Here is a 56,801-nt window from a genome sequence, read left to right as displayed (position 1 = left end):
TTTTTCTATGAACATCGCCGTGGCGGTCGAGGCTGTGAAAGGGGTGATGCATTTCCTGTGTTGCCAAACAAGCAGGCTCTCTGTATAGTAAAGGTGTAATTCGTAATCATTACGATTTACATAACGCTTCATTTTCATCATGCCAACAACAAAAGAAGAGGGGTTACCAGATGAGTACAATCCGTAAGAGAAAAAAAGCCTTCCACGGTTTCTGGATGGCAGCGCTGGCAGCGATTATGCTGCTTTTGTCCGCATGCAGCTCGGCAGCACCTGCTACGACCGAATCCACGGTGGCGAATGCTGGCTCGGAGCAAACGGCCCAGCCTGCTGCTGACAACAAGCCCGTCACGATTGTGACCAACGGGATCGAGATGACGTATCCGGAAGCGCCCAAACGCGCTGTGACGATGAACCAGCACGTAACCGAAGTCATGCTCGCGCTGGGGTTGGCTGACAAAATGGTCGGAACCGCGTACCTGGACGATCACATTTTGCCTGAGCTGAAAGCCGACTACGACAAGGTACCAGTCCTGTCTGACAAGTATCCGACCAAAGAGGTGCTTTTGGCCGCAAACCCTGACTTCGTTTACGCAGGCTGGAAAAGCGCATTTGGCGACAAAGGCGTCGGCTCGATGGAGGATCTGGAAAAAATGGGGATCAAATCGTACCTGCAAGAGTCCTCGAACAAGCCGGGTCCGACGATTGACGACGTGTTCGCCGATATTCGAAACATCGGCCGCATTTTCCGCGTAGAAGACAAGGCGAACGAACTGATTGGCAAAATGAAAGCGGAAATCGAGCAAACCACGAGCAAAATCGGCACGGTGGACAAGCCGCTGAACGTGTTCGTGTACGACAGCGGGGAAGATCAGCCGCTGACCGCTGCCAACAACTACATGACTTCTCTGATTAAAGCGGCAGGCGGCAAAAACGTGTTCGACGACATTCAAAAAGGCTGGGCGACCGTAAGCTGGGAAGAAGTCGTGAACCGCAAGCCAGACGTCATCGTCGTGGTCGACTACGGCGACAAGACGATCGAGCAAAAACAAAACTTCCTGTTGTCCAAAAAGGAACTGGCTGACGTGCCAGCGATCCAGAACAAACGTCTGATCGTGCTGCCATTGTCCGCAGCGTCCGAAGGGGTACGCGCACCGATCGCGCTGAAAATTCTCGCGGAAGGTCTGCACCCGGATACATTCAAATAAGAAACGGCTGCTTAGACAAGGAGGGAACGGCCCTGCACAAGATCAAGATGCCCTTCATCATCGTTGCCCTGCTGATCGGGCTTGTCGTCTCGATTACGTTTGCGGTGACACTCGGCTCGGTGGAAATCAAACCAGCGACGGTATGGAAAATTGCCTTGGCGAATCTCCCGCTGGTCAATCAATGGGTGGAAGTGGATTGGTCAAAAGGAGAACAGACCATTATCTGGGACATTCGGTTTCCCCGCGTCCTGCTGGGGGCTGTCGTCGGGGCCGGCCTGTCTGTTGTGGGGGTGGCGATCCAGTCTCTGGTTCGCAACTCCCTCGCAGATCCGTACATATTGGGAGTCTCCTCGGGCGCATCGGCCGGAGCGACGCTGGTCATTTTGTTCGGAGCATTCAGCATGTACGGACAATTCGCGCTTTCTTTCGGTGCTTTCACCGGATCGCTCGTCTCGATCCTGCTTATTTTTACCTTGTCCCGCATCGGCGGGCAAAACTCGACGGTGCGTCTGCTCATGGCCGGCATCGCGATTTCCGCCATCCTGTCTGCGATCACCAGCCTGATTATTTTTTCCGCGCCCAACGAGCACGGCATCCGCTCTGTCCTGTTCTGGATGAGCGGCAGTCTGGCCGGAGGGAAGTGGGAGTATTTGACCATACCGACGCTGATCGTCGTCATCTGTCTGATTGTCCTGTTGACGCAATACCGTTCGCTCAATGCGATGCTGATGGGCGAAGAAGCGGCGGGGACGCTGGGCGTCAATACGGTGCAATTTCGCAAGCTGCTGCTGGTCATTACCGCGCTTTTGACGGGCGTCATCGTCTCGATCAGCGGGTCTATCGGCTTTGTCGGCTTGATGATGCCGCATATCGTTCGCGTCATCGTCGGCTCGGACCATCGTCGCGTCCTGCCTGTCAGCGCCTTGTTCGGGGCCATTTTCCTGATCTGGGCGGACGTGATCGCCCGGCTTGCGTTTGCGCCGGAAGAGCTGCCGATCGGGATTATCACGGCGCTGTGCGGCGGTCCGTTCTTTATTTGGTTGATGATGCGCAGCTCATATTCTTTCGGAGGTAGCGGGCGATGAATCTGCATGTGGAGAACATTTCGGTCGAGCTGGAGAAAAAAACGATTTTGCGCGACGTTAGCCTGACGGTTCGCTCCGGCGAATTTGTGGGGCTGATCGGGCCGAATGGCAGCGGAAAGTCCACCTTGCTCAAAAGCATTTATCGGGCGCTCGAGCCGCGCAGCGGATTCATTTCCCTGGACGGGGCTGACGTGTATCAGCTTACCGCCCGGCAAAATGCGCAGCGCATGGCGGTCGTGCGCCAGGAGTCGTCGATCGAGTTTGACTTTACCGTCATGGAAATCGTCATGATGGGGCGCTCACCCCATAAAAGGCTGTTTCAAACCGATACCCCGGCGGACAGCCGCATCTGTGAAGAGGCGCTGGAGCGGGTCGGCATGCAGGCGTACGCCTCGCGCAGCTTTTTTTCCTTGTCTGGCGGAGAAAAGCAGCGCGTGCTGATTGCAAGAGCGCTGGTCCAGCAAGCCGAGTTTCTCGTATTGGACGAGCCGACCAACCATCTGGACGTCCGGTACCAGCTACAGGTGATGGATCTGGTCAAGACGCTCGGGATTACCGTGTTTTCCTCGCTGCATGATCTGAATATCGCCGCCATGTACTGCGATCGGCTGTACGTCATTCGCGACGGGGCGCTGGTTGCTTCCGGCACGCCGGAGGAAGTGTTTGAACCCGGGTTGATTCGCGACGTTTTCGGGGTAGAGACAGAGGTGGTCACCCATCCGATCACGGGGAAAAAACACGTTTATTTCTTTTCGGAAGCGGTCCGCGTCCAGCAATCGCGACAGGAGGTCAAAGCATTATGAGTGTGTACAGTTGCCAAGTATGCAAGTTCCGCTACGACGAATGGCTAGGCGATACAAAAAACGGCGTCCCACCAGGGGTGCCTTTTTCGCATTTGGCAGGCTCGGTCTGTACGACCTGTGGGATGCAAGGGGAAGGGCGGCATGTGCGCCTCCCGGAAGCCAAATTCGCGGGATTGGAAGCCACCTATTACGACCAGTTTGCCGGAAAAGCGGGCATCGCTTTTTACCGCGACTGGCTGCTGCAAGAAGCAGAGCAAGCCCCGGTGTCCGTGCTCGAGCTTGGCGTAGGCACAGGGCGCATTGCCATTGAGCTGGCGCGCTGCGGCTTGTCCGTCTGCGGCGTGGACAATAGCCCTGACATGCTGGAGATCGCGACAAAAAAGAAGCGGCGCATGCTCAAGGACAACGAGGAACTGCTTGAGCTGATCGAGCAAAATGTACAGGAGTTGCAGCTTGCTTCCCGCTTTACCCATGTGCTGCTGCCCGAAGGCATTTTTCAGCAGGCGACCTGTAGAGAGGAACAGCGGCAGTTGCTTTCGGTCGTTGCCCGGCATTTGACAGAAGGCGGAACAGTGGCGATTGACTTGCTCCTGCCGCCTGTGAACCGCAAATGGTCGCTCATGCAGCGCAAGTTTGTTTTTCCGGACCGGATGGTGTACCAAAAAGTCGAGGGAGAAACGCTCATTGCCGAGCAAAAGTTCCGCTATACGCTGACCTATGAGACGTTTTTGGAGCAGATGGAGCAGCCGCGCTACCGAGTGGAGCGCGAGCTGGCGCTGCTGTTGCCGGGAGAGCTGGAGTTGCTCCTGGAATCTTCGGGCTACAACGTCGTGCAAAGCAGGGAAAACGTCGTTTGCCACCACAGCCAGCCGCCAGAGCAGACGGAAGAGTACGAGCTGGATCGCTGGCAGCACGGCGGCTATCCGTTTGCGGAACCACCGGGCGCTCCGGGGGCGGCGACGCGCTGGACGATCATTGCCAAAAAAAATTCCGCCCCTTCCCTGTAACAAAATCTACGCGGCTGCATCTAACCAGTAAAGGATTTGCGTGAAGGAGGTCGCGCCCTTGGATACGTTGCAGCCTACGGCAGACGCTGCATTCGAACAGATCATGCAAGAGTACGGGACGCGGGTCCTTCGGCTGGTCACTTTTCTGGTCAAGGATCACAGTCTGGCTGAAGATATAACTCAAGAAGTGTTTGTCAAAGTGTATCGGCATCTGCCCCGGTTTCGCGGGGAGAGCACGGTTCATACGTGGCTGTACCGGATTGCGGTCAACGAATGCAAAGGCCATTTGCGCTCCTGGTCGTTTCGGAATATCCTGCCTCGCTCGTGGATCAGGCAAGACGGCGAGCTGTCCACGGAGCATCTCGTGCTCGACCAGGCAGAGCGGGATCAGCTTGTGACGGAAGTGCTGCAGCTTCCTCCGCTGTATCGCCAGGTCATCGTCCTGCACTACTATGCCGATTTGACGATCAGCGAGGTCGCCTCTGTGCTCGCAGTGTCAGAGGGAACAGTCAGAACCCGGTTGCACAGGGCGAGACAACGGCTGAAGCAGAGTCTGGCGGAAGGGAGTGAGTGGGAATGGACGAGAACAGATGGCTCGCAAATTTGAAGGACAGGGCCGATCAAAATGCTTTTCGCGACGTCCGCTTTACCGAAGCGATGAAGGATCAGGTAAGAACGCGGATAAGCCGGGAAGCGAGAAGGAGCGGCTGGAAAAGGCTCGCCATGCCAGCGACTGTCCTCGTCCTAGGCTTTCTCATCTGGACGGCTTTGCCGCTGCCACAGCCAGCCGAGCATGCCGCCCATCCCCAACCGCCCGTGCCAGAGCTGCTGCCGGGCGGCCAACTTCTCGCGCCGGATTTGTGGAAGCCGATGCCGCTCATTTCGGCTACGTACGAGCAGCAATCTTTTTCCTATGTAGGGGAAAAGCCTGTCCGGGCGATGACCGATCCCGACGGCCTGTACGAAGGACAGACACAGCGCTTCATCTGGCTGTTGAACGCAAGCGAGTTGTCTCGGGTGGAGCTTGTCGCTTACAGCAGTGCGGGCAAGCGCATCGAGCTGGGCAGCTATCAGGTGATGGGGCCGCTGCACGATGCGTCCGGGCATTTTCCATCCGGCATCGCACTGCCCGATCCGGGCGTCTGGAAGCTGCAGGTGCTGTCCCAAGGCAAGCAGCTCGGACATGTGTTCGTCGAGGTGAAAAAAGGCATTTCCCCCGCGAACCGCGAACTGGTCGAGCCGATCGTCCGCAGCTATTTGGAGACGGAAGAAACCAAGCTGGGCTGGCTGCCGAATGACAGAGAGGTCAGTCTGGAGCTGTTGGGAGTGGAGGCCCCGAATGCAGAGCGCAGGGTCGTGTACGCCTGGGTGAAAGTATTGAGCAAAAATCCGGCGCATTCCTCCGGCGTCAGCGCTCCGATGGTCTTTTATCTCGCTTACGACGGACAAACGTACCGCGTGCAAGACATGCAGATGCCAGAAGACGGGAGCCGCTACAATAGCAGCCTGCAAAAGCTGTTTCCGCCAAACGTGCTCGAGCAAATTCGCTATCGCGAGTGACGCACGGCTGTCGGCGTGGCGTTCTCAAAAAAACAACCGGACCTTTTCCCGTCACGAGGAAAAGGTCCGGTTGTTCGTTGCTGCAAGGCAATTGGCGAGGCATGTGCTTGCCCACAGCACTCAGCCGTATATTTGCGCGCCGATGGCGAAGTACGTGCCGGCCCGGGGCGGCAAGCGATCTGCATTCGCGACCATGACAGGCGGGTGGGACGCCTTTTGGAAGCCGTTTTGCTCCAAAAAAGCAAGGAAGGCAGGCTGTCCATCCGGTACGTCGATGCGCACCTGGCCCGGATGGTTTTCCGTGAGCTTGCCCAGCAACTGGATCGCCATGTCGGCATCCAGCGCGACAATCGGCCCGGCGATCAGGTTGACTGGCCCTTGGATGGCAAAGCCGTAGCCGACGATCGTGCCGGATTCGGTTTTCGCTACCAGACAGGTTGCTGCTTGCCGCATGCGTGCTTGCAGAAAATGCTCGCGGCGGCTGCCGAGTGCCTGCTGGTCCAGCAAGGCGACGCTTGCGAAGTCCGCTTCGCTCATCGGGACGATCTGATACGTCGCTGTTGGAGGGAGCGGCGGTGCTGCGAGCTTGCCGCCCGGGCGCACAAACTTGTGGATGCGCTCGACGGTGGCAAAGCCGAGGCTTTTGTAGAGCGGCTCCCCGTCGGCTGTAGCGATGAGCATGATGGTCGTATCGCCCGGCACCGCAGCCAGACAGGCTTGCATCAGGTCGCGCCCGTATCCGCGGCCGCGGCACGATTCATGCACGATCACCATGCCGACCGTAGCAAGTCTGTCTTCATAGGCGATGATCGCCGCAGACGAGACGACCCGGTCGCCGTCATCCTTGTGCCCGAATACTTTGCCGATAGACAAAATCGTGCGGATTTCCGCTTCGTCATAGTCCCAGCCCACTGAGTCGGACAGCGCCATCAGATCGGGAATGTCTGCGACAGACAAGCTGTGCAGGCGGTGGGTCGTGCTTTTCACGTTGGATCAGTCTCCGTTTCGTTGTAGTTGCTCTTTGTCGCTTCTCGCTTGTAGCGCATCGGCCAGAAGCTTGCGTGTCTGCGGCAGGCGAGCCGCGGCTCCGTGCTCGTGCTGCGGCTCGCTCCAGGCGAAGCCGTCGCCGTGGAAGCGAGGAATGACATGCAGGTGAAAATGGGTCAGCTCGTTGAAAGCTCCGCCGTTTTGACAGAGCGTAATCCCGTCAGGCTTATACACACGGCGCAAGACACGGGAGAGGAGAGTCGCCGCTTCCGTAACGTTTTGCATCGTGCGCGCATCCAAATCTGTCCATTCGACGAGGTGCTGCTTGGGGAGAATCAGCGTGTGTCCCTCCGAAAAAGGCTCGATATCGAGCAGACACGTCACCCACTCGTTTTCATAGACGACGTGGGCGGGCGCCAGAGAAAGGGCCAAACGGCAGCCCAGACAGTCGATTTGCTCCGAATACACGCGTTGCTTTTGCATGCCAATCTCCTTTTTCCATCACTTTATCATAAAAAGAAAGTTTTGGTGACGAGCAAAAACGTGACAAGCGCCGTATTCTCTTTGGTTGCTCTTTATATCAAGCGTTTGTTATAATTACCATTAGTGTATTTTTTCGAGGCGCAATCTGTACGTTTGAATGGATTCGCGTGGGAGGGAACGAACAGCACATGGATCGCCGTGAAAGACAAAAAAGGATTCGAAATTTTTCCATCATCGCCCACATTGACCATGGAAAGTCGACGCTGGCAGACCGGATTTTGGAACTGACCGGAGCGTTGACTGCACGTGAGATGGAAGCCCAGTTTCTGGATACGATGGAGCTGGAAAAAGAGCGCGGGATTACAATCAAGCTGAATGCCGTGCGTTTGAACTATAAAGCAGATGACGGAGAGGAATACATTCTCCACCTGATCGACACACCTGGACACGTAGACTTTACGTACGAGGTTTCCCGCAGCCTGGCTGCCTGTGAAGGAGCGATTCTCGTCGTGGACGCCGCTCAGGGGATCGAAGCCCAGACGCTTGCCAACGTCTATTTGGCGCTGGACAGCAATCTGGAGATCATTCCGGTCATCAACAAGATCGACCTGCCAAGCGCGGAGCCTGAGCGCGTGAAGCAAGAGGTAGAGGACGTCATCGGGCTGGATGCCAGCGAAGCGGTGCTCACCTCTGCCAAAGCAGGCATCGGGATCAAGGAAGTGCTGGAAGCGGTCGTGCAAAAGGTGCCGGCTCCAGAGGGAGATCCGGACGCGCCGCTGCAGGCACTGATTTTCGACTCGTATTTTGACGCGTACAGAGGGGTTATCGCTTCGATCCGCGTCATCAACGGTACGCTTAGAAAAGGCATGAAAATCAAAATGATGGCGACCGGCAAGTCGTTCGAGGTGACGGAAATCGGTACCTCGACGCCGCGCCAGACGCAAGTGGAAGAGCTGACTGTCGGCGACGTAGGCTACGTGGCTGCTTCGATCAAAACCGTTGGCGACACGCGCGTCGGGGATACGATTACCGATGCGGCCCGTCCTGCTGCCGAGCCGCTGCCAGGCTACCGCAAGATCAACCCGATGGTATTCTGCGGCCTGTACCCGATCGAGACGAACGAGTACAACGACCTGCGCGAAGCATTGGAAAAGCTGCAGCTCAACGACGCGTCGCTGCAATTCGAGCCGGAGACGTCGCAAGCGCTTGGCTTTGGCTTCCGTTGCGGCTTCCTGGGACTTTTGCACATGGAGATCATCCAGGAGCGCATCGAGCGCGAGTTCAACATCAACCTGATTACGACGGCTCCGAGCGTTATTTACCGCATTACCCGGACAAACGGGGAAGTGTTCGAGATCGACAACCCGTCGAAAATGCCGGAAGCGCAAAAGATCGAAATGATCGAGGAGCCGTACGTGCTCTCCACCATCATGGTGCCAAAAGAGTACGTGGGCGACGTCATGCAGCTTTGCCAGGGCAAGCGCGGGGAGTTCCTCGACATGCAGTACATGGGGGAAAACCGCGTGCAGCTCAAATACGACATGCCGCTTTCCGAGATCGTCTACGACTTCTTCGACATGTTGAAGTCGGGTACGCGCGGATACGCCTCTTTTGACTACGAACTGGCAGGCTACAAGCCGTCCAAGCTGGTGAAGATGGATATCCTCCTGAACGGCGAAATGGTCGACGCCTTGTCGTTTATCGTGCACAAGGACACGGCATATGCCCGCGGAAAAGTCATTTGCGAAAAGCTCAAGGAGCTGATTCCGCGTCAGCAGTTCGAGGTGCCGATTCAGGCGGCCATCGGGCACAAGGTCGTGGCTCGCGAAACGATCAGCGCCCTGCGCAAAAACGTTCTCGCCAAGTGCTACGGCGGGGACATTTCGCGGAAACGCAAGCTGCTCGAAAAGCAAAAAGAAGGAAAGAAGCGCATGAAGTCCGTCGGCTCCGTCGAGGTGCCGCAAGAAGCGTTTATGGCTGTATTGCGCATGGATGATAAGAAGTAGGCCTGACCTTGTGTCAGGTCTTTTCCATTCGTCGACAAGCGCGCAGCCTGTCGCGACCGGGTTTTTCACCTGTATTTCAAACACGAAGGAGGGGAAGCGTCATGATGCCGCAATCGGTGTACATCCACATTCCCTTTTGCACAAATAAATGCTATTACTGCGATTTCAACTCGTTTGTGACGAACAACCCGCAACTGGTCTGGGACTATCTGGACGCCTTGGACAAGGAGATGGAGCTGACGTTTCGCGAGCAGCCAGTCCAGGAGGTCAAGACGATCTTCGTCGGCGGAGGCACGCCTACGTTTCTCGACCACGCCCAGATGCGAAAGTTTTTGCAGACCGTCCAGACTCACCTCGGCGCATACTGGACGGACGACATCGAATTTACGATGGAAGCCAATCCGGGGACGACCGACGTGGAAAAGCTGCGGATTATGCACGAGCTTGGCGTCAATCGGCTCAGCTTCGGCGTGCAGTCGTTTGACAATGCCCTGTTGAAGCGGCTGGGGCGGATTCACGACCGGGACGACGTGTACCGTAGCATCGAGAACGCGAAGCAAGTCGGGTTTGCAAACGTGAGCATCGACTTGATGTTCGGCCTGCCGGACCAGACGATGGAAATTTTTCGCGAGACGCTGCACAAGGCTTTCGAGCTGGGGACGACACACTTTTCCGCGTACAGCCTGAAGGTCGAGGAAAATACGCTTTTCCACACGCTCTATCAAAAAGACCAGTTGCCGCTCCCGTCGGAAGAGACGGAGCTTGCGATGTACATGGTGCTGATCGAGGAGATGGAGCGCCACGGCTATCCGCAGTACGAAATCAGCAATTTCGCGAAGCCGGGCTTTGCGAGCAAACATAATAAAACCTATTGGCTCAATCGTGAATACTATGGGTTGGGGGCGGGTGCCCACGGCTACGTGTGCGGGCAAAGACATGTCAACGCCGGGCCGCTTACGATCTACATGCAAAAATGCAAGGAAGGCTTGCCGCGCGTCGAGCAGTTTGCGGTGCCGAAGGAAGATGCGATGGAGGAGCAGATGATTTTGGGGCTGCGCTTGCGGGAAGGGGTCGACCTGGCCGGGTTCGCCTCGCGATTTGGCGTGTCTGCACATGACGTTTTCGGGACGATAATAGAAGAAGAGATTGCCAAAGGCATGCTGGAAGAGCAAGACGGCTGTCTGAAGCTGACCAAACAGGGACTTCCACTCGGAAATGAGGTATTCGCGCGTTTTTTGCGCTAAAATCAGGGCATTGCTGGCGAAATATGTGAGATTTTGACCGTGTATCTCGCTCAAGTCCGTTGACAAATCCTTCTACTATTGATACCTTAGTAAATAGATTTAGCACTCGTTAAGTATGAGTGCTAACAAACGCTCCGAAACAGTGGAGCGACAACATCTTTCTTTTCATGCTCAACGGGGAGGCGAGCGACATCCATGTTATCTGACCGTCAACAATTGATTTTGAACGCGATTGTCGATAATTACATTCATTCTGCCGAACCGGTTGGTTCCCGGACGATTTCCAAACGGGAGGACATCGGGTTTTCTTCGGCGACCATTCGCAACGAGATGTCCGACTTGGAAGAGCTGGGGTACTTGGAGCAGCCCCACACGTCGGCAGGGCGAGTTCCTTCTACAAAAGGATACCGTTTTTACGTCGACAATCTGATTCAGCCGCAGCACTTGAGCGAGGCCGAATTGGGCAAACTGAAACAGTTGTTTGCCGAGCGTATTCTCCATTCCGAACAGGTGGTAGAGTACACGGCTCAAATTCTTTCCCAGTTGACCAATTACACGGCAATTGTCCTGGGGCCGGAGATTTTTGAGCATCGGTTAAAACATATTCAAATCGTTCCTCTGAACGAGACACAGGCGGTTGCGATTGTCGTTACGCATACCGGGCGTGTGGAGAACAAGCTGATCGATCTTCCCGAAGGCATTGGCGCAAGCGAAATCGAGCGCCTCGTCAACCTGTTGAATGCCAAATTGACCGATGTGCCGCTGTGGCAGTTGAGACAGCGCGTCTATCAGGAAATATCGGGCGAGATGCGCCGCTATGCGGAGCAGTACGAGGAAATGCTGAAGATTCTCGACAAGTCGCTGACACACGAAGAGGAGCGCGTTTACTTACGCGGTGCGACCAAGATCATGAACCAGCCGGAATTCCGCGACGTAGATAAGGTCAAGGACATTCTGGAGCTTCTGGAGCAAAACGATCAGCTTTTGCACTTGATCGGGATGCCGGGAGAGGGACTTACGGTGCGCATCGGTCAGGAAAACCAGCTAGACGCGATCAAGCAATGCAGTATTATTACCACGTCCTACTCGCTTGGAGGCAAGCCGGCAGGGATGGTTGGAATACTTGGCCCGACGCGAATGGAATATGGCAAAGTCATTTCCGTACTCAATTATTTGGCAGAAGGCTTATCGCGCATGCTGACTTCGCAGTTTGAGAAATAAATGGAGGACGGCTCCGCTGATTTTTTGCCAATCAGGAAAAGAGCCCCCAGGAGGTATCGACGTTGAGCGAAGAAAAAATGACCCAAGATCCGTCTGCCGCAGAAGAGCAAGTCAATGAGGCAGCCGGAGAGCAAGAGACGGCCGAGGTGAACTGGGAGCAGGAAGCAGCCCAGTGGAAAGCGCAGGCGGAGGAACATCAAAACCGCATGCTGCGCGCCATGGCTGACATGGATAACCTGAGACGCCGTGTGCGCAAGGAGCAGGAAGATCTGGCCAAGTACGCTTCCCTGAAAATCGTGGAAGAGCTGCTGCCGGTTCTCGACAACTTCGAGCGCGCGCTTGCTGCCGACAAGGAATCCATGACGGTAGAATCGCTTTTGGAAGGAGTCAACATGGTGTACCGCCAGATGGTGCAAGTTTTCGAAAAAGAAGGCTTGAGCGCCATCGAGGCACAAGGAAAGCCGTTTGACCCGCACGTTCATCAGGCTGTCATGCAGACCCAGAACCCTGAATTTGATTCGGGCGTCGTAGTGGCTGAACTGCAAAAAGGATACATGTTCAAGGACCGCGTCGTTCGTCCGGCGATGGTTCAAGTGAACGAGTAAGCTTGATTTCACCCATTCATTCGATGAGAAAGTGTTAGGAGGACATATTGTATGAGTCGCGTAATTGGTATTGACCTTGGAACAACTAACTCTTGCGTAGCGGTAATGGAAGGCGGCGAGCCAGTCGTCATCGCCAACGCCGAAGGAAACCGCACCACTCCTTCTGTCGTCGCTTTCAAAAACGGCGAGCGCATCGTAGGGGAAGCGGCAAAACGCCAGGCGATCACCAACCCTGACAACACCGTTATTTCCATCAAGCGTCACATGGGTACTACCCACAAGGAAACATTGGAAGGCAACCAGTACACCCCTGAGCAAATCTCTGCGATGATTTTGCAAAAGCTGAAAGCAGACGCGGAAGCTTACCTGGGCCAACCTGTAACTCAGGCGGTTATCACCGTACCTGCTTACTTCAACGACTCCCAACGCCAGGCGACCAAAGACGCCGGGAAAATCGCAGGTCTGGAAGTTCTGCGTATCGTGAACGAACCAACCGCGGCTGCCCTTGCATACGGTATGGAAAAGACCGAAGACCAAACCGTTCTCGTATTCGACCTTGGCGGCGGTACGTTTGACGTCTCCATTCTGGAACTGTCCGACGGCTTCTTCGAAGTAAAAGCGACCTCCGGCGACAACAAGCTGGGCGGAGACGACTTCGACGATGTCATCATGAACTACCTCGTGAGCGAGTTCAAAAAAGAGCACGGCATTGACCTGTCCAAAGACCGCATGGCTCAACAACGTTTGAAAGACGCGGCGGAAAAAGCGAAAAAAGACCTCTCCGGCGTGCTGACCACTACCATCTCGCTGCCGTTTATTACAGCAGATGCGACTGGTCCAAAACACTTGGAGATGAACCTGACTCGCGCCAAATTCGAAGAGCTGTCCGCTGAACTCGTGGAGCGCACGATGGGTCCAACCCGTCAGGCGCTGAAAGACGCAGGCTTGACGCCAAGCGAAATCGACCGCGTAATCCTCGTCGGTGGTTCCACGCGCATTCCGGCTGTACAAGAAGCGATCAAGAAGTTTATCGGCAAAGAACCGCACAAAGGCGTGAACCCGGATGAAGTGGTAGCGCTGGGTGCTGCCGTGCAAGCAGGGGTACTGACTGGTGACGTGAAAGACGTCGTTCTGCTCGACGTAACTCCGCTGTCCCTTGGTATCGAAACTTTGGGTGGCGTATTCACCAAGCTGATCGATCGCAACACGACGATCCCAACCAGCAAATCCCAAGTGTTCTCTACAGCCGCTGACAACCAGACTTCTGTAGAAATCCACGTTCTCCAGGGCGAGCGCCAGATGGCTGCCGACAACAAATCGCTGGGCCGCTTCACGCTGTCCGATATCCCGCCAGCGCCGCGCGGTGTTCCGCAAATCGAAGTTTCCTTCGATATCGACGCAAACGGTATCGTGAACGTGCGTGCAAAAGACCTGGGTACAGGAAAAGAGCAACGCATCACCATCACGTCCAACTCCGGTTTGTCTGATGAAGAAATCGAACGCATGGTAAAAGAAGCCGAGCTGAATGCGGAAGAAGACAAAAAGCGCAAAGAGCAAGTGGAGATCCGCAACGAAGCTGACCAGCTCGTATTCACTACCGAGAAGACGCTGAAAGAAGTGGAAGGCAAGGTAGACCAGGCGGAGATCGACCGTGCGAACGCTGCCAAGGACAAAGTGAAAAAAGCGCTGGAAGGCGGCAACATCGACGAAATCAAAGCTGCAAAAGACGAACTGTCCGAGATCATCCAACAAATTTCCGTGAAGCTCTATGAGCAGGCTGCACAAGCGCAGCAAAATGCAGGGGGCGCAGCAGAAGGTCAAGAACCGAAGAAGGACAATGTCGTTGATGCTGACTATGAAGTGGTAGACGAGAAAAAGTAATCACGAAGGAAGCGGGAGGGGAGAGCGATTCTCCCCTCGCTCCCCGCGATGTGACCCCATGGAAGTCAAAGTCACGCAAAAGCTGACTTTGACTTTTTTTCGGGTCTGTCACATGCTATGATAACAGTTGACTGTCATGGGAGTGATATTAGGAGATGAAACGCGATTACTACGAGGTTCTGGGAGTAGCCAAGGACGCGGACGCGGAAGAAATCAAGAAAGCGTACCGGAAGCTTGCCCGCCAGTACCATCCGGATGTAAATAAAGCCGCTGATGCGGAAGAAAAGTTCAAGGAAGTCAAGGAAGCTTACGATGTCCTGTCTGAACCGCAAAAACGCGCGCAGTACGATCGTTTCGGCCATCAGGACCCGAATCAGGGCTTTGGCGGCGGAGGGTTTGACACGTCGGGCATGGGCGGCTTCGGAGACATTTTTGACATGTTCTTCGGTGGCGGCGGCAGACGCGCGAACCCGAACGCGCCGCGCAAAGGGGCCGATCTGCAATTCGGCCTGAGCATTGATTTTATCGACGCGATTTTTGGAAAAGAAACCGATGTGGAAATCCCGAAAGAAGCGGAGTGCGATACGTGCCTCGGCTCCGGGGCCAAACCGGGAACAGGCGTCGAGACGTGCAAAACTTGTCACGGTACCGGGCAGCAGGAAGTGGCAGCGAACACGCCGTTTGGCCGCATCGTCAACCGTCGCGTCTGCTCCACGTGCGAAGGCAAAGGAAAAGTTTTCAAAGAAAAATGCTCCACGTGCCGAGGCAGTGGACGCGTCAAGATACGCCGCAAAATTCATCTCAACATCCCGGCAGGTGTCGATGACGGAGCGCAATTGCGCGTCTCGGGCGAAGGGGAACCGGGAGCCAACGGAGGGCCTCCAGGTGATTTGTACGTCGTGCTGCGCGTGAAAAGCCACGAGTTTTTCGAGCGCGAAGGCAACGATATTTACTGCGAAGTGCCGCTCACTTACGCACAGGCGGCGCTCGGCGACGAGATCGAGGTGCCAACCGTGGATGGCCGCGTGAAGCTGAAAATCCCGGCGGGAACACAGACAGAAACCTTCTTCCGCTTGCGTGGAAAAGGTGTGCCGCACCTGCGAGGCAACGGCCGTGGCGATCAGCACGTCAAAGTGCGCGTCATCACGCCGACGAAGCTCAGCGACAGGCAAAAAGAGCTTCTGCGCGAGTTGGCTGAACTGTCCGGAGAGAAGCCGGGACAGCATGGCGCAGGCGGAGAAGACGAAAGCTTTTTTGAAAAAATGAAACGGGCATTCCGCGGCGAGTAATCGGTCGCGGTTTTGTCCGCTTGCAGTTAAACAAGTTCATCAGGAAAGCAAAAGTGGGGAGTGGTAGATTCGTGAAATGGTCAGAAATCAGTATCCATACAACAGCGGAGGCTACGGAGGCGGTGTCCAGCCTTCTCTATGAAATGGGGGCTAACGGTGTCGTCATCGAAGACCCGGAGGTGCTCTATCGCGAGTGGGATACCCCCTTTGGCGAAATCTACCAGCTCTCTCCTGACGATTTTCCGGCCGAGGGCGTATTCGTCAAAGCGTATTTGCCCGTTGACAGCAGCGAGTTGATTGATGTCGTGGAAGAATTGAAAGAGCAACTGGCGCAACTGACCGACTACGGCCTGGACATCGGCAAGGCGTCGATCGCCGTAAACGATGTTCACGAGGACGAATGGGCCCACGCCTGGAAAAAGTATTACAAGCCTGTGCACGTCTCTGACCGGATGACGATCAAGCCTGTCTGGGAAGAGTATGAGCCGCGCCACCCGGAAGAAATCATCATCGAGATGGACCCGGGAATGGCTTTTGGGACAGGGACGCATCCGACGACGATTCTCTGTTTGCGCGCGCTGGAAAAGTATTTGACAAAAGGCGATCGCGTGTACGACGTGGGAACCGGAACGGCGATTTTGAGCATTGCTGCGATCAAGCTGGGGGCCAAAGACGTGATTGCGATGGACTTGGACGAGGTGGCGGTGCGCTCCGCCCAGGCCAACACCGAGCTGAACGGCGTGAGCGAGCACATCACCGTCAGACAGAACAACTTGCTGGATGGCATCGAGGAGCAGGTGGAGGTCATCGTCGCCAACATTTTGGCGGAAGTCATCTTGCGCTTCACAGACGATGTATTCCGCGTGCTGAAGCCAGGCGGCACGTTCATCGCATCCGGCATTATCGCGGCGCGGGAAGCGGACGTCAAAGCCGCTTTGGTCGCTTCTGGGCTTGAAGTCGTGGAAACCATTTTCATCGACGACTGGGTAGCAATTGTCGCAAAAAAACGATAGAATAGTGAGGTTGGCGAGATGCAACGATATTTTGTCGAGCCACATCTCTTTCATGAGCATGAGCTAACGATTATCGGAGACGATGTTCACCATATCGTAAACGTGATGCGAGCGCGGATCGGGGACGAAATCCTCGTCTCGGACGGAGCGGGCAGATCGGCGCGAGCCAGGCTCGTCAGTTTGTCTGCCAAGGAAGTCCAGGCAGAAGTGATCGAACTGCTCCAGGAAGAGCGCGAACTGCCGATCCGCGTTACCATTGGGCAAGGCATGCCAAAAGGCGAGAAGATGGAGTGGATCTTGCAAAAGGGGACGGAACTCGGAGCGTACTCCTTTTTTCCGTTTTCCTCTGAACGGACCATCGTAAAACTGGACGCCAAAAAAGAAGCGAAAAAGCTGGAGCGCTGGCGCAAAATCGTCAAGGAGGCAGCCGAGCAGTCGCACAGGGCCGTTTTGCCTGAGCTGCTCGCACCTGTTTCGTTTCGCGAGGCGCTTGCGGCAGGGCAAGCCTATACGCATGTGGCCATCGCCTATGAAAAGGAAGGCAGTACGACCGTTCATGAGGTGCTGGAGCAGATGTCGGCTGGCGATTCCCTGCTCGTCCTGATTGGCCCTGAAGGGGGCTTTTCCCAGGAGGAAGTAGCCCAGGCGGAGAGCAAAGGATTTTTGACAGTGTCGCTTGGCCCCCGCATTTTGCGCACGGAAACGGCAAGCCAATACGTGCTCGCCGCCGCTTCCTACCAGTTTGAACGAAAAGCTTCATCGCATCAAAAAGGATGAGCGCAAGCGAAAGGAGGAATGGCAATGTCTACCGTTGCTTTTCATACATTAGGCTGCAAAGTGAACAGCTATGAGACAGAGGCGATCTGGCAACTGTTCAAGGCAGAAGGCTACGAGCGAGTCGACTTTGAACAGGACGACGCCGATGTTTACGTGATTAATACTTGTACCGTTACGAATACAGGTGATAAAAAGAGCCGTCAAGTCATCCGCCGCGCGATTCGCCGCAACCCGGACGCGATTGTCGCGGTAACCGGCTGCTATGCGCAAACATCTCCCAGCGAGATCGCGCAAATCCCGGGCGTGGATATCGTCGTGGGAACGCAAGGCCGCGAGAAGCTGACCGAATACGTCAAGCAAATTCAAGCCGAGCGCAAGCCGATCAACGCGGTTGGCAACATCATGAAAGCTCGCGAGTTTGAGGAGCTGGACGTCCCGAACTTCACGGACAGAACCCGCGCCTCGCTGAAAATTCAGGAAGGCTGCAACAACTTTTGCACGTTTTGCATCATTCCGTGGGCGCGCGGCCTGATGCGCTCCCGCAAGCCGGAGAGCGTTGTCGAGCAGGCGAAAAAGCTGGTGGAAGCAGGCTACCTGGAAATCGTTCTGACCGGGATTCATACAGGCGGATACGGCGAAGACCTGGAAGACTACAACCTGGCCAAGTTGCTGGTCGACTTGCATCAGGTGGATGGGCTCAAGCGCATCCGCATCAGCTCGATCGAGGCGAGCCAGATTACCGATGAAGTCATCGAAGTCATCAACAATTCCGACCGCGTCGTACGCCATCTGCACGTGCCGCTGCAGGCGGGCGACGACGAAGTGTTGAAGCGCATGCGCCGCAAGTACACAACGGCTGAGTTTTACGAAAAAATGGTGAAAGTGCGTGAAGCGCTGCCGGGTGCGGCGATCACCACAGACGTCATTGTCGGCTTCCCGGGCGAGACCGAGGAGCAGTTCATGAACGGCTACAACTTCATCAAAAAAATCGGCTTTGCGGAGCTGCACGTATTCCCGTACTCGATGCGGACAGGTACGCCAGCCGCCCGGATGACCGATCAGATTCCGGAAGAGGAAAAACACGAGCGCGTAACGAAATTGCTTGAGCTGAACCAGGAGCTGACCATGGCGTACTCCAAGCAATTCGTCGGCGACGTGCTGGAAGTGATTCCAGAGCGCCCGTTCAAAGATGCGCCGGACAGCGGCCTGTTGATGGGCTACTCCGACAACTACCTGAACGTCGTGTTCCCTGGCGACGAGAGCATGATCGGAAAAATTTGCAAGGTCAGACTGGACAAACCAGGCTCTGAATATTGCCAAGGGACTTTTGTCCGCGTCGTTGAGACGGAGCTGCTGCCTTATTTGAAGGAGCGAGCCATATGAAGGAGATATCGGCAGGAGGCGTAGTCTATCAGTTGCAAGACGGACAGCACATGCTTCTTTTGATCGAAGACCGCTATGGCAAAGTCACGCTGGCAAAAGGCAAGCAGGAAATCGGCGAGACGATTGAAGAAACCGCTTTGCGTGAAGTGTTGGAGGAGACAGGAGTCGCAGGGCGTCTCGACGCCAAGCTGGACATGATTACCTACGTCTACACGCATCCGGTGACGGGGGAGTCCGTCGACAAGGAAGTCCACTATTATCTGGTGGAAGCCTACAATACAGAGATTACAGTGCAACTGGAAGAAATCAACGATGTTCATTGGCATCCTGCCAAAGAGGCCTGGGAGCTGCAACTGCAGCGCGGATACCGGAACAACGACGACATTTTTCGCCTTGCCTTCCAAAAACTCGGGATTGAGGTGTAGTTTATGCAATTGAACAAATTTATCGACCATACCCTTTTGAAGCCGGAAGCTACGCAGGAGATGATCGACAAGCTCTGCGCGGAAGCGAAAGAGCACGATTTCATGTCTGTGTGCGTCAATCCATACTGGGTGAAGCGTTCTGCCGAGCTGTTGGCGGGTACAGATGTGAAAGTGTGCACCGTGATCGGCTTCCCTCTGGGAGCGAACACGACGGCGGCAAAAGTGGCGGAAACGCGCGACGCGATTGCCAACGGCGCAACAGAAGTCGATATGGTGCTGAACGTCGGCGCCCTGAAATCCGGTGACCTGGAAACCGTGAAGCAGGATGTGGCTGCCGTGAAGCAAGCGGCGGGAGACGTGCTTGTGAAAGTGATTTTGGAGACAGGTCTTCTCACGGACCAGGAAAAAGAAATCGCGTGCAAGCTCTGCGTGGAAGCAGGCGCGGATTACGTGAAAACGTCCACCGGCTTTGGACCAGGTGGAGCAACGGTAGAAGACATTGCTTTGATGCGCAAAACCGTCGGCCCTGATATCGGGGTAAAAGCATCCGGCGGCGTGCGCGACGGCGAGGCAGCTCTCGCGATGATCGAGGCAGGGGCGAGCCGTATCGGTACAAGCTCCGGCATTTCGATTGTGACGGGCGCAAAAGCAACAGGCAGCGGATACTAGCATGCACAAGCAAAGCCTGGCCAAGTAAGGCCGGGCTTTTTCCTACTTTTTTTGCATGAAACGACCGAAACAAAAGAAGACGAGAGGAGAAAGCGGGAGAGGGGTGTGGCAGATGAAAATGGTCACGGGGATCGGTATTCTTCTTGCTTTTTATGGAGTGGGGGTGCTTGCGAGCAAGTGGCTGCATATCCCTTTGCCTGGCAACCTGGTCGGGATGCTCTTGTTGACGCTGGGGCTTGTCACGGGCTGGGTTCGGATGGAGTGGGTAGAGCGGGCGAGCACGTTTCTCGTTCGCCACATGATGCTGTTTTTCGTTCCGATTATCGTCGGGGTGGCCAGCTATTTGAATTTGTTTGCCCAGGCTCCATGGTCGATTGCGCTGTCGATGATTGTAGCGCCGATGCTCGTCATGCTCGTGACTGGCCGTGTCGTCCAGAGCTATTTGCGCCGCCAGCAGCAGAAGAAGACGCAAGCTTCCGTGCCGGAAGGAAGGAGGACGCTGGATGCTTAGCCAATGGTTCGCGATCCTGGTCACGCTGGCGGGCTATCGCGGGGCGATGCTGGTCAACGCCCGCTTTCCCCGCTTGCAGCCGCTGATTGTGGCGGTCGTGCTCGTCTGGGTCATCTGGTGGGCCGCAAGCGGTGACTGGGAAGCTTTTTCTGCCGGAGGACAGTGGATTTCGTTCTGGCTCGGTCCGGCTACCGTCGCGTTGGCGGTTCCGCTCGCCAGACAAATCAGAGAGTTTGCCCACATCTGGCGCGGCGTTTTGCTCGGAGTCTGCGCGGGGTGTGCCGTGGCGATTGCGTCTGTGTATGCGATCCACTGGTGCTTTGGCTCAGACGATATGCTGCTGAAAAGCATGCTGAGCAAATCGGTCACGACGCCGATTGCGTTGGAGCTGGCTGCCTCGATTGGCGGAGTGCCTGCTCTCGCTGCCTTTTTTACCGCACTGACAGGCATGGTCGGAGTGATGATCGCGCGACCTGTCCTCAAATGGGGCCGGATTACAGATGACTGGGCAATCGGGATCGCCGTGGGAACGAGCGCGCATGCGATTGGAACAGCCAGCTTGAACCGGATTTCCCCTGTCCAGACAGCGGCTTCGAGCGTCGCGATGATCGTTGCGGGCGTCGTCACCTCGCTCTACCTCATCCCGTTTTCTTTTTAAGCCATACGGTCGGTGTAGGCGGCTGCCGCTTATCTGGAATGATCCACTGGATGAAGCGGGCAATCTGGGGCACAAACGGCAAGGCGGCCATGGAGCAGATCAGATTGAAGAGCGTCTGCGAATGGGCGATTTGCATCGAAGGGCTTGCCGTTAAAAAGGCGCTGACCTGGGCAAGCTGGGATAAAAAAGGCAAAAAGACAATCGCGCCTGCGACGTTGAAGAGCGTATGGCACCAGGCAACCTGCTTCGAGGCCGTATTCGTTCCGATCGCGGCAATGACAGCGGTGAAGCATGTGCCGATATTGGCCCCAAGCACGATGGCAAGCGCTGTCTCCATGGACAAAATCTGATGGGTGAGCAGCCCCATCGTAATGACGGTCGTCGCTGATCCGCTGTGGATGAGCGCGGTGAAAATGATCCCGGTGACAAGCCCGATCCAGATGGAGTGGCTGCTTTCCAGGAAAAGGGAGCGGAACGTCTCGGACTGTTCCAACGGCTTTGCCATCAGCTTCAACGTATCAATCCCGAGGAAGATCAGGCCGAAGCCCGCAATGACAAGCCCTGTGCAGCGAACGTTCGGGCGGGGCATCAGCCAGAGAGCCACGCCGACGAGCAACATCGGGATGGCAAACGACTCCAGTTTCAATGCGACCAGCTCTGTCGTCACCGTTGTGCCCAGATTGGTCCCGAGGATGATGCCGACTGTCTGGGCGAACTGGATGATGCCCGCATTGGTCAGGCCGATGGTCAGGACGGTTACGGCGCTGGAGCTTTGCAGGACAAACGTGGCGATCAGTCCGACCCAGAAGCTATGGTAGGGCGTGCGGGTGAAGCGCGACATCCATTCTTCCATTTTTTTGCCTGCCAGATTTTGAAAGCCAGTCCGCATCGCATACATACCAAGCAGAAAAAAACAGAGCCCGAGCGTAAACGGGGCGAGGATGGAGAACATCACAAGTTGGGTTCCTCCTTCTTGATTACAATAGCAAGCGAGGCTGGCCGTTAAAAACGCGGGGCCAACCGTAAAGGAAGTTACTATAACGCTATGCCTGTACAGGGGCAAGCATGACAAGGAGAGGACTGACTGCATGGCGAGAGTGCTACTGAATCAGCATCGGAAAAAGCGGCTAGAAGCGGGCCACCCGTGGGTTTTTCAGTCGGAAGTATTGGAAATTCAGGGCGAGGTCGTGCCGGGTGAAATCGTCGAAGTGACGAACCACAAAGGACACTTTTTGGCAAAAGGCTACATCAACCCAGCATCGCAAATGATCGTGCGCATTTTGAGCTACGACCCGAACGAAGCGATCGACTATGCGTTTTTCTTGCGCAAAATCAGACAAGCTGCACAGTTTCGCGACAGATTTGTGGACAACCCGCGCGCCTGCCGCGTCATTTACGGCGAGGCCGATTTTTTGCCTGGGCTGATCGTGGACCGCTACGAGGATACGCTGGTCGTACAAGTTCTTTCGCTGGGCATGGAAAAGCGGATCGACTGGATTTCCGATGCGCTCGTGGAAGTGTTTGCGCCGACGGGCATCTATTTGCGCAACGACGTGCCTGTGCGCAAGCTGGAAGGGCTGGCGGAAGGAAAAGGCGTTCTGTACGGAGAATGTCCGCGTGAAGTATTGATCGAGGAAAACGGTCTGAAGTACTATGTGGATATCGTCGAGGGGCAAAAAACCGGATTTTTCTACGACCAGCGGGAAAACCGCGCTTCGATCGCGCCATTGATGAAAGGGTGGGGCGAAAAGCACGGCATTACACTACAGCAGGTAGAAACAGATGGCGAGCAAAAGCTCATGCCCGTCGACAAGCGGGGAAAAGTAGTCAAAAATCCGTTCTGGGACGGGGCAGAGGTGCTGGAGTGCTTCACGCATACAGGCTCGTTCACGCTGAACGCCTGCAAGCACGGGGCGAAAAAAGTGACGGCGCTCGACATCTCCGAGCACGCCATCGAAACGGCGAAGCGCAACATCACCTTGAACGGCTTTTTGCACCGCGTCGAGTTTGTCGTAGCCAATGCGTTTGACTATTTGCGGGAAAACGTGGAGGCGGGCAAAAGCTGGGACGTGGTCATTCTCGATCCGCCAGCTTTCGCCAAGTCGCGTGGCGCAGTCAAAGGCGCCTGCCGCGGTTACAAGGATATCAACCTGAACGGGATGAAGCTCGTCCGTCCGGGCGGTTTTTTGGTCACTGCCTCCTGCTCGTACCATATGTCGCCGGAGCTGTTTTTGGAAACGATCCAGGAAGCGGCCGTCGATGCGAAAAAAATCTTGCGGCTGATCGAGTGGCGCGGAGCCGGGAAAGACCACCCGCAAATCAGCGGGGCCGACGAAGCGCATTACTTGAAGTTCGCCATTTTTGAAGTGCGCGATCGCAAGTAGAAAAAGAAAACAGCGCCGAAGCGTATCTGGCGCTGTTTTTGCGTTCACGTGGAATGGGGTCGCTGCTCGCGCTAGCTGGCTGACATCCGCGCGCCGATTTCGCCAGCCTGCCAGGCTTACTGCGCAAACTGCTTGTCGTTTTTCACCTGCCGGACGAGGTCGAGAGCTTTTTTGAAGCCGAGCTCTTTTCCGAGCAAGACTTGTCCTTCGGCGGGGGTAGCGGCGCGGGCCTGGCTTAATGTTTGCAGCTCGTGGGTCAGCAAATGCTCGATGAGGTAGAGCTGGACCTGGCCGATTTCGCGCTCGCTCTTGCGGTTCCGCTCCCGGAACTTCGCCCGTTGCTGGCTTTCCTCCACATATTTGTCGATGTCATCCTCGAGAAAATGGGAGGCGTTGCAAATAATTTGCCGATAGTCATCCGTCTGGGAGGGAATCGGCCGGATGGTGTGACCGAGGTGAGCGAGCAAAAATTTGTTCAGGACGATGCTGTCCCGCGTGTAGTCGTTGTGAAGGAGCGAGTACTCCCCCAAAAAGGCGCCGTTGTCTTTGTCATAGCTGTGCAGCAGCGTGTACGTGGAGCAATACGTACAGTAAAGCAAGTAGTCTCTCATGGACATCCCTCCAGCAAAATAGCTCCATGACAGGGTCTTTACTTCCCATGATATGACGAAGTTTCGCGGTGGGTGATACTTGCTTCTCTTGTATTTGCCGGTCGGTTTGTGTATGCTAAATGACGAGCTTTTGCCCGGTACAAAGTGCAGATGCTGGGCGCGTGCATAGCATAGGAGAGAGATGAAACTAAGGTAGACTCTTTGCCTGCCACAGAGGAAAGGAGCATGGCACGGATGGGAACAGAAAAAATCCGTCTGGGAATTATTTATGGGGGAAAATCCTCGGAGCACGAGGTTTCTTTGCGGACGGCCTTGTCGATCATGAAGGCTGTGGATGCGAATAAATACGAGGTAACGCCAATTTACGTGCAATTGGACGGCTCCTGGGTAAAAGGAGAGGCGCTGGCAGGCCAACTGCCGGAAAAAATCGACGCGCTGCGCTTGACGACAGGCGACCAGGCGATCAACCAGGCAACCGGATCGGGACAGGAACTCATCCCGGCGAGCAAGCCGGCATCGTTGTTTTCCATCGGCCAGCAGGTAGATGTGATCTTTCCGGTCGTCCACGGCCCAAACGGCGAGGACGGCACGATTCAGGGGATGCTCGAGCTTGCCAACCTGCCTTATGTCGGCACGGGCGTCATGGCCTCCGCGGTCGGCATGGACAAATGGATGATGAAAACCGTCTTCGCCCAAGTCGGTTTGCCGCAGGTCAAGTACGTCGGTCTTTTGCGCTCGCAATGGGAGAAAAACCCCGAGGAAGTCGCGGAAAACATCGAGCGCAAACTCGGCTATCCGTGCTTTGTCAAGCCAGCGAACATGGGCTCTAGCGTCGGGATCAGCAAGGCGAAAAACCGTGCGGAGCTGGTGCAAGCGCTCAATCTGGCTGCCCGTTTTGACCGCAGACTGATCGTGGAAGAGTTTGTCCAGGCGCGGGAGCTGGAAATTGGCGTACTCGGCAACGAGGAGCTTGTGACGTCTGTGGTGGGCGAGATCATCGCCGCCAAGGAATTTTACGATTACGAAGCCAAGTACAAGGGAGCGGGCACAGAGTTGTCCATTCCTGCCGTCATTCCCGAGCATGTCGCAGACGGGATCGCCGACATTGCGAAAAAAGCGTTCCAGGCGCTGGATGGTTCCGGGCTCTCCCGCGTCGACTTTTTCTGGGACGAGAAAAATGACAAACTGTACATCAACGAAGTGAACACGATGCCAGGCTTCACGCCGTTCAGCATGTACCCGATGCTGTTTCAGGCAGCGGGTGTCAGTTACAGCGAGCTGATTGACCGCCTGGTGCAGCTCGCGCTCGAGCGCCACGCTGACAAGCAGCGCAACATCGTCGAAGCGGAAGGGTTGGAATAGGCAAAAGGAAAGGTGCTAGCAAATAGCGCCTTTTTCTTTTTCGCCACGCCGCCCGCAAAAAGCCAAAAGCGAACAGCAGGCACACCGGGCTCTTGACCCGAGCACGCCCCCGGCACGCTGCGAGCCGCAGGAGCCATAGCCGCTGCCGCACATGAAACAGCGCGTCCCGTACAGGACGAGAGGCGCTGTTTTTTAATCGCGATTTTCCAGATCGGAGAGCAGCGTCCACAGCTCCATGCCTTTTGACGCTTTGAACAAAAAGGCGTGGCGCTCGTCGCGCAGCGGCAAAAGAGCGGAAAGCGCCTCGGCCTTCGTGGCAAAATGCAGCTTGTGGCCGCCGTAGGCATCGTGCAGGTGGCGGCTGTCTTCGCCGACGGTGACGAGCAGCTCGATGCGGTCCGCAATGTCTGTGAGCGCTTGGCCGACTCCCGCGTGCATCTGTGCGCTTTGCGGGCCCATCTCGTACATGTCGCCGAGCACGAGCACTTTTTTGCGGGCGAAAAACAGCTCGGCAAACGTGCGCGCAGCAGCTTCCATCGACGACGGGCTGGCGTTGTAGGCGTCGCTGATGTACAGCGCGCCGTGCCTGGAGGGCACCTGCTCAAAGCGCATGGCGGACAGCTTGACAGTCGACAATGCTTCGACGATCTGCTCGGCGCTCATGCCAAGGCGTCTAGCGATGGCGACAGCCGGCAGGGCGTTCAGCACGCTATGCTTGCCGTGCAGCGGGAGGAAGGCGGAAAAGCGCTCCCCAGAAGCGAAGCAGACGTCAAACTGCGTCCCGCTGTCGGTCGGCTCGATTTGCTCTGCCCACAGGTCACAAGGCTCCTTGACCGAGTAGTACATGATCTCGCCGGAATACAGGTGGGCAATGCGCGGCAAGTACTCCGAATCCTTGTTCAGCAGGACGAGGCCGTCCGGGGCTGTATGCGGCAGCAGCTCTGCCTTGGCGAGCGCAATTTTTTCCCGCGTGCCGAAAAACTCCAGATGCGATTCGCCAATGTACGTAATCACGCTGATTTGCGGCTTGACCAGGCTGGCGAGCAAGTCGATTTCCCCGGCGTGGTTCATCCCCAGCTCCAGGACGGCGGCCTGATGTTCCGGCTCCATTTGTAGCAAGGAAAGCGGCACGCCTAAATGATTGTTCAAGTTTTTATATGTCTTGTAGACAGGGGAGCGCGCTTCGAGTACGTGGGCTACGATGTCCTTCACCGTCGTTTTCCCGATGCTGCCCGTAATCGCGATATGCGGGATCGAAAAGTCTTTCCGATAGGCGGCTGCCAGCTTTTGAAAACCGCGCAACGTGTCGTTGACGAGAATCAGCCCGAACTCATCGGGCAAGCCCGCAGGAATTTTTTCCTGATTGGATACGAGCGCCGCGACTGCTCCTTGCTCGGCTGCTTGCAGCAAAAAGTCGTGGCCGTCCCGAACGCCGCCAGTCAGCGCCACGAATAAAGAACCCGCTTTCAGTTGGCGGGTGTCAAAGTGAACGGATGACAAGACAAGATGCGGGGAGCCTGCCAGCAAGAGTCCTTCTGCATTGATTGTGGCCTGTTCCAGTGCAATTGGTTTCATGTGCACGAACTCCTTTTTCTATTGATCCATGGATCTATCTCCACCGGGAAGCCGACAACGCGAACGTGAAGCTGCGAAGTCGTGTTGTTCACGAACTCGTGAATCCTCGAAGTCATGCTACCACGCGCCCGGGAAGGCCGCAAGACAAAAGTGCGGGACTGGCCGTTGCATTTGCCGCGTGTCGTCCGCTATCATGATACTGTCTGTGCCTTGAAATCGTCGAAGCCATATACATAGCTGAAAGGGGTTGTCAAAATGGAGAAGAGCATTTTTACCCGGATTATGGAGGGCGAAATTCCAGCCCGCGTGGAATACGAAGACGAACAGGTCATCGTCATTCATGACATCGCACCAAAGGCGCGCGTCCATCTGCTGATTATCCCGCGCAAGCCGATTCCGACACTGATGGATGTGACGGAGGAAGATTTGCCGCTGATCGGCCACATTCACCGGGTGGCGCAGACGTTGGCGAAAAAGCTGGAGCTGTCCGGTTTTCGCCTGGTAAATAACTGCGGAAAAGAAGGCGGACAAGAAGTTTTCCACATTCATTACCACCTCTTGTCAGGATTTCACGAATAAAAATGAACTAAAGGTTGACCTTCATTAGTCATCTATCCTATAATGAAGTGTGACAGTCTGTTCGTACCACGATTCAGGCGTCCCACGGTTTTAGCGGAGGGAGGGAAGACAAATGGCAGAAATTCGAGTCAAGAAAAACGAGTCTTTGGATAGCGCACTTCGCCGCTTCAAGCGTGAGAGCGCCAAATCCGGGGTGATGGCGGAACTGCGTAAACGTCGTCACTTTGAGAAGCCTAGCATTAGGCGCAAAAAGAAATCCGAAGCAGCTCGCAAACGTAAGTATTAATGGACGGAGGGCCCATCATGAGTGTAATGGAGCGACTCGATCAAGATATGAAGCAAGCAATGAAAGACAAAGCTGCTCTAAAACTCTCTGTTATTCGCATGGTGAAAGCCGCTTTAAAGAATGAAGAGATTAACAAAGGCAGAACTTTGTCTGAAGACGAAGTGCTGACCATCTTGACTCGTGAGTTAAAACAACGCCGTGAATCCCTCCACGAATTTGAGAAGGCAGGCCGTGAGGAACTTGCCTTAAAATCGCGCGAAGAGATCGACGTGCTCTCCGCTTACTTGCCCGCTCAGCTCAGCGAAGACGAAATTCGCGATATCGTTCGGGAAGCAATTGCCGCCACAAATGCCGCCTCCAAAAAAGAGATGGGCAAAGTGATGGGGGCAATCATGCCGAAAGTGAAAGGCAGAGCAGACGGAACCCTCGTGCAAAAGATTGTATCTGAGGAACTACCATCGTAGACAAGCAACACCTCATATAGATACGAACGAGAAAACTCAGCCAGATGATGGCTGGGTTTTTTCTTTTCCCCCAGAGGAATTTGCGGTACATACGGCTTGCGGCGTGTCAAGGTGCTTGAGCGGTCATCTTATTGACAAAAATCTGAAACAATCTTCCCTCTCCTTCGTATACCTTATTGGGCATAAGTTGAAGCTGATACGAGGAAGGAGGTAAATGCAATGACTGCAACAAGGCCAGCTTTACGCCGTGTGCGATTGCTCTTTTCGTTTCTCTGCCTGATGATGGGGCTTTCGATGTTTTTGGCAGCGCCAGGGACGTTTGCACAGTCTTATCAAAAAGCCGTCTGGATTCCGGTAGACAACACGATTGAGCGCGGCCTGGAGAGCTTCTTGGAGAGAGCTTTCGCGGACGCGCAGGAGCAGCAGGCAGACCTTGTCATCTTGCATATTAATACGCCAGGTGGCGAAGTGGATGCTGCCGACCAGATTGGGCAGCTCATCCGCCAATCTCCCATGCATACCATTGCCTACATTGACAATCAAGCTTTTTCAGCGGGTACCTACATCGCTTTGAATGCCAATGAAATCATTATGACGCCAGGCAGCAGCATGGGGGCGGCGACTCCGATTGACCTGGCAGGCAACGCAGCCGATATCAAGTTCATCTCCGGATGGAGCAAAAAAATGTCGGCGGCCGCCAGCTTGAACAATCGCAACCCTGATGTGGCGCGGGCCATGGTCGAAATGGATACGGAGTTTCCCGGCTTGAAGCCGAAAGGAACGGTGCTCTCGCTCGACGCCCAGCAAGCCAAAACGTTGGGCTACGCGGACCGCGTCGTTTCCGGCAAGGAAGAGCTGCTGGCCAGCCTTGGTGTTCCGGGCGATTCCCTTCAGGTGATCGAGCCGACAGGCGGGGAAAAGGTCGCGCGCTGGGTGACCAGCCCGTACGTCATGAGCCTGCTGTTGGTCATCGGCCTGGTAGGAATTGTGGTTGAGCTGTTTGCACCCGGCTTTGGGGTCGCGGGTACGATCTCTCTGGTTTCCTTCGGCCTGTATTTCTTCGGTCATTATGTGGCAGGCTTTGCAAACTGGCTGCACATCGGTCTGTTTGTCATCGGAATTTTACTCATGATCTTGGAAATATTCCTGCCAGGCGGTATCGTCGGAGCGATCGGGTTTATCAGCATCGTGACCGGCCTGGTGATGGCTGCCTACGACACGCAGCAAGGGCTCGCCTCGCTGGGGCTCGCGGCAATCGTCACGGCTCTGGTGGCATTTCTGCTCATCAAACGGTACGGCGTCAAAGGTCTGCTTGGCAAATTCGTTCTCGGCGACGCGCAGCGCAACGAGGAAGGATATGTGGCGCCGAAGGACCAGCGTGACCTCGCAGGGAAAACAGGTGTTGCCCTGACGCCTTTGCGTCCGGCTGGTGTCGTGAAAGTGGATGGAAAACGCGTCGATGCGGTTTCGGCCGGAGGCTTTATCGACGCCGGAACGGCGATTGTCGTCGTGCAAGTGGAAGGCACGCGCGTCGTCGTAGCCGAACAAGAATAAAGGAGTGAACTGCACATGTTGGAAAGTGGATTGATACCTCTCATATTTATGGTGGCGGTCGCCATCGTAGCTCTCTCGATTTTCTTCTCGTTTGTTCCCGTGATGCTCTGGATTTCCGCGCTCGCCTCGGGCGTGAACATCGGGATTATTACGCTCGTCGCCATGCGCCTTCGCCGCGTCGTTCCGTCGCGCATCGTAAATCCGCTCATCAAGGCGCGCAAAGCTGGCTTGCAGTTGGATACAAACCAGTTGGAGAGCCACTACTTGGCAGGCGGTAACGTAGACCGTGTCGTGGACGCATTGGTAGCCGCGCAGCGCGCAGATATTCCGCTCGGCTTTGAGCGCGCCGCAGCGATTGACCTGGCAGGGCGCGACGTCTTGGAAGCGGTACAAATGAGCGTGAACCCGAAAGTTATCGAAACGCCAGTCGTAGCAGCCATGGCCAAAGACGGTATCGAGCTGCGCACAAAAGCAAAAGTAACGGTACGCGCCAACATTGACCGTCTGGTCGGTGGTGCGGGGGAAGAAACGATCATCGCCCGCGTCGGGGAAGGGATTGTTTCGACAATCGGTTCGTCCGCGAGCCACAAGGACGTATTGGAAAATCCGGACCTCATCTCCAAAACCGTACTGAACAAAGGTCTGGATGCAGGAACGGCATTCGAAATTCTCTCCATTGATATCGCGGACGTCGATGTAGGCAAAAACATCGGGGCGCAACTGCAAACCGACCAGGCCGAAGCCGACAAGCGCATCGCCCAGGCAAAAGCGGAGGAGCGCCGCGCGATGGCGGTTGCCCAAGAGCAGGAAATGATCGCTCGCGTACAGGAAATGAAAGCGAAAGTAGTAGAGGCAGAGGCACAGGTTCCACTTGCTTTGGCAGAAGCACTGACCAGCGGCAAAATGGGCGTCATGGATTACTACAACCTGCAAAACATTGCAGCCGATACGCAAATGCGCCAATCGTTCGGGCATCCAGGAGACAAACAGGACCCTGCCTCGCCTGACAAGAAAGAGTAAGGGCGATCGCCATGGACGATCTCTTGGATCTCCTCTTTGACTTGTTTGGCTGGCTTCTGCCTCTGATTGGAAAGTACTGGTTTATCATTTTGGGCTACATCGGCTACAAGCTGCTTGGATTGGGCGGCAAAGGAAATGGCAAAGGGAAGAAGATGTCGCAAGGGAGACCGAACCGCCCCCTTACGCCTGTCGAGACGCCATGGGCTAGGCAAGAGCCTGCTGTGACGGAGGAGCGGAAAACGGTGCGAGCCTCCGCCAAATACGAGCCGATGGACCGAGACACAGAATCGATGGAAGGCGTCGGAGTGGAGCAGGAATGGGCATTTTCGGAACCTGTACGCGCTTCGACAGGCTCCACGATTCGCCTGTCCGCGGCGGCGGCACAGTCGGCTCCACAGCGAGCGAAGCCGCAGCCTGCCAGCACCGTCGATCCGCGTGAAGGCATGAAGTGGGCGCTGATTTTCGGCGAGCCGCGCTCCAAAGCGCCATACTTCGCCGAGCGCTCTCGCAAATCGGCCAAGTAGCGGCCAAGCGAAAACAGGTGAACGTCATGTTCGCCTGTTTTTTTGTACAGATAAAAATTTCTAAGATTCTTATCCAGTATAAGGGCAACTAAGGCTGCGCCAAGCCATTGGCGCAGCCAAGTTTTCTAATTGCGTTTGTCGAAAACTTGGGCTTGTGTCCATCAAGGCGGTTGACTATCCTGAAAGTATAGAAATTTGTTCCAATAAAGATAAGGGGTAGTGGACAAGCAATGAATCAGCAAATCTTTGAGCAAATGGGGCGCTTTCGCCAAAAAGTGATTCGGCTTGCCATTTTTGAAAAGAAATCCATCTACGAAACGGCCATTGCTTGCGGGTGCTCCGCGGAAAAAGTAAAGCGCGTCTTGAAAAAATGGAAGGTGCTTACACGAAGCGAACGACAGTTGTCCGCCTTCCTTGAGAAAGAACAGCAGCGATAGGCCTCTGGCACTTGGGACTCCCGAGTGACGGAGGTCTTTTTTTGGTTGTCCACGCCCCTTTTCGCCAAAAAATCTGCCCCCTCTTTGGAAATGCGAAAGCGCAGGTTTTCGTATGAATGCCGCACAGTTCGCTCGCATACGCATAGGTAAGAATGATATTGCACCAGATGCCCGGAAGCGATTTTGGCATGACCCGTTGTAGAAAACAAGGCGCGTGCGCCAGTAGAAGGGGGGCTTATCCATGAAGCGTTGGAGCCGCCGTCTGCGCCAGTTGGCCGGAGGTGTGTTGGATCTGCCGCAAGATGTGGTCCTGGAAGTCCCGCGCATTACGATGATCGGTCACTTGCAAATGTACATAGAGAATCATCGCGGTGTTCTGCATTTCAGCGAACATGAGCTGCGCTTGCTGTTGACAAACGGGCAGATGATTGTCTCAGGCGAACAGCTTGTCATAAGAGCGATTTTGCCGGAAGAAGTGCTACTCGAAGGAAGAATTGGCGGGGTCAAATTTTTGGAGACGGGGCCGCAGGGCTCGTAGCACAAAGAAAGGTGGAGACGGCACATATGCGAAACGGACTCAAGGAATGGGTAGATGGACACATCACCATCACCGTACGGGGTAAGCGTTTTGAGCGTTTGCTGAATATGGCCGTACGGGATGGCATCCGAATCTGGAATATTCGCAGGGTCGGTTCGGAGGTGAGCCGCTGCGATATACTGATTCGCGACTATTTTCGCCTGCGGCCGCTGTTGAAGGAGACAGGCTGTCGCAGCCATGTGGAAAACAGGGACGGCCTGCCTTTTTGGCTCTTGCGCGTGCGCAGGCGCGCGGGACTGGCTATTGGCGCGGTTTTGTTTTTTATCGGATTGTACATGCTCTCCTCGTTTGTCTGGAGCGTCGAGGTGACCGGAACCAAGCATATTGATCCGGCGCGGGTGATTAAAGCCGCCGATCAGATCGGGATTAAAGAAGGGGCCTGGAAGGTCAAACTAAAGGAACCGCTGCTTTTGCAAAAAGAGCTGTTGAGCCTGCTGCCGGAAGCGGCCTGGGTCGGCATCGACATCCAGGGCACGAAGGTCAGGCTGCAAGTGGTGGAGAAGGAAGCGCCTGTCAAGCCGCTAGCGACGGGGCCGCGCCATCTCGTGGCGAAAAAGCGCGCGGTCATCCACAAAATTCTCCCCGAAGTGGGCAAAAGCCAGGTGACGAACAACCAGCTCGTCGAAAAAGGCCAGGTGCTCATCTCGGGCATTATCGGCACCGAAGAGCGCCAGCAGGCTGTTTCGGCGCGCGGCAAGGTGCAAGGGGAGGTCTGGTATGTCAGCAACACCTCGGTGCCGCTGAAGCAAACGCTCTACCGCTTGACCGGAGAGCGCCAGGAGCAGCAGTACTTGCTGGTGGGGCCGTACGCGATCCAGGTGTGGCCGTTCAACAAGGAAGTGTTTGCCGACGCCCAGACCGAAGAAAAACGGTACGTCCCCTCTTACGCCGGGTACACGTCGCCGATCGGCTGGAAAACGGTCACGTACACGCAAATCGAGCCGATTACGAAGCAATTGAGCGCAGAAGAGGCGACGGAGATAGCGAAAAAATTCGCCAGAGCAGACATTTTGCAAAAAGCTGGTAAAGATGCGTTCATTCAGGACGAAAAAGTTTTGCACGTCACCGCAGAGAATGGTAAAGTTTACGTAAGCATTCATTTTTCCGTCATTGAAGAAATTGCCGTTGAACAGCCGATCATCCCCCAGGCACCCGTGAACAATGGCAATCCGTGACGTCATATTGCTGATAACCGTTGCAAGGAGATGGAAGCCTGTTGCACGTACAAGATGAGGTAAGAATCCCGTTTTCAGACGCATCTGAGGCCTTGTTGTTGTTTGGACCGCACGACGCGTACCTAAAGCTGATCGAGGAAAAAAGTCCTGCCCGAATCATGACCCGCGAAGGCGAACTGGTCATTAGCGGCGACAAGCCGGAAGTGGATAAGCTGACGGAGCTGATTGGCATTTTGCTGCAGCTAATCCGCAGAGGAATTGCACTGTCCGAGCGCGACATTTCGTATGCGATGATGCTCGTCGGCCGGGGAGAAGCAGCGCAACTGCTGGATGTTTATGATGAGGAAGTGGCACGCACCCAGCGCGGAAAGGTGATCCGGGCCAAAACGCTCGGCCAGCGGCACTATTTGTCGGCGATCAAGAAGCACGACATCGTCTTCGGAATCGGGCCTGCCGGAACGGGAAAAACGTATTTGGCGGTGGTTACGGCAGTGACCGCGTTGAAAAATGGACGTGTCAAACGGATCGTTCTTACCAGACCGGCTGTGGAAGCGGGAGAGAGCCTTGGATTTTTGCCTGGCGATCTGCAGGAAAAGGTAGACCCGTATTTGCGTCCGCTCTATGACGCCTTGTATGACATGCTTGGCACCGAGCAGGTGGCCAAGATGATGGAGCGCGGACTGATTGAAGTCGCTCCGCTGGCGTACATGCGCGGTCGTACTCTAGAAGACTCGTTCGTCATTTTGGACGAGGCGCAAAACACCACTCCCGAGCAAATGAAAATGTTTTTGACCAGGCTTGGGTTCGGGTCCAAAATGGTGATTACGGGTGACGTGACACAGGTTGACCTGCCCAAAGGCAAAAAGTCCGGACTGCGCGAAGCGGAGCGGATTTTGAACCGGATACCGGACGTAGCCTTCATCCATTTCCAAGAAGGGGATGTCGTGCGACACAGCCTGGTGCAAAAAATTATCGCGGCCTATGCTAAGGAAGAAGCCGATCACGGCTATTGATAAATCGCGTTTGCAAAAAAAGGAGATTGTTCATCTGTGCTATCTGTAGAAATCCTCCATGAAGAAATCGAACCGCTTGATGAAAGCCTGCAAAAACTGCTGACCGACTGTCTCGAAGCATGCGCAAAGCTGGAGGACGTACAGGGAGAAGTAGTCGTTACGCTGGTCACCAACGAGCGGATTCACGAGCTGAACCGCGACTATCGCGGCGTGGATCGTCCGACAGACGTTTTGTCTTTCGCCATGAACGAACCGGGTGAGGGCGAAATGGAAATCTTCTTCGACGAGAGCGAAGCGGACGAAGTTCCAAATATGCTTGGAGACATTATCATCTCCGTGCAAAAAGCGCGTGAGCAAGCTGAGGATTACGGCCACTCCTTCGAAAGAGAGCTGGGCTTTCTCGCTGTGCATGGCTTTCTCCATCTGCTCGGCTACGATCACGGCACGCCGGAAGAGGAGAAAGAAATGTTTTCCCGTCAAGAAAAAGTATTGGAGCAAATCGGCTTGACGAGGTAGGAGATCACGTTGAAGGAATTCCGGAGATTGGCGAAAAGCTTCGGCTGCGCCTTGCAAGGAATCGGGCACACCGTAAAGACACAGCGAAACATGCAAATCCACGTAGCCGCTGCTGTAATCGTACTGGCGGCGGCCTGGTGGCTGCACATCCCGCGCAGCGATGTTTTGCTGGTCTTTTTTTCTATCGGCCTTGTCTTTTCGCTGGAGCTGGCGAATACGGCTGTAGAGGCAGTCGTCGACCTCGCCTCTCCAGACTGGCACGAAAAAGCGAAAATCGCCAAAGACGCGTGCGCAGGGGCTGTGCTGGTGGCGGCGATTTTGTCTGTCATTATCGGCATGGCTGTCTTCGGGCCGCCTTTGCTGCAAAAAATAGCGGGCTAGCCTGCGGCATGTCCCAGCCGGACGTTTGCCAGGCCCCGAATAGACGACTGACCGGACGAGCCTTTTTGGGAGGCCATGAAGTCTGGTCTCTTGGCGTCTCTTCGTCAGGGGGGCAGGCGCGTTTTTTCCGGTTCGCGAAAAATCGTGGTAGAGACTACGTATAAGAGGAATGATGAGAATGGATAAACAAGCGTTACTGGCGAAAGCCATCGAAGCAAGGGAGCTGGCGTACGTGCCGTACTCCAAGTTTCAGGTGGGAGCGGCGCTGTTGTGCGAGAGCGGCAACGTATACCTCGGCGGCAATATCGAAAATGCGGCGTACTCGCTGTGCAACTGCGCGGAGCGTACCGCCCTGTTCAAGGCGTTTTCCGAGCGGGATCGCACCTACAAGGCGCTGGCGGTGGCAGCAGATACGCCGGGGCCGGTGTCTCCGTGCGGCGCTTGCCGTCAGGTGATCGCCGAGCTGTGCCCGCCGGACATGCCGGTATATTTGACCAACCTCAAAGGGGACGTGGAGGAAACGACAGTATCTGCCCTGTTGCCAGGGGCATTTTCCAAGGAGGATTTACGTGGATAACCGCAAGACCAAAAAGTCATTCAAATCAGGGTTTGTTTCGATTGTCGGCAGACCGAACGTGGGCAAATCGACGCTCTTGAATCACATCGTCGGCCACAAGATCGCGATCATGTCGAACAAGCCGCAAACGACGCGCAACAAAATTACCGCCGTGCATACGACGGAAGACGGGCAGATCATCTTCCTCGATACGCCGGGCATTCACAAGCCGCAATCCAAGCTCGGTAACTACATGGTTTCGGTTGCGGAAAACACGCTGAACGAAGTCGATCTCGTGCTGTTTGTCGTCGACGCGACCGAAAAGCGCGGCGCAGGTGACGACTACATCATCGAGCGGCTGAAGCAAGTCAAGACCCCGGTATTTTTGGTCATCAACAAAATCGACAAGGTGCATCCGGAAGCTTTGCTGCCGATCATCGACGACTACCGCAAGCTGTACGATTTCAAGCAGATCGTTCCGATCTCGGCGCTTCAGGGCAACAACACCAGTTCGTTGACCGAAGCGATCATGGGCGAAATGGAAGAAGGCCCGATGTTCTACCCGGCCGACCAGGTGACCGATCACCCGGAGCGCTTTGTCGTAGCGGAGCTGATTCGGGAAAAAGTGCTGCACCTGACACGCGAGGAAGTGCCGCACTCGATCGCCGTCGTCGTGGAAGAAATGAAGCGCGGCGAAAACGGGAAAACGCTGTACATTTACGCTGCGATCTACGTCGAGCGCGATTCGCAGCGCGGCATTTTGATCGGGCAAAAAGGCCAGATGCTCAAAGAGATCGGCCGACGGGCGCGTAAGGACATCGAGCGTTTGATGGGCGATCAAGTGTTTTTGGAGCTGTGGATCAAGGTGAAAAAGGACTGGCGCAACCAGGAGCGCATGTTGCGTAACTTCGGCTTTTTTGACGAGGAATAACAGCCGGGTCAGTGTCCTTCGTTTTCATTCGTGTTAATTTTTCCAAGGCATAGAATAACGGGCGCAGGTGATTCTAAGAAGGAAGTGGAGAGACCCGATACAGGAAAGGATGATGCTCCATGCTTCGTGACTTTTCTTGGAGAGTTTTCGCTTCAACCGGTGACATCCATGCTTACCTTCTCTACCGCGATCACCATCAGGCAGACGGCTCCTCGGAAGACGCGCTGCTTGATCTCGCCCAGGAAGAATTGGGTGACTCGCAGGCATGCTTGTAAAGTGGGAAGGGATTGTCATTCGCAGCGTGGACTACGGCGAGTCCAGCAAAGTGGTGACGTTGTTTACCCGGGAGAACGGCAAGCTTGGCGTGATGGCGCGCGGTGCAAAAAAGACCAAGAGCCGTCTTGCCGCCGTCTCCCAGTTGTTTTCGCACGGCTACTTTCTGTGCAAAGCAGGACCCGGAGCAGGAATGCCTGATTTGTCACAGGGGGACATACTGGATTCGTTTCGGGATATGCGGCAGGGCCTCACGGCGACGGCTTATGCCGCTTACATAGCGGAGCTTTTGGATCGATTGACACACGAGAGGGAGCCGAATCCTTTTTTGTTCCAGTTGCTCCTTCAGACGTTTCGCTACTTGGATGAAGGGGTGGACCCGGAAATTCTTTGCCGCATTTTCGAGATGAAGATGTTGAGCGTGGCCGGAATCTCCCCGCAGTTGTCAGCTTGCGCGAACTGCGGACAGCAGCGGGAGCCGTACGCGATCAGCGTGTCGCAGGGGGGACTGTTGTGTCCGTCCTGTCAGCCTTTTGATCCGTATGCTTTGGCGGTTACGCCCTCTACCTGGAAGCTTTTGCGGCTGTTCCAGGTCTTTGATTTGGAGCGGCTCGGCGATATCGAGGTGAAGCCGGCGACGCGCAGCCAGCTCAAGCATGTCATCCGCAGCTTCATGGATGAGCACCTCGATCTGCGGCTGAAAAGTCGCGCCTTTCTGGAACAGCTTGAGCGAATGGAAAGGATGGCGCAGCCGGACAGTGACTGATTGACATCCGATTTTCTTTTCGCTATGATAGGTAGCAAACTTACATATCGAAATGTTGCCATGAAGGAAAAGAGTAGTCGGCCACTGTGTGCCAGTAGCGAACCGGGGACGGTGCAAGCCCGGTCACCATGCTGATGAAGGGCGTTCCGGAGCAATTTGATCTTGACAAGGTGGGCGAAGAACTTTTTCGCCAAGTAGGGTGGAACCGCGAGAATCCTCTCGTCCCTACACTGTTGCTTTTTGCGACAGTGTAGCGGGCGGGAGGTTTTTATTTTTGGAGGAGGAAAAAGCATGAAAATGACATTTCAAGACATCATTTTGACGCTGCAAAACTTTTGGGCGAAGCAAAATTGCCTGATCGTGCAGCCGTACGACGTGGAAAAAGGGGCGGGGACACTCAACCCGATGACATTTTTGCGCTCCATCGGCCCTGAGCCGTGGAATGTCGCTTATGTGGAGCCTTCCCGTCGCCCGGCGGATGGCCGCTACGGGGAAAACCCGAACCGTTTGTACCAGCACCACCAGTTTCAGGTGATTATGAAGCCGTCGCCGGACAACATCCAGGAGCTGTATCTGGAAAGTCTGCGCGAACTCGGCATCGAGCCGCTGGAGCACGACATCCGCTTCGTGGAGGACAACTGGGAGCATCCGGGCCTGGGCGCGTGGGGCCTCGGCTGGGAAGTTTGGCTGGACGGCATGGAAATCACCCAGTTCACCTACTTCCAGCAAGTGGGCGGCCTGGAGTGCAAGCCGGTAGCGGTCGAGCTGACGTACGGCTTGGAGCGTCTGGCTTCCTACATTCAGGAAAAGGAAAATGTGTTCGATCTGGAATGGTGCAACGGCTACACGTATGGAGACGTGTTCCTGCAGCCGGAGTACGAACACTCCAAATACACGTTCGAGCTGTCTGACACAGACATGCTGTTTACCCTCTACAACACGTACGAAGCAGAGGCAAAACGACTGATGAAGGAGCGTCTCGTCTACCCGGCGTACGACTACGTGCTGAAATGCTCGCACACGTTCAATCTGTTGGACGCCCGCGGCGCGATCAGCGTGACCGAGCGTACAGGCTATATCGCCCGCGTCCGCAATCTGTCGCGTGAAGTAGCGCAAACGTACTACGCGGAGCGCGAGCGTCTCGGCTTCCCGCTGCTGAAAAAAGCAGGCGGACAAGAGGAACAGACGGCACAGGTGAAGGGAGAGGATACAAATGAGTAAACGCGATTTGCTCGTAGAAGTTGGTCTGGAAGAAATGCCAGCGCGGTTTGTGGCACTGGCAGCATCGCAATTCAAGGAAAAAGTGGAAAAATGGCTGACGGCAGAACGCGTGCCATTTGACCAGATTACGGCGCTGGAAACGCCGCGCCGCTTTGCCTTGCTGATCCACGGCCTTGCGGAAAAGCAGCCGGATCGCAACGATGAAGCGAAAGGTCCGGCCAAAAAAATCGCCCAGGACGAAGCGGGCAACTGGACCAAGGCAGCGCTCGGCTTTGCGCGCAGCAACAACGTCGACCCGAACGACCTGTACTTCAAGGAAGTAAACGGCGTGGAGTATGTACATGCAAGAAAAGCGGAGGCAGGCAAGGCGACGACGGAAATTTTGCCGCAGCTCGCCGATGTGATCGCGGGCATGAGCTTCCCGAAAAACATGCGCTGGGGCACAAGAGATTTGAAATACGTTCGTCCGATTCGCTGGCTCGTTGCCCTGTTTGGCGAAGAGCTGATTGACCTGGAAATCGCAGGCGTCAAAAGCAGTCGCGTCTCCCGCGGCCATCGCTTCCTGGGCACAGAAGTGACGTTGAACAACCCGGGCGAGTACGTGAGCAAGCTGGCCGAGCAGCACGTCATTGTCAATCCGGAAGAGCGCCGGGCGTTGATCGTGGAGCAAATCCGCCGTTTGGAGCAGGAGCACGGCTGGACGATTCCGATGGATGAGGGGCTGCTCGATGAAGTCGTTCACCTCGTGGAGTATCCGACCGCACTCTACGGCACGTTTGAAGAACAGTTTTTGACGATTCCGCGCGAGGTACTGGTCACCTCCATGCGCGAGCATCAGCGCTACTTCCCGGTGGAAAACGCACGGGGCCAACTGCTCAATCACTTCGTCACGGTGCGCAACGGCGACAGCCGCGCTCTGGAAAACGTAGCAAAAGGAAACGAAAAAGTGCTGCGCGCCCGTCTCTCTGACGCCCGTTTCTTCTATGTGGAGGACCAGAAGCTGTCCATCGAAAGCTGCCTGAAGCGTCTGGAGACGATTGTCTTCCACGAAGAATTGGGAACGATCGGGGACAAGGTGCGCCGCGTCCGCAAGACGGCGGGACTGATCGCAAGCAAGCTCGGCGTCACTGCCGAAGAAGCCAAGCAAGTAGACCGCATCGCCGAAATCGCCAAGTTTGACCTCGTGACGAACATGGTCGGCGAGTTTCCTGAGCTGCAAGGCATCATGGGTGAAGATTACGCCCGCAAGGCAGGCGAGTCCGACCTCGTGGCGCGCGGCGTGTTCGAGCACTACTTGCCGCGCTTTGCCGGGGACCTCATGCCTGCCTCTGCCCAAGGCGCGATCGCGAGCATGGCTGACAAGCTCGACACGATCGTCGGCTGCTTTTCCATCGGCATCGTGCCGACAGGCTCCCAAGACCCGTACGGCCTGCGCCGGATGGCGGCGGGAATCGTCGCCATTTTGCTGGAACGCAACTGGCAACTGTCTTTGGACGAACTGTGGGATGCGGCGCTGGAAGGCTATGCGGCACAGGGCGTAAGCAAACGTACCGTGGAAGAAGTGAAAAAGGACTTGGTCGACTTCTTCGCTCTGCGCCTGAAAAACGTCCTGCAGGAAAACGGAGTCCGCTACGATGTGGTGGATGCCGTGCTGAGCGCAGATTTGACGCGGGTGCCTGACGTGCTGGCAAAAGCGAAGGCATTGATGGCGACTGTCTCGGCCGAAGACTTCAAGCTGATCGTCGAGCAGTTTAACCGGGTGAACAACCTGGCGCAAAAAGCGGAAGCGGACAGCGTGGCCGAAGCGCTGTTTGCCGAAGAAGCCGAGCGCAACCTGTATCAGTCTTACCAGTCCGTCGAAAGCGAAGTGCAGGGACTCGCCGATCAGGAGAAAATTTTGGCGACGCTCTCCACGCTGCGCGAGCCGATTCAAGGCTTTTTCGACAAGGTGATGGTCATGGCGGAAGATCAGGCGGTTCGCGCCAATCGCCTGGGCTTGCTGCTTCGCATCTCCCGTCTTTTGAACGGCTACGCCGACTTTGCAAAAATTGTGTTTGCGTAAAAAACAAATAGGCTGGTGCCTCCGTCTTAAAATGAGACGGGGGCACCTTTTTTCCGCGCGAAAGAAGGAATATCCGGTCGAATAGAGTAATACTAGGAAGAGGTAAAGACAGAACCGGGGTGATTGGTCATCGAGCTTACCAAGCGTCAAGAGCAGATCTTACAGATAGTGAAGGATGACGGACCGATTACAGGGGAGCATATCGCGGAGCGTCTCAATCTGACTCGCGCTACGTTGCGCCCTGATCTTTCCATCCTCACGATGTCAGGATATTTAGAAGCCAGACCTCGGGTCGGGTATTTTTATGCTGGCCGACCTGCAAGCTCCGTCATTAGTGAACGGCTTCACAAGCTTATTGTCAATGACTACAAGGCAGTGCCAATCGTAGTTTCCGAGTCCGCCTCCGCTTACGATGCCATCGTGACCCTCTTTCTGGAGGATGTCGGGACGTTGTTCGTTGTCAACCAAAAAGGGTATTTAGCTGGCGTCATCTCACGCAAGGACCTTTTGCGCGCTTCCCTCGGCAACAAGACGCTGGAGGATGTGCCAGTCAGCATCATCATGTCGCGGATGCCGAACATCATCACCTGCGGGCCAGAGGAAACCTTGTACGCGGCAGCGAAGAAGCTGATTGATTTCCAGATCGATTCCTTGCCTGTCGTGCGACCCAGTGACGAAGATCCGAAGCAGATGGAGTTGATGGGACGGGTTACGAAGACGACGATCGCCAAAGCATTTGTAGAACTGGGCAGCGAGCCGAAAGTGTAGGAGGAGAATGGATGCAAGGTAACCAACAAGGACAGCTCATCTACGTGGTCTCAGACTCCATCGGCGAAACGGCCGAGCTGGTCGTTCGCGCTGGAGCCAGCCAATTTGACCGTTTTTTGTTTGATGTGCAAAAGTATCCCTACATAGAAGACAAGGAATCCATCGACGAAATCATCGCTTCCGCCAAGGAATCGAAAGCGATGATCGTTTTTACTCTGGTAATCCCGGAGCTGAACGCGTACATTACCCAGCAAGCGGCCCTGCACGGCATTCCTGCGATTGATGTGATGGGCCCGCTCATGCACACGCTACAGGGCATGCTCAAGGAGCCGCCGACTGGCAAGCCAGGGCTTGTGCGTCGACTGGACGAGGAGTACTTCCGCAAGGTGGACGCCATCGAGTTCGCCGTCAAATACGACGACGGCCGCGACCCGCGCGGGCTTTTGCGCGCGGACGTCGTTTTGATCGGGGTATCGCGCACCTCCAAGACACCGCTCTCCATGTACTTGGCGAACAAGCGCCTGAAAGTGGCGAATGTTCCCCTCGTTCCGGAGGTGGAGCCGCCGGAAGAGCTGTTCCAGCTCCCGCCAGAACGGTGTGTCGGGTTGACCATTAATCCGGAGCAGTTGAACGGCATCCGCACCGAGCGACTGAAAGCGCTCGGATTGACGGCGCAAGCCAACTACGCCAATCTCGACCGGATTGCGGAAGAGCTGGCCTACTCCAAGCGGATTATCGACCGTCTGGGCTGTAAGGTGATCGACGTGTCGAACAAGGCTGTGGAGGAAACGGCCAACATCATTTTGGAGATGATTCGCAAAAACAACCTCCGCAACGAAAGGAAATAGGCCAAAAGAAGGAATTTGGCGACTTTTGTAGAAAACGAGTAGCGAAAGCTTTTCATACATGGAGCGCAACAGCGTTTATTGCTTGCGGAAATGTGGAAAAGTAGAAAAGAAGAAAAGAAGTTCGAGACAAAGAAGGAATTTGACGAATTTTGACGAACTAAATAATCTCATCGTGCGATTCTCCTAAAAAGGTGGAAAGACATGACAGGTCCCACTTCAGATGAATTTGTGAATCAAGTGCGTGCCGCTGTCGACATCGTAGACGTTGTAGGAGAGTACGTTCAACTGAGAAAAAGCGGTCGTGCCTTTCTCGGTCTATGTCCGTTTCACTCTGAAAAGAGCCCTTCCTTCAATGTGAATGCAGAGCGACAGTTTTTCCATTGCTTTGGCTGCGGGGCAGGTGGGGATGTCTTTTCCTTTTTAATGAAACTGGAGCAACTGACGTTCCCAGAGGCACTGCACAAATTGGCGGAGCGTGCCGGGATCGAGATGCCCAAGACACAGCAAGTAGAGGAATCTCCTGAAAAACGCGCCAAGCAAGCCATGCAGGAAGCGCATCAGCTTGTGTCAAAGCTGTACCACTACGTGCTGACGGAGACGCCATATGGCGTGGAGGCGATGAAGTACCTCGAACGGCGCGGAGTGTCTATGCAGACGATTGCCGAGTTTCAGATCGGCTTTGCGCCCGATTCCTGGGATTTTGTGACGCAGTTTTTAAAAAAGCGGGAGTTTTCCCAGGAGTTGATGGTGGAGGCCGGACTCTTGGCGAAAAGCGATGGAGGAAAAGTATTCGATCGCTTTCGGGGACGGATCATGTTCCCCATCCACGACACCCAGGGAAATGTCATCGGATTCGGCGGCCGCCTGTTGGACGGCTCAAAGCCGAAGTCTCAACCCAAGTATTTAAACAGCCCGGAAAGCCTTTTGTTTAACAAAAGCGCTACCCTGTTCAACCTTCACCGTGCCCGTCCATATATTAGAAAGAGGAAGCAGGCACTGTTGTTTGAAGGATATGTCGATGTCATCTCGGCATGGCAGGCGGGTTTTCCCCAAGGAATCGCCACGCTGGGCACCGCCCTGACGGAGCAGCAGGCCAGAATGATTCGGCGCAATGTCGATTCGGTTGTGCTTTGCTATGACGGAGACGCTGCCGGTCAGGAGGCGACAAGCAAGGCGATCCACATACTGCAGCAGGCTGGTCTCATCGTTCGGGTAGCTCCTTTGCCGCAGGGAGTCGACCCCGATGATTACATCCGCCAGCACGGAGCTGAAGCCTTTTCTCAGCAGGTTTTGCTGCAGGCGATGCCGGTTACGGCTTTTCGCTTGAAACATTTACGCAGCCAGATCGTAATAAATGATGAGACGGACAAGGCCCGCTTGATTGCCAAGGCCGTTGAAATCATTAACGAGCTGGAAAGCCCGGTCGAACGGGATATGTATTTGCGGCAATTGGCGGATGAATACTCCCTGACGCTCAGCGATCTCAAGTGGGAGGCCAAGCGCGTTTACAAACAGCAAAAAAGTGAACGGCAAAGGGATAAAGTGTCGCCAGCATGGAATAATAGTATAAATAATGGCAAAGTTACGCTCGCGAAAACACTGCCGCCCGCTTACCATACGGCTGAGCGCATGCTGCTGTACTACATGATGCGGAATCAAGAAATAGCCGCCCGCGTCCAGGAGGAATGCAGCGCCCACTTTCAAGTGGACGAACACGACGCGCTGGCTGCCTACCTGTACGCCTACTACGCAGAGGGAAACCCGGAAGACCCTGGAGGGTTCATACATTACGTGCAAGACGATTTGTTAAAGCAATTAGCCTCGGGATTGGCCATGATGGAGTGCAAGGAAGACGTATCTGATTTAGAGATCGGTGACTACATCAAACAAGTGAATAACTACCCGAAGCGTGCCGAGTTGGAACGATTGCGCGAAGAGCAGCGGAGCTTAAACCTCCAAGCGGCCGCAGCGGACAGCGAGGATGCGCGCAAACAACTGGAAATTCAAGCTGCCTTAACAGGGATGAAGATTCTTGAATTGGAAAATGCTTTAAAAGAAGGGTAGCTTCAGATCATTCCCGGGGAAGGAGGGAAAGTAGATGAACAAGCAAAATATCACTTCTGACATGGAAGCAATGTCCATCGAACAAGTGAAGGAGCAGTTGGTCGAATTAGGCAAGAAACGCGGCGTTTTGTCGTACAAGGAAATTACGGATCGCCTGGCAGGTTTCGAGCAGGATTCGGATCAGATGGATGAGTTTTTCGAATACCTGGGCGATCAAGGTATCGAGATCAACAACAACGAGAACGACGACGACGATGAAGTCGACGAAATGATTATGAAGGACGAGGACAACGAAGAATTCGACTTTGACGATCTCTCCGTTCCGCCTGGAATTAAGATCAATGACCCTGTACGGATGTACTTGAAAGAAATTGGTCGTGTTCCTCTGCTCTCCGCTGAAGAGGAGATTAAATTGGCGCAGCGCATTGAACAGGGTGACGAGGAAGCGAAAAGAAGACTGGCTGAGGCCAACCTGCGACTGGTTGTTTCGATTGCCAAGCGCTATGTAGGCCGCGGCATGCTGTTCCTCGACCTGATTCAAGAAGGGAACATGGGTCTGATTAAAGCGGTGGAAAAGTTTGACTACCGCAAAGGCTACAAGTTCAGTACGTACGCGACATGGTGGATTCGCCAGGCCATTACCCGTGCAATTGCGGACCAGGCGCGGACCATTCGGATTCCGGTGCATATGGTGGAAACGATCAACAAGCTGATACGCGTTTCCAGGCAGCTTCTCCAGGAGCTAGGACGCGAGCCGATGCCAGAGGAAATCGCGGAAAAAATGGATTTGACCCCGGAAAAGGTTCGAGAAATCATGAAGATTGCTCAAGAGCCTGTTTCTTTGGAGACGCCAATCGGGGAAGAAGACGACTCTCACTTGGGCGATTTCATCGAGGACCAGGACGCGCTGGAGCCTTCGGATGCAGCGGCGTATGAGCTGTTGAAAGAGCAGCTCGAAGACGTTCTGGACACCTTGACTGATCGGGAAGAAAACGTTCTTCGCCTGCGTTTTGGCCTCGACGACGGTCGCACGCGCACATTGGAAGAAGTTGGCAAAGTGTTCGGCGTAACGCGCGAGCGCATCCGTCAGATCGAAGCAAAAGCGCTGCGAAAACTTCGTCATCCAAGCCGAAGCAAACGCTTAAAAGATTTCCTGGAATAGCCGATATAAGGAGTATGAGGCCTACGTTTTAGCCGACGTAGGCTTTTCGTTTTCCACCATCATTTTCTTTCACGAGTAAGGAGGGGCCGCGTTGGACGACCAGCGCAAGCGAACCATCATAGCCGAAATTGAAAACTGGCGGCGCAATCACCTGCTGCCTGAACATTACTGCATTTTCCTGTTAAACCTGTACACAGAAGGGGATCGGCCGAGTACGAGTTCTACGGCATCCGCGGGCAGGGGAGAAAAGAAGAGAACGGATGCGACGTTGGGAACGGGAGCAGGGGTTGCGACAGGCAACTCGTCACCATCCACCGCTTATGCCTACGCAACCAGACAAGTAGCTCCGATTACGGGAAAAATGGTGATGACCTGGCTCCTTGGCGCCTTTGTTATTGCTGGTTTGATCTTACTTGCTTTTCATTTTAACCGTTTTACGACCCCAATGCAAATTGCCATCTTTGCCTGTTTCGCTCTCATTTTCTATATTCTAGGACTCGGCGTTCGCCGCCAAGCCCCGCCATTGACGCATTTGTTTCTCATGATTTCCTTTATTCTGTTAATTGCGGGTGGAATATATTGCATTCAAAAGCTGAACGGTTCCATGCCGCTGGTCCTCTTGTATTTGGGCTTCATTTGCGTGCTATTGTGTGTAAGTGCTTTCCTGTTTGGCTACGCCTACTTGCTTTATTGCGGGATGCTCGGCCTGGCGCTCCTGTACGGATTTGCGACTGTGCAGCGAGTAGGGGAGGACTACACGTGGTGGAAATCGGAGCTGTACTGGGTGCCTCTCGCTTGTCTTTTGACGGGACTCGGCTTTTTAATGAACAACGGCAACCCGAAGTGGGCAGGGGTTTTCGCAGTGTGCGGGCTCATCTCCTTTTTTGGCGCGGAGATTCAGGCGCTGTATATTGCCGAAGCGAAAAGAGACATGATCCAGTTGCTGCTGTTCATCAAGGTGTTTTTAGCCTCGGCGCTGTTTTTCTTTACGCGCGGCTACTGGTACACATGGCTCAGACTGTAAGGCAGCCCCATTTTTTTCGCTTGTCCGATTTGCTACAATGAGGGGAGAGAGAAAATGAGGTGAGGGAAATGGAGAGCAAGTGGAAAGTATTGATCGGAATCTTGCTGGCTGTCGTCTTTTTGGGTGGAGAGACGGCTGCACAGCTTATGGGAGTCAAAACATACAGCATCGGGTACATACTGGGCGCTCTGGCCTTTTTGGGAGCGATCCTCGTGGGAGCACGCCAACGTTAGGCGTGTTTTTTTTGCGGAAATCACACAAACAAGCCTTTCATGGTGTATAATGGAAGGAGTATTCTGAACAAACGCTCAGTCATAACGGTACAAGTCTTGCCCATTCACTACTAAAGCGTTTTCAAGGGGGTAGCAAAAGATGAATTTTGATCTGACGGTAGAGCAGCAAATGCTCAAAAAAATGATGCGGGAGTTTGCCGATGAAGTCGTGGCACCTGGCGCAGATGAACGTGACCGCACCAAGCAATTTCCTGTCGAAATATTCAAGCAGATGAGCGAACTGAACCTGATGGGCTTGCCGTTTCCGGAAGAGTACGGCGGCGGCGGATCTGACTCCACGAGCTTCGCCATCGTTGTCGAGGAGCTTAGCCGTGCTTGCGGCTCGACGGGCATTACGTATTCGGCGCACATTTCGCTCGGCGGCGCTCCGCTGCACCTTTTTGGCACGGAAGAGCAAAAGCGAAAATATTTGAGCAAAATCTGTTCCGGTGAAAGCTTTGGGGCATTCGGCCTGACGGAGCCAAACGCCGGCTCGGATGCAGGCGGGACGAAGACGACAGCCGTCTTGTCCGATTCGGAGTGGCTCATCAACGGCTCCAAATGTTTTATTACGAACGCTTCTTACGCGTCGTTTCTGGCCCTGACCGCCGTGACGGACAAAGACAAAGGATCGAGAGGGATCTCCGCCTTTATCGTCCCGACTGATGCGCCGGGCTTTACCGTGCTGGCCAATTACGAAAAGCTCGGCTTGCACAGCTCCAATACGACAGAGCTGGTGCTGGAAAATGTCCGGGTGCCGGAAGAAAACATGCTCGGAAAACGCGGCGAAGGCTTCAAGCAGTTTCTCATTACGCTCGATGGCGGGCGCATCGGCATCGGGGCGATGGCGGTCGGAATCGCACAGGCCGCTTACGACAAGGCCTTGCAATACGCCAAGCAGCGCACGGCTTTCGGCAATTCCTTGAGTCAGTTCCAGGCGATTCAGCACAAGCTGGCTGACATGGCCATGCAGATTGATCTGGCTCGGACGATGGTGTACAAGGCAGCCTGGCTCAAAGACCACGGGCGCAAATTTACGAAAGAAGCCGCGATGGCGAAGCTGTACGCTTCGGAAGTCGCCATGTCCGCGACTCACCAGGCCATTCAAATCCACGGCGGATACGGCTACATGCGCGAATACCAGGTGGAACGCTTTTTCCGCGATGCGCGTCTTTTGGAAATCGGCGAGGGCACCTCGGAAATTTTGCGCAATGTCATCGCCAGGGAAATCGGCTGCTAACAAATTTTGGAATATTTGGAATCCTCGCTGCCAGATCAGCGGGGATTTTGTCGTTCTTTGCGCGGGCGTTGTCACGTAATTTGCATTTCGCAATTGCTGCCAAATAGGGTAGAATAGAGGCAACGGAAGGTGAAAACAAAGATGACATCATTAACGATTTCCAAGCGGCTGCAAACGATTGCCCGCTACTGTCCAGAAGGAGCCCGCGTCGCCGACATCGGGTCGGATCATGCGTTGTTGGCTTCTTATTTGCTTGTGAAAGGAATCGCCTCGTTCGTCATTGCCGGCGAGCTGAACGAAGGACCTTTTCAGGCAGCGAAAAAGCAAATACATACTTTGCAGGTGAAAGACCGCGCGTCCGTCAGAAAAGGAAACGGACTGGCCGTGCTGGAACCGGGCGAAGCCGACGTCGTCTGCATCGCCGGAATGGGCGGACAGTTGATCGTCTCCATTTTGGAGGCGGGACTGCCCAAGCTGGAAGGCGTACAGCGCCTGATCCTGCAACCGAATGTCGGGGAAGAGGCGGTGCGCCGCTGGCTGTTGAATCAGGGCTGGCAGCTCGTAGCCGAAACCATTTTGAAGGAAGACGGCATTATTTACGAAATTTTGGTGGCCGAACGAGGCGTTCCCACTGTTCCTTATGAAAACAAAGATCGTCCGCAAGAAGATCTCCTGAGGATCGGTCCGTTCCTCTGGGAAGAAAAATCAGAAATTCTCCTGGAAAAATGGAGTAGCGAAGCTGAAAAATGGCAAAAGGTCCTGCTCCAGTTGCAGCGCTCGGACAAGCCGGAAGCTGCCCAGCGAATTGCGGAAATCGAACGAGAAGTGAAATGGATCAATGAGGTGATAGCATGCTTGCGCACGGACAAACCGTAATCCAGCACGTAGAGCGTTTGGCGCCAAAGGCTTTGGCGATGGAAGGCGACAAAATCGGCCTTCATGTCGGGACGCTGCAAAAGAAAGTGAAAAAAGTGATGGTCGCACTCGACGTGCTCGAACCGGTGGTCGACGAGGCGATTGCCGAAGGCGTCGACCTGATCGTCGCACACCACGCCGTCATTTATCGCCCGCTCAAGCATTTGCGGACCGATCTGGCAGCAGGACGGGTTTTTGAAAAGCTGATAAAGCACGACATTGCCGTCTATACGGCACATACGAATCTGGATGTCGCGGTGGGCGGCATGAACGACTGGCTGGCAGAAGCGATCGGGCTGGTCGATGTGGACGTGCTGGATGTGCTGCAGCGAGAAGCGTGGAAAAAGCTCGTCGTCTTCGTACCGGCCACGCACAAGGACGCTGTTTTCCAGGCCATGTCTGAGGCGGGTGCCGGGCATGTCGGCAACTACAGTCACTGCTCCTTCCAGGTGGAGGGAACCGGAACCTTTTTGCCAGGCGCAGGCACCAACCCGCATATCGGTTCGCAAGGCAAGCTGGAGACGGTCGAGGAAGTTCGCATCGAAATGGTGATTCCGGCTTCCAAGCAAACGGCGGTGCTGAAAGCGATGCTCGCGGCTCATCCGTACGAAGAAGTTGCCTACGATATCATCAGCCTGGAACAGTCCGGCCAGGCTTACGGAATCGGGCGCATTGGCTACTTGCCTGCTCCCATGACGCTGCGGGAAATGGCTGAGCTGGTCAAGGAGCGCTTTTCGCTGCAAGGGCTTCGCGTGGTAGGCGATCTGGATGCTACGGTCAAAAAAGTAGCGGTCGTCGGCGGAGATGGCAGCTCGTTCGCTTCCAAGGCGATTTTCAAAGGCGCAGATGTGTTCCTGACGGGAGACATCGGCTACCATACCGCGCACGATGCGCAGGCCGACGGGCTTTCCATCATTGACGCGGGCCACAATATCGAAAAGATCATGAAACAAAAACTGGCGGAATACTTGCTGGAGCAGTTGAAAGCAAACGGCTACGAAACCGAAGTCATCGCCTCTGCTGTGCACACGGATCCGTTTCAATTTGTGTAAGGAACATGTCGGCAAAAAAGAACGGTTGCCGTCCAGTTGAAGTGTAGGAGGATTTTGTGTGCAAAAACTAATTCGAACGCTCTCTAGCGGACTGCTTGTCGCTGCTCTGCTCACCCCCGGCGTCGCTTCAGCGGCTGGGGGCTTTCTGCCTTACAAAGACATTGGCACGCATTGGGCGAAAGCATCCATTATTCGCGGTGTACAGGCAGGGCTGTTTGCAGCGGGTGCGGATGCGCCGATGTTTTACCCGAATCGGGAGATGACCCGCGCCGAATTTGTGGCCTTGATGGATCGCTTGTACAACGGCGGGCAGTATCAGTTGTATCCGCTGACGTTTTTATCCGAACATGCCGAATGGTCAAAAGGAGAAGGGTTCGATGAGCCGTACCTTCCTTATAAAGACGTCGATCGGCTGACGTGGATGTACAACCCGACGTTGCGCGTGTCAGTCATTTTGGACAGGCTGTACGGCCCGAATGCCATCCAGGAAGTATTTCCCGGCGAGGCGATGAACCCGAACCAGCCGATCACCCGCGAAGAAGCGGCAAAGCTCATGCAAATGTTCACGATGTCGCCGGACAGCGCAAAAGCGTGGGAAGAAGTCAAGGCTTGGGGCTGGCTGGAAGGCGAACGCTCAGACAAGCTGAAGCGGGGCGAGGCGGCGGCAGCAGCCGATCGCATGATTACGTATTTGGTGCAGGACACGATCCTGCCGCTGTTGGACTACGATGGTCAAAAGTTTCCGATGGTTCCGGAGATTGAGGAGCTTTTCCCTTATTTTGCAACGTATACGATTTGGTCAACAACAGAGGAAAAGGCGTACGTGGAGGCCGTGGACGCGATTCGCAACCACGAAGACACGGATCAGACGTTTCAGGTGCTGCGCAAGCTGTTGGGGACCTCGTTTGACAACCGGATCGGGCTGCATTTTTATTTGAGCTGGGACCCGGAGACGGAGATTTCCGCCAACCTCGATGAAGCGATGAGTGCTATCGACGCTTATTTCGCCGACAAGGTCATCGCGCCGGATACGCTGCGGCTGTTGAGCGCCAATGTATATGACCTGGCGCTGCAGCTCGGGGCAAACGACCCGCAGCAATTCGCCAAGGTGCTGGACCGTTTGAGCACGTATGAAGCAAAAGTCAAACCGGATTCAAAAGAATGGGAGGCGCTTGCCATCTACCTGGGGGCTCTGGAAATCAGGAGCGGACAGACGGAAAAAGCGCTGAGCCGCTACAAGCAGTTTGTTGCCGCCAATCCGGAAGCACTGCTCAACGCCTGCTACTATTTGCATCAGGATGGACGGCTGGAAGAAGCGGCAGCGCTGCTGGCAACGGTCAAGCCGAACGCCGCAGACACCCGGATGGTGCAGCTCGGCAAGCTTTTGCAGCAGGAGCTGGCTTCCTTGCAGGAGCAAACGGCGATTGTGAGCGACCTCGGCTATTCGCTGCGCCGCCTGGACAGCACGGAGTCCTATCAGGTCAAGGGCGAAGCTGTGCTCAGCGGGTTCACCTTCAAGTACACGCAGGAGATCGACCAGCGCAGCCAGATCAGCAAGCTCAACGGATTTTACCAATCGCCGCAAAAGCTCGTGTCCGACAAGCTGTCTACCTATACAGACGGTCGCAAACATATCCAATACTCCTACGACTCCGAATCGCAAAAATGGGAGCAGCACAAGACGGACAAGCTCGACTTTTTGCATGAATGGGTCAGTGCCCTTCCGGTAGCGGAACGTGCCAAAACTTTGCATGCCCGCTACTTCAAGCAGTCGTTCGGGGAGATTGACGTGATTACGGAGTGGATACCCGGTGCCGCTCTCGAAGAAAAATCCGCTTCGCTCATGCTTGAGCGCGGCAAAGTCAAACACGTGCCGCTGTTCATGAACAAGTATTACATTGACCGGGCGAGCGATCGCGTCGTCAAGCATACGTGGCGCTATGAAGAGATTTACAGCAGCGATGAATATGTCGCGTATTCCGGTACGGATCGGTACGATTACGCCGCAAACGTGAAACTATCAATTCCTGATGAAGTGCGAAAAGGGGTGACTCCATGAAGCGGTTTAGTCAATGGCTAGCGGCTGCCCTGTTGGCAGTATCGGCATGGCAAGCGCCAGTCCAGGCAGCAGAAAATCCGTACGTGGAAACAGAAGAAGTGTTTTATCACGTCATGGAAAGTCATCTGAGCAAGCCGCAAGCGGCACAGTTGGTAAAAGGCGCGCTGCAAGCGGTCAGCGAGCAGGCAAAGGAACGCAAAAAGCTGCAGCTTGCCGTCTCTCCTGAGGACGACACATGGGACGAGCTGGAGCAGCGGCTTGTGGAATGGCAAAGCAAAGGCGGCTTCGATGCGGCTTCGATGAACGTATGGGCGATCGACGGCATGCTCTCGACCCTCGATGATCCGCACAGCGTCTTTTTTACAGCAGACGAACTGCGGCTGTTCCAGTCCGATGTGGAGAATCAGTTCGTCGGGTTCGGCTTTCGTCTGCGGATGCAAAACGATCATTTGATTATTCGCGAAATCGTTCCCGGCTCCCCGGCTGCGGCCTCAGTCCTCAAGCGCGGCGACCAGTTGCAAAAGGTCAATGAGGTTTCGCTTGTGGGCAAAAGCTTCGAGGAGTCGTACGCCTACCTGAAAGGGGCGGAAGGAACGGAAGCGGTCCTGACCGTCTATCGTCCCGCTGAAAAACGCGAGCTTCAGGTCAAGCTGAAACGGGCGATGATGACCCTTCCGGAAGCCGAAGGACAGCTTTTTTCCGATGGGTCCATTGGCTACATCAGCCTCGAAACATTTGGCTCCGAGGGCGCTTTGCAAATGCGCGACAAGCTGCTGGAATTTGCTCGCTCACCAAAACCGTTGACCGGGCTTGTGCTCGATTTGCGCGACAACGGCGGGGGCTATTTGGCGACTGCGCGAGATATCGCGAGCCTGTTTATGGAAGAGGGCCTGCTCATGTACACGACGAACCGCAATGGCGTGGAAGTGGAGACATGGGTGAGAAACGGACGGGATATCAACGTTCCGGTACGGATTTTGGTGAATGGAGGAACAGCCTCCGCCTCTGAGCTTTTGTCTGGCGCCTTGCGCGACCACGGCATTGCCAAGCTGATCGGCACTAAAACGTACGGAAAAGGAAGCGCGCAGCAAGTCATCCCGCTATCGGCGGGAGATGCGTTGAAGCTGACGCTGAACGAGTATTTCACGCCCAAGCATACGGTCGTCAATCACATCGGACTCACGCCGGACATACTGGTAGAGGATTACGGGGCGCAAGTGATCGAAGCTCTCCACTCCCTGAATGTTCGCCAGTGGGAATTGAGCGATGAGGATGGCGATACGGTTATCAACGGCATTCCGTTTCCTACCGTGGAACCGCTTTTCAAGCAAGGAACCAACGGATTGCAAATCAGGGCGGCTGTCCTGTCGCACTTGTTGAAAGATCCTGAGATCGGGGAAAAAGAGTATGTGGAGCTTTCGCCTTATTTGCATAAGCATTCTGCCTTGAAAGTGCAAAGCAAAAATGGATTCCATGTCCTGACTTATACTTCCTAACGAAAAGAGAAGAGAAGGCCTCTGCTGTCCGTGGGATTTGTCCATTCCACGTGCCGGCAGAGGCTTTTTTGTTTGACATGGGCTATCCTCCAAAGATGCTTCGCCAAAAACACGGTCGAAGCCTTTCGTTTTCGCATACGAGCGGGGCTTGCGGAAAGCTAGGGGGGAAGTTTTCTTTCGCTTGGAGTATAGTCGACTGCTGGAAGCCGAACACTATCAGGTGCGATACTAATGAAGAACGAAGGATGGCAGACCGATGAAAAAGGTACTTCTTTTTTTGATCGACTCCATGATGCCGGACGTGCTGGAGCGTTGCATTGCGGCAAACAAAGCGCCGGGCTTGCGCTTTTTGCTGGAACATAGCCAGTACATCCCGGACTGCGTGACCGTGTTTCCGACGATGACGGCTTCGATCGACTGCTCTCTGATAACGGGCGTGTACCCGGATCAGCACAAAGTTCCGGGACTGGTTTGGTACGATTCGGAGCAGAAAAAAATAGTGAATTACATTAACGGCGCGGTTCCGGTGCGCAAGCTGGGCATTGCCCAATGTGCAACCAACGTGCTGTTTGACTTGAACGAGCGCCACCTTAGCAAAGACGTGAAGACGATCCATGAGGTGCTGGAAGAGCACCAGCTCGTGTCGGGGTCGATCAATGTCATTGCCCACCGTGGCCATAAGCAGCACAAGGTGCACATGCCGCCTCTGCTCGACGCCATCACCTCTTTTCAGCTTCGCGAGACGGTAAGCGGCCCGACGATCATGAGCATAGGCACGCTGGTGCGGCCAGACATATTCCGTCCGGTGACGTGGAATATGGCGCAGACCGTGTTCGAAGGCTACGGAATCAACGACACGTACGCCATCGACGTCCTGATCGAAGTCATTCGCAGTGGCAAACAGCCTCATTTTACCTTGGTCTACCTCCCGGAAAACGATCACAAGCTCCACGCTTCGCCGCAAAATGCTATCCAGCACCTCGCCGATGTAGACAAGCAGCTCGTGCGCTTTTTGGACAGCTTCGCCTCCTGGGAGCAAATGCTGGAGCGAAACGTCTGCATCCTGATCTCGGACCATGGCCAGACGGTAATCGGGGAAGGCGAAGAGCACAATATTTCATTGGATGCTCTCCTGAAGGGGTTTTCCATTCATGCGCTGGGGAAGGAAGTGACCAGCGAAGTCGAGGTAGTCATTTGCAACAATGAGCGGATGACCTTTTTGTATCCGGTGAACGGGACAGAGCAGGCGGCGATTGTCGAAGCGGTCAGCGTTGATGAACGGATTGACTTGATCGCCTGGAAGGATGGCGAGAAAATGATTGTTCGCCGCGGGGGCTCAAAGCAGGAGCTGAGTTTTTGGCGCGGTGCGGAGTATTCCGACGCTTATGGACGCTCGTGGGGAATGGCTGGCGATCCGTCCGTGCTCGATGTGCAGTACGATGGCGAGACGCTGACCTTTGACACGTACCCCGATGCTTTTTCCCGGCTGTACGGAGCGGCGTTTGCGCAGCAAGGTCCGGCTGTCATTTTGACTGCGGCGCCGGGGTACGAATTTTTGTCAGAATGCGCACCTACCCATCTCGGAGGGGGAAGCCACGGTTCTTTGCACAAACGCGATTCGCTGATTCCTTTGGTAATCGCGGGCGCGGCTCAATCGTTTCCGTTGCCGGCGCGGCTGGTGGACGTCAAAGATTTTATTTTACGCGAGCTGGGCGTCATTTCAGGCGCGCATCCACAATGATCGGCACGTGATCTGACCAGGTGACGTTAGAGACGGCATACTGCTGAATGTCCCAATGGCTGGAGGCAAACACGTAATCCAGACGGCGGCGAAAGGCCGGGAGGGTGTGCTTCTTCTCCTGTCCGCAGACGAGAGCGCAGTCTTGCAGGACAGGGGCGAAGGACACGTTGGCAGCGTTGAAGTCGCCCATGAGCAGAACAGGGCCCTGATGGCGGGAAAGGAGTTCGGAGAGGAACTGTAGTTGCGCTGTACGGCTTGTTTGATTCAAGCTGCAATGCGTTACCCAGGCGGTGATGGTTTTTCCGCTCCACTGGAAAGCAGCCTGCAACAGCGTCCGTTGCTCGCGCTTCGCAGGGAGTGCGACGGTCTGGATGTTTTCGAGCGGATATTTCGAGAGCAGCGCGTTTCCGTAGTGTCCGTCGCCGTGCGGGATTGATGGCGCAAAAGCGAGGTGATACTGCAATTGCTCTGCCAAAAAGCTCGCTTGATAGCCGTATTTGGAGTTTTGGTGGACTTCCTGCAAGCCTACGATGTCTGGTTGCAAGTAGGACAGTGTGTCAGCCATTTGGACAAGACGTTTGCGCCACCAGAGATCGCGGCCACTGTGAATGTTGTAACTTACTGCTCGCAGCATGCTGGCTCCCGTTTCGGTGTGACTTGGGCTTTTCTTTTTCTAGTATGGACGATCTTTCCAGTGGTCTAGTCGGAGGGATTGTGGTACATTGAAAAACCCTCCTTTTTCAAGAGGAGAGGAAAAACATTTTTTAATCAACTTATTTATAATTTCCTGTTGCATTTGATTTTAGCCTATGCTATATTAAAAAACGTCGCCTCTACTTGAAGCGAAAATGGAAAAAGATGCACCTTGAAAACCGGATAGAATCATCTGTGAAAAATAAGCTTGTGTTTTACTTGATGTCAGATTCACTTTCTACTTTATTGGAGAGTTTGATCCTGGCTCAGGACGAACGCTGGCGGCGTGCCTAATACATGCAAGTCGAGCGAGTCCCTTCGGGGGCTAGCGGCGGACGGGTGAGTAACACGTAGGCAACCTGCCTCT

General features: G+C 54.9%; 57 protein-coding genes and 1 rRNA gene. 52 read left to right on the top strand and 6 right to left on the bottom strand.

What is annotated here, in order from left to right; translation table 11 throughout:
• Positions 1–170 precede the first annotated feature (170 nt).
• Genes AC27IT_RS19875 through AC27IT_RS19850 form a run of 6 tightly spaced genes read left to right on the top strand, consistent with a single transcriptional unit; the run spans position 171 to position 5,660 of the window.
• Positions 171–1,205, top strand: coding sequence for an ABC transporter substrate-binding protein (locus AC27IT_RS19875; protein ID WP_283859057.1), 1,035 nt, complete (start codon positions 171–173; stop codon positions 1,203–1,205).
• Positions 1,206–1,252: 47 nt separating this feature from the next.
• Positions 1,253–2,290, top strand: coding sequence for a FecCD family ABC transporter permease (locus AC27IT_RS19870; RefSeq protein WP_007777522.1), 1,038 nt, complete (start codon positions 1,253–1,255; stop codon positions 2,288–2,290).
• Positions 2,287–3,093, top strand: coding sequence for a heme ABC transporter ATP-binding protein (locus tag AC27IT_RS19865; protein WP_487092062.1), 807 nt, complete (start codon positions 2,287–2,289; stop codon positions 3,091–3,093). Before AC27IT_RS19870 ends, AC27IT_RS19865 begins: the two co-directional genes overlap by 4 nt.
• The gene (locus AC27IT_RS19860) at positions 3,090–4,100 is read left to right on the top strand and encodes a methyltransferase domain-containing protein (protein ID WP_487092061.1); all 1,011 of its coding nucleotides are present in this window, start codon (positions 3,090–3,092) and stop codon (positions 4,098–4,100) included. The genes AC27IT_RS19865 and AC27IT_RS19860 overlap by 4 nt, the downstream gene beginning before the upstream one ends.
• A gap of 58 nt (positions 4,101–4,158) precedes the next feature.
• Positions 4,159–4,707, top strand: coding sequence for a sigma-70 family RNA polymerase sigma factor (locus tag AC27IT_RS19855; protein WP_005833118.1), 549 nt, complete (start codon positions 4,159–4,161; stop codon positions 4,705–4,707).
• The gene (locus tag AC27IT_RS19850) at positions 4,677–5,660 is read left to right on the top strand and encodes a hypothetical protein (protein WP_327944789.1); all 984 of its coding nucleotides are present in this window, start codon (positions 4,677–4,679) and stop codon (positions 5,658–5,660) included. The genes AC27IT_RS19855 and AC27IT_RS19850 overlap by 31 nt, the downstream gene beginning before the upstream one ends.
• A gap of 120 nt (positions 5,661–5,780) precedes the next feature.
• Here the strand turns inward: AC27IT_RS19850 and AC27IT_RS19845 are convergent, their stop codons facing one another.
• Both AC27IT_RS19845 and AC27IT_RS19840 read right to left on the bottom strand, forming a co-directional pair.
• The gene (locus AC27IT_RS19845; RefSeq protein ID WP_122952718.1) at positions 5,781–6,647 is read right to left on the bottom strand and encodes a GNAT family N-acetyltransferase; all 867 of its coding nucleotides are present in this window, start codon (positions 6,645–6,647) and stop codon (positions 5,781–5,783) included.
• Positions 6,648–6,653: 6 nt separating this feature from the next.
• Complete coding sequence (locus AC27IT_RS19840) at positions 6,654–7,130, bottom strand: HIT family protein (RefSeq protein WP_122952719.1); 477 nt, start codon at positions 7,128–7,130, stop codon at positions 6,654–6,656.
• Positions 7,131–7,318: 188 nt separating this feature from the next.
• Between AC27IT_RS19840 and lepA the strand changes: the two genes are divergently transcribed.
• The 13 genes from lepA to AC27IT_RS19775 all read left to right on the top strand — a co-directional run bounded on the left by lepA (position 7,319) and on the right by AC27IT_RS19775 (position 20,812).
• Positions 7,319–9,136 (top strand): translation elongation factor 4, encoded by a 1,818-nt coding sequence (lepA, locus tag AC27IT_RS19835; RefSeq protein ID WP_005833110.1) that lies wholly within the window; start codon positions 7,319–7,321, stop codon positions 9,134–9,136.
• Positions 9,137–9,237: 101 nt separating this feature from the next.
• Complete coding sequence (gene hemW / locus AC27IT_RS19830; protein ID WP_005833109.1) at positions 9,238–10,380, top strand: radical SAM family heme chaperone HemW; 1,143 nt, start codon at positions 9,238–9,240, stop codon at positions 10,378–10,380.
• 195 nt (positions 10,381–10,575) lie between these two features.
• Positions 10,576–11,601, top strand: a complete 1,026-nt coding sequence (gene hrcA / locus AC27IT_RS19825; protein WP_025844876.1) for a heat-inducible transcriptional repressor HrcA — start codon at positions 10,576–10,578, stop codon at positions 11,599–11,601.
• 62 nt (positions 11,602–11,663) lie between these two features.
• A complete protein-coding gene (gene grpE, locus AC27IT_RS19820; RefSeq protein ID WP_025844874.1) occupies positions 11,664–12,206 on the top strand; it encodes a nucleotide exchange factor GrpE in 543 nt (180 codons plus the stop codon).
• Between the two features lie 51 nt (positions 12,207–12,257).
• On the top strand, positions 12,258–14,087 hold the full coding sequence (dnaK, locus tag AC27IT_RS19815) for a molecular chaperone DnaK (RefSeq protein ID WP_283859061.1): 1,830 nt from the start codon (positions 12,258–12,260) through the stop codon (positions 14,085–14,087).
• A 155-nt stretch (positions 14,088–14,242) separates the two neighbouring features.
• Positions 14,243–15,376: a molecular chaperone DnaJ gene (gene dnaJ, locus AC27IT_RS19810; protein ID WP_005833102.1), complete on the top strand. Its 1,134-nt coding sequence runs from the start codon at positions 14,243–14,245 to the stop codon at positions 15,374–15,376.
• Between the two features lie 71 nt (positions 15,377–15,447).
• On the top strand, positions 15,448–16,389 hold the full coding sequence (gene prmA / locus AC27IT_RS19805; RefSeq protein ID WP_005833100.1) for a 50S ribosomal protein L11 methyltransferase: 942 nt from the start codon (positions 15,448–15,450) through the stop codon (positions 16,387–16,389).
• An 18-nt stretch (positions 16,390–16,407) separates the two neighbouring features.
• The gene (locus AC27IT_RS19800) at positions 16,408–17,166 is read left to right on the top strand and encodes a 16S rRNA (uracil(1498)-N(3))-methyltransferase (RefSeq protein ID WP_487092060.1); all 759 of its coding nucleotides are present in this window, start codon (positions 16,408–16,410) and stop codon (positions 17,164–17,166) included.
• Between the two features lie 24 nt (positions 17,167–17,190).
• Complete coding sequence (gene mtaB, locus AC27IT_RS19795; protein WP_005833096.1) at positions 17,191–18,549, top strand: tRNA (N(6)-L-threonylcarbamoyladenosine(37)-C(2))-methylthiotransferase MtaB; 1,359 nt, start codon at positions 17,191–17,193, stop codon at positions 18,547–18,549.
• A complete protein-coding gene (locus AC27IT_RS19790; protein ID WP_005833094.1) occupies positions 18,546–18,974 on the top strand; it encodes an NUDIX hydrolase in 429 nt (142 codons plus the stop codon). Before mtaB ends, AC27IT_RS19790 begins: the two co-directional genes overlap by 4 nt.
• Positions 18,975–18,977: 3 nt before the next feature.
• On the top strand, positions 18,978–19,643 hold the full coding sequence (gene deoC / locus AC27IT_RS19785; RefSeq protein ID WP_005833092.1) for a deoxyribose-phosphate aldolase: 666 nt from the start codon (positions 18,978–18,980) through the stop codon (positions 19,641–19,643).
• Between the two features lie 112 nt (positions 19,644–19,755).
• A complete protein-coding gene (locus AC27IT_RS19780) occupies positions 19,756–20,154 on the top strand; it encodes a CidA/LrgA family protein (RefSeq protein WP_005833091.1) in 399 nt (132 codons plus the stop codon).
• The gene (locus AC27IT_RS19775; protein ID WP_005833089.1) at positions 20,147–20,812 is read left to right on the top strand and encodes an LrgB family protein; all 666 of its coding nucleotides are present in this window, start codon (positions 20,147–20,149) and stop codon (positions 20,810–20,812) included. Before AC27IT_RS19780 ends, AC27IT_RS19775 begins: the two co-directional genes overlap by 8 nt.
• Here the strand turns inward: AC27IT_RS19775 and AC27IT_RS19770 are convergent.
• Positions 20,793–21,767: a Na/Pi cotransporter family protein gene (locus AC27IT_RS19770; protein ID WP_007777562.1), complete on the bottom strand. Its 975-nt coding sequence runs from the start codon at positions 21,765–21,767 to the stop codon at positions 20,793–20,795. The two genes, AC27IT_RS19775 and AC27IT_RS19770, sit on opposite strands and share 20 nt — an antisense overlap.
• A gap of 133 nt (positions 21,768–21,900) precedes the next feature.
• Here AC27IT_RS19770 and AC27IT_RS19765 point away from each other — a divergent pair, with 133 nt between their 5' ends.
• Positions 21,901–23,196 carry a class I SAM-dependent rRNA methyltransferase gene (locus AC27IT_RS19765; protein WP_005833084.1) on the top strand — a complete coding sequence of 432 codons (1,296 nt, stop codon included), beginning with the start codon at positions 21,901–21,903 and terminating at the stop codon, positions 23,194–23,196.
• A gap of 116 nt (positions 23,197–23,312) precedes the next feature.
• Here AC27IT_RS19765 and AC27IT_RS19760 read toward each other — a convergent pair whose 3' ends face one another.
• Positions 23,313–23,807 (bottom strand): hypothetical protein, encoded by a 495-nt coding sequence (locus AC27IT_RS19760; RefSeq protein WP_007777570.1) that lies wholly within the window; start codon positions 23,805–23,807, stop codon positions 23,313–23,315.
• A 234-nt stretch (positions 23,808–24,041) separates the two neighbouring features.
• On the opposite strand from AC27IT_RS19760, the gene AC27IT_RS19755 reads away from it, so the two are divergent.
• Positions 24,042–25,169 (top strand): D-alanine--D-alanine ligase, encoded by a 1,128-nt coding sequence (locus AC27IT_RS19755; RefSeq protein WP_005833082.1) that lies wholly within the window; start codon positions 24,042–24,044, stop codon positions 25,167–25,169.
• 192 nt (positions 25,170–25,361) lie between these two features.
• Here the strand turns inward: AC27IT_RS19755 and AC27IT_RS19750 are convergent, their stop codons facing one another.
• On the bottom strand, positions 25,362–26,744 hold the full coding sequence (locus tag AC27IT_RS19750) for a UDP-N-acetylmuramoyl-tripeptide--D-alanyl-D-alanine ligase (protein WP_005833080.1): 1,383 nt from the start codon (positions 26,742–26,744) through the stop codon (positions 25,362–25,364).
• 255 nt (positions 26,745–26,999) lie between these two features.
• Between AC27IT_RS19750 and AC27IT_RS19745 the strand changes: the two genes are divergently transcribed.
• From AC27IT_RS19745 to AC27IT_RS19600, 30 genes are all read left to right on the top strand, one after another.
• Complete coding sequence (locus AC27IT_RS19745; protein ID WP_005833078.1) at positions 27,000–27,323, top strand: histidine triad nucleotide-binding protein; 324 nt, start codon at positions 27,000–27,002, stop codon at positions 27,321–27,323.
• A gap of 112 nt (positions 27,324–27,435) precedes the next feature.
• Entirely contained in the window at positions 27,436–27,609 is a 174-nt protein-coding gene (rpsU, locus tag AC27IT_RS19740; RefSeq protein ID WP_005833076.1) for a 30S ribosomal protein S21, read from the top strand.
• Between the two features lie 17 nt (positions 27,610–27,626).
• Complete coding sequence (locus tag AC27IT_RS19735) at positions 27,627–28,073, top strand: GatB/YqeY domain-containing protein (RefSeq protein WP_005833074.1); 447 nt, start codon at positions 27,627–27,629, stop codon at positions 28,071–28,073.
• A gap of 219 nt (positions 28,074–28,292) precedes the next feature.
• On the top strand, positions 28,293–29,627 hold the full coding sequence (locus AC27IT_RS19730; RefSeq protein WP_007777576.1) for an NfeD family protein: 1,335 nt from the start codon (positions 28,293–28,295) through the stop codon (positions 29,625–29,627).
• Positions 29,628–29,642: 15 nt separating this feature from the next.
• Positions 29,643–30,647 carry a flotillin-like protein FloA gene (gene floA / locus AC27IT_RS19725; protein WP_005833071.1) on the top strand — a complete coding sequence of 335 codons (1,005 nt, stop codon included), beginning with the start codon at positions 29,643–29,645 and terminating at the stop codon, positions 30,645–30,647.
• Between the two features lie 11 nt (positions 30,648–30,658).
• Entirely contained in the window at positions 30,659–31,171 is a 513-nt protein-coding gene (locus AC27IT_RS19720; protein ID WP_025844862.1) for a hypothetical protein, read from the top strand.
• 230 nt (positions 31,172–31,401) lie between these two features.
• Entirely contained in the window at positions 31,402–31,608 is a 207-nt protein-coding gene (locus AC27IT_RS19715) for a hypothetical protein (protein ID WP_005833066.1), read from the top strand.
• Between the two features lie 241 nt (positions 31,609–31,849).
• A complete protein-coding gene (gene yqfC, locus AC27IT_RS19710) occupies positions 31,850–32,146 on the top strand; it encodes a sporulation protein YqfC (RefSeq protein ID WP_007777585.1) in 297 nt (98 codons plus the stop codon).
• A 26-nt stretch (positions 32,147–32,172) separates the two neighbouring features.
• Positions 32,173–33,381: a sporulation protein YqfD gene (yqfD, locus tag AC27IT_RS19705; protein WP_487092059.1), complete on the top strand. Its 1,209-nt coding sequence runs from the start codon at positions 32,173–32,175 to the stop codon at positions 33,379–33,381.
• 41 nt (positions 33,382–33,422) lie between these two features.
• Positions 33,423–34,394 (top strand): PhoH family protein, encoded by a 972-nt coding sequence (locus tag AC27IT_RS19700; protein ID WP_005833062.1) that lies wholly within the window; start codon positions 33,423–33,425, stop codon positions 34,392–34,394.
• 36 nt (positions 34,395–34,430) lie between these two features.
• A complete protein-coding gene (gene ybeY, locus AC27IT_RS19695; protein ID WP_005833060.1) occupies positions 34,431–34,910 on the top strand; it encodes an rRNA maturation RNase YbeY in 480 nt (159 codons plus the stop codon).
• Positions 34,911–34,919: 9 nt separating this feature from the next.
• Complete coding sequence (locus AC27IT_RS19690) at positions 34,920–35,291, top strand: diacylglycerol kinase family protein (protein ID WP_197186811.1); 372 nt, start codon at positions 34,920–34,922, stop codon at positions 35,289–35,291.
• A 178-nt stretch (positions 35,292–35,469) separates the two neighbouring features.
• Positions 35,470–35,868, top strand: coding sequence for a cytidine deaminase (gene cdd, locus AC27IT_RS19685; protein WP_197186818.1), 399 nt, complete (start codon positions 35,470–35,472; stop codon positions 35,866–35,868).
• Complete coding sequence (gene era / locus AC27IT_RS19680) at positions 35,861–36,778, top strand: GTPase Era (RefSeq protein WP_005833053.1); 918 nt, start codon at positions 35,861–35,863, stop codon at positions 36,776–36,778. The genes cdd and era overlap by 8 nt, the downstream gene beginning before the upstream one ends.
• Before the next feature lie 119 nt (positions 36,779–36,897).
• Positions 36,898–37,053 (top strand): YqzL family protein, encoded by a 156-nt coding sequence (locus tag AC27IT_RS19675; protein ID WP_081414799.1) that lies wholly within the window; start codon positions 36,898–36,900, stop codon positions 37,051–37,053.
• Positions 37,044–37,817: a DNA repair protein RecO gene (gene recO, locus AC27IT_RS19670; protein ID WP_005833050.1), complete on the top strand. Its 774-nt coding sequence runs from the start codon at positions 37,044–37,046 to the stop codon at positions 37,815–37,817. The genes AC27IT_RS19675 and recO overlap by 10 nt, the downstream gene beginning before the upstream one ends.
• Before the next feature lie 291 nt (positions 37,818–38,108).
• Positions 38,109–39,038: a glycine--tRNA ligase subunit alpha gene (glyQ, locus tag AC27IT_RS19665; protein ID WP_081774612.1), complete on the top strand. Its 930-nt coding sequence runs from the start codon at positions 38,109–38,111 to the stop codon at positions 39,036–39,038.
• Complete coding sequence (gene glyS, locus AC27IT_RS19660) at positions 39,031–41,100, top strand: glycine--tRNA ligase subunit beta (RefSeq protein ID WP_487092058.1); 2,070 nt, start codon at positions 39,031–39,033, stop codon at positions 41,098–41,100. Before glyQ ends, glyS begins: the two co-directional genes overlap by 8 nt.
• Before the next feature lie 123 nt (positions 41,101–41,223).
• Positions 41,224–41,868 carry a transcriptional regulator CcpN gene (gene ccpN, locus AC27IT_RS19655; protein WP_005833046.1) on the top strand — a complete coding sequence of 215 codons (645 nt, stop codon included), beginning with the start codon at positions 41,224–41,226 and terminating at the stop codon, positions 41,866–41,868.
• 11 nt (positions 41,869–41,879) lie between these two features.
• Positions 41,880–42,716 (top strand): pyruvate, water dikinase regulatory protein, encoded by an 837-nt coding sequence (locus AC27IT_RS19650; RefSeq protein WP_005833044.1) that lies wholly within the window; start codon positions 41,880–41,882, stop codon positions 42,714–42,716.
• 201 nt (positions 42,717–42,917) lie between these two features.
• Entirely contained in the window at positions 42,918–44,780 is a 1,863-nt protein-coding gene (dnaG, locus tag AC27IT_RS19645) for a DNA primase (protein WP_487092057.1), read from the top strand.
• A 34-nt stretch (positions 44,781–44,814) separates the two neighbouring features.
• Entirely contained in the window at positions 44,815–45,942 is a 1,128-nt protein-coding gene (rpoD, locus tag AC27IT_RS19640) for an RNA polymerase sigma factor RpoD (RefSeq protein WP_007777605.1), read from the top strand.
• Between the two features lie 91 nt (positions 45,943–46,033).
• Entirely contained in the window at positions 46,034–46,966 is a 933-nt protein-coding gene (locus tag AC27IT_RS19635; RefSeq protein WP_487092056.1) for a hypothetical protein, read from the top strand.
• Between the two features lie 68 nt (positions 46,967–47,034).
• Positions 47,035–47,199 carry a hypothetical protein gene (locus AC27IT_RS19630; RefSeq protein ID WP_005833036.1) on the top strand — a complete coding sequence of 55 codons (165 nt, stop codon included), beginning with the start codon at positions 47,035–47,037 and terminating at the stop codon, positions 47,197–47,199.
• 139 nt (positions 47,200–47,338) lie between these two features.
• Complete coding sequence (locus AC27IT_RS19625; protein WP_005833035.1) at positions 47,339–48,478, top strand: acyl-CoA dehydrogenase; 1,140 nt, start codon at positions 47,339–47,341, stop codon at positions 48,476–48,478.
• 141 nt (positions 48,479–48,619) lie between these two features.
• A complete protein-coding gene (locus tag AC27IT_RS19620) occupies positions 48,620–49,354 on the top strand; it encodes a tRNA (adenine(22)-N(1))-methyltransferase (RefSeq protein ID WP_025844849.1) in 735 nt (244 codons plus the stop codon).
• On the top strand, positions 49,330–50,445 hold the full coding sequence (locus AC27IT_RS19615; protein WP_005833031.1) for a Nif3-like dinuclear metal center hexameric protein: 1,116 nt from the start codon (positions 49,330–49,332) through the stop codon (positions 50,443–50,445). Before AC27IT_RS19620 ends, AC27IT_RS19615 begins: the two co-directional genes overlap by 25 nt.
• Positions 50,446–50,503: 58 nt before the next feature.
• Positions 50,504–52,504, top strand: a complete 2,001-nt coding sequence (locus AC27IT_RS19610) for an S-layer homology domain-containing protein (protein WP_487092055.1) — start codon at positions 50,504–50,506, stop codon at positions 52,502–52,504.
• Positions 52,501–54,000, top strand: a complete 1,500-nt coding sequence (locus AC27IT_RS19605) for a S41 family peptidase (protein WP_197186816.1) — start codon at positions 52,501–52,503, stop codon at positions 53,998–54,000. The genes AC27IT_RS19610 and AC27IT_RS19605 overlap by 4 nt, the downstream gene beginning before the upstream one ends.
• Before the next feature lie 256 nt (positions 54,001–54,256).
• A complete protein-coding gene (locus AC27IT_RS19600; protein WP_005833025.1) occupies positions 54,257–55,741 on the top strand; it encodes an alkaline phosphatase family protein in 1,485 nt (494 codons plus the stop codon).
• On the opposite strand, the gene AC27IT_RS19595 is transcribed toward AC27IT_RS19600, so the two are convergent.
• Positions 55,716–56,375: an endonuclease/exonuclease/phosphatase family protein gene (locus AC27IT_RS19595; protein WP_007777617.1), complete on the bottom strand. Its 660-nt coding sequence runs from the start codon at positions 56,373–56,375 to the stop codon at positions 55,716–55,718. The genes AC27IT_RS19600 and AC27IT_RS19595 overlap by 26 nt on opposite strands.
• Positions 56,376–56,677: 302 nt before the next feature.
• Between AC27IT_RS19595 and AC27IT_RS19590 the strand changes: the two genes are divergently transcribed.
• Positions 56,678–56,801, top strand: a 16S ribosomal RNA gene (locus AC27IT_RS19590); the annotation flags it as partial.

This window comes from Brevibacillus sp. YAE8, assembly GCF_057543335.1.
The sequence above is the reverse complement of the archived record's forward strand: the minus strand, read 5'-3'. Positions and strand labels throughout refer to the sequence as shown.

What these genes read in the sequence shown, in the direction of transcription:
- AC27IT_RS19875 (WP_283859057.1), top strand. Translation starts at nt 171, where the DNA reads ATGAGTACAATCCGTAAGAGAAAAAAAGCCTTCCACGGTTTCTGGATG.
- AC27IT_RS19870 (WP_007777522.1), top strand. Translation starts at nt 1,253, where the DNA reads ATGCCCTTCATCATCGTTGCCCTGCTGATCGGGCTTGTCGTCTCGATT.
- AC27IT_RS19865 (WP_487092062.1), top strand. Translation starts at nt 2,287, where the DNA reads ATGAATCTGCATGTGGAGAACATTTCGGTCGAGCTGGAGAAAAAAACG.
- AC27IT_RS19860 (WP_487092061.1), top strand. Translation starts at nt 3,090, where the DNA reads ATGAGTGTGTACAGTTGCCAAGTATGCAAGTTCCGCTACGACGAATGG.
- AC27IT_RS19850 (WP_327944789.1), top strand. Translation starts at nt 4,677, where the DNA reads ATGGACGAGAACAGATGGCTCGCAAATTTGAAGGACAGGGCCGATCAA.
- AC27IT_RS19840 (WP_122952719.1), bottom strand. Translation starts at nt 7,130, where the DNA reads ATGCAAAAGCAACGCGTGTATTCGGAGCAAATCGACTGTCTGGGCTGC.
- lepA (WP_005833110.1), top strand. Translation starts at nt 7,319, where the DNA reads ATGGATCGCCGTGAAAGACAAAAAAGGATTCGAAATTTTTCCATCATC.
- hemW (WP_005833109.1), top strand. Translation starts at nt 9,238, where the DNA reads ATGATGCCGCAATCGGTGTACATCCACATTCCCTTTTGCACAAATAAA.
- hrcA (WP_025844876.1), top strand. Translation starts at nt 10,576, where the DNA reads ATGTTATCTGACCGTCAACAATTGATTTTGAACGCGATTGTCGATAAT.
- dnaK (WP_283859061.1), top strand. Translation starts at nt 12,258, where the DNA reads ATGAGTCGCGTAATTGGTATTGACCTTGGAACAACTAACTCTTGCGTA.
- dnaJ (WP_005833102.1), top strand. Translation starts at nt 14,243, where the DNA reads ATGAAACGCGATTACTACGAGGTTCTGGGAGTAGCCAAGGACGCGGAC.
- AC27IT_RS19800 (WP_487092060.1), top strand. Translation starts at nt 16,408, where the DNA reads ATGCAACGATATTTTGTCGAGCCACATCTCTTTCATGAGCATGAGCTA.
- mtaB (WP_005833096.1), top strand. Translation starts at nt 17,191, where the DNA reads ATGTCTACCGTTGCTTTTCATACATTAGGCTGCAAAGTGAACAGCTAT.
- AC27IT_RS19790 (WP_005833094.1), top strand. Translation starts at nt 18,546, where the DNA reads ATGAAGGAGATATCGGCAGGAGGCGTAGTCTATCAGTTGCAAGACGGA.
- deoC (WP_005833092.1), top strand. Translation starts at nt 18,978, where the DNA reads ATGCAATTGAACAAATTTATCGACCATACCCTTTTGAAGCCGGAAGCT.
- AC27IT_RS19780 (WP_005833091.1), top strand. Translation starts at nt 19,756, where the DNA reads ATGAAAATGGTCACGGGGATCGGTATTCTTCTTGCTTTTTATGGAGTG.
- AC27IT_RS19775 (WP_005833089.1), top strand. Translation starts at nt 20,147, where the DNA reads ATGCTTAGCCAATGGTTCGCGATCCTGGTCACGCTGGCGGGCTATCGC.
- AC27IT_RS19765 (WP_005833084.1), top strand. Translation starts at nt 21,901, where the DNA reads ATGGCGAGAGTGCTACTGAATCAGCATCGGAAAAAGCGGCTAGAAGCG.
- AC27IT_RS19760 (WP_007777570.1), bottom strand. Translation starts at nt 23,807, where the DNA reads ATGAGAGACTACTTGCTTTACTGTACGTATTGCTCCACGTACACGCTG.
- AC27IT_RS19755 (WP_005833082.1), top strand. Translation starts at nt 24,042, where the DNA reads ATGGGAACAGAAAAAATCCGTCTGGGAATTATTTATGGGGGAAAATCC.
- AC27IT_RS19750 (WP_005833080.1), bottom strand. Translation starts at nt 26,744, where the DNA reads ATGAAACCAATTGCACTGGAACAGGCCACAATCAATGCAGAAGGACTC.
- AC27IT_RS19745 (WP_005833078.1), top strand. Translation starts at nt 27,000, where the DNA reads ATGGAGAAGAGCATTTTTACCCGGATTATGGAGGGCGAAATTCCAGCC.
- rpsU (WP_005833076.1), top strand. Translation starts at nt 27,436, where the DNA reads ATGGCAGAAATTCGAGTCAAGAAAAACGAGTCTTTGGATAGCGCACTT.
- AC27IT_RS19735 (WP_005833074.1), top strand. Translation starts at nt 27,627, where the DNA reads ATGAGTGTAATGGAGCGACTCGATCAAGATATGAAGCAAGCAATGAAA.
- AC27IT_RS19730 (WP_007777576.1), top strand. Translation starts at nt 28,293, where the DNA reads ATGACTGCAACAAGGCCAGCTTTACGCCGTGTGCGATTGCTCTTTTCG.
- floA (WP_005833071.1), top strand. Translation starts at nt 29,643, where the DNA reads ATGTTGGAAAGTGGATTGATACCTCTCATATTTATGGTGGCGGTCGCC.
- AC27IT_RS19720 (WP_025844862.1), top strand. Translation starts at nt 30,659, where the DNA reads ATGGACGATCTCTTGGATCTCCTCTTTGACTTGTTTGGCTGGCTTCTG.
- AC27IT_RS19715 (WP_005833066.1), top strand. Translation starts at nt 31,402, where the DNA reads ATGAATCAGCAAATCTTTGAGCAAATGGGGCGCTTTCGCCAAAAAGTG.
- yqfC (WP_007777585.1), top strand. Translation starts at nt 31,850, where the DNA reads ATGAAGCGTTGGAGCCGCCGTCTGCGCCAGTTGGCCGGAGGTGTGTTG.
- yqfD (WP_487092059.1), top strand. Translation starts at nt 32,173, where the DNA reads ATGCGAAACGGACTCAAGGAATGGGTAGATGGACACATCACCATCACC.
- cdd (WP_197186818.1), top strand. Translation starts at nt 35,470, where the DNA reads ATGGATAAACAAGCGTTACTGGCGAAAGCCATCGAAGCAAGGGAGCTG.
- AC27IT_RS19675 (WP_081414799.1), top strand. Translation starts at nt 36,898, where the DNA reads ATGCTTCGTGACTTTTCTTGGAGAGTTTTCGCTTCAACCGGTGACATC.
- recO (WP_005833050.1), top strand. Translation starts at nt 37,044, where the DNA reads ATGCTTGTAAAGTGGGAAGGGATTGTCATTCGCAGCGTGGACTACGGC.
- glyQ (WP_081774612.1), top strand. Translation starts at nt 38,109, where the DNA reads ATGAAAATGACATTTCAAGACATCATTTTGACGCTGCAAAACTTTTGG.
- glyS (WP_487092058.1), top strand. Translation starts at nt 39,031, where the DNA reads ATGAGTAAACGCGATTTGCTCGTAGAAGTTGGTCTGGAAGAAATGCCA.
- AC27IT_RS19650 (WP_005833044.1), top strand. Translation starts at nt 41,880, where the DNA reads ATGCAAGGTAACCAACAAGGACAGCTCATCTACGTGGTCTCAGACTCC.
- dnaG (WP_487092057.1), top strand. Translation starts at nt 42,918, where the DNA reads ATGACAGGTCCCACTTCAGATGAATTTGTGAATCAAGTGCGTGCCGCT.
- rpoD (WP_007777605.1), top strand. Translation starts at nt 44,815, where the DNA reads ATGAACAAGCAAAATATCACTTCTGACATGGAAGCAATGTCCATCGAA.
- AC27IT_RS19630 (WP_005833036.1), top strand. Translation starts at nt 47,035, where the DNA reads ATGGAGAGCAAGTGGAAAGTATTGATCGGAATCTTGCTGGCTGTCGTC.
- AC27IT_RS19625 (WP_005833035.1), top strand. Translation starts at nt 47,339, where the DNA reads ATGAATTTTGATCTGACGGTAGAGCAGCAAATGCTCAAAAAAATGATG.
- AC27IT_RS19620 (WP_025844849.1), top strand. Translation starts at nt 48,620, where the DNA reads ATGACATCATTAACGATTTCCAAGCGGCTGCAAACGATTGCCCGCTAC.
- AC27IT_RS19615 (WP_005833031.1), top strand. Translation starts at nt 49,330, where the DNA reads ATGCTTGCGCACGGACAAACCGTAATCCAGCACGTAGAGCGTTTGGCG.
- AC27IT_RS19605 (WP_197186816.1), top strand. Translation starts at nt 52,501, where the DNA reads ATGAAGCGGTTTAGTCAATGGCTAGCGGCTGCCCTGTTGGCAGTATCG.
- AC27IT_RS19600 (WP_005833025.1), top strand. Translation starts at nt 54,257, where the DNA reads ATGAAAAAGGTACTTCTTTTTTTGATCGACTCCATGATGCCGGACGTG.
- AC27IT_RS19595 (WP_007777617.1), bottom strand. Translation starts at nt 56,375, where the DNA reads ATGCTGCGAGCAGTAAGTTACAACATTCACAGTGGCCGCGATCTCTGG.